The sequence below is a fragment of the Corallococcus sp. AB032C genome (assembly GCF_003668935.1).
Lineage (GTDB): Bacteria > Myxococcota > Myxococcia > Myxococcales > Myxococcaceae > Corallococcus > Corallococcus exiguus.
Genome location: NZ_RAWP01000006.1, coordinates 115,344 through 169,910, shown reverse-complemented (window position 1 = coordinate 169,910; position 54,567 = coordinate 115,344). Strand labels below are relative to the sequence as shown.

Annotated in this window: 54 protein-coding genes (2 of these 54 running past the window's edge); 23 read left to right on the top strand and 31 right to left on the bottom strand. The window is 70.1% G+C overall.

Annotated features, from left to right (window positions below):
• Positions 1-105 carry the start of a 2OG-Fe(II) oxygenase gene (locus tag D7X99_RS04150; protein ID WP_121776561.1) on the bottom strand. It extends 498 nt beyond the left edge of the window, so 105 of the gene's 603 nt are visible here — the first part of the coding sequence; it begins with the start codon at positions 103-105; its stop codon lies beyond the left edge, outside the window.
• Positions 106-201: 96 nt separating this feature from the next.
• Between D7X99_RS04150 and D7X99_RS04145 the strand changes: the two genes are divergently transcribed.
• Positions 202-819 carry a DUF4230 domain-containing protein gene (locus tag D7X99_RS04145; protein WP_121776560.1) on the top strand — a complete coding sequence of 206 codons (618 nt, stop codon included), beginning with the start codon at positions 202-204 and terminating at the stop codon, positions 817-819.
• Positions 816-1,325, top strand: a complete 510-nt coding sequence (locus D7X99_RS04140) for an O-acetyl-ADP-ribose deacetylase (protein ID WP_121776559.1) — start codon at positions 816-818, stop codon at positions 1,323-1,325. The genes D7X99_RS04145 and D7X99_RS04140 overlap by 4 nt, the downstream gene beginning before the upstream one ends.
• Before the next feature lies 1 nt (position 1,326).
• On the opposite strand, the gene D7X99_RS04135 is transcribed toward D7X99_RS04140, so the two are convergent.
• Together D7X99_RS04135 and D7X99_RS04130 are read right to left on the bottom strand one after the other, a co-directional pair.
• A complete protein-coding gene (locus D7X99_RS04135) occupies positions 1,327-2,583 on the bottom strand; it encodes a tetratricopeptide repeat protein (protein ID WP_121776558.1) in 1,257 nt (418 codons plus the stop codon).
• Between the two features lie 76 nt (positions 2,584-2,659).
• Positions 2,660-4,705: a hybrid sensor histidine kinase/response regulator gene (locus tag D7X99_RS04130; RefSeq protein ID WP_121776591.1), complete on the bottom strand. Its 2,046-nt coding sequence runs from the start codon at positions 4,703-4,705 to the stop codon at positions 2,660-2,662.
• 174 nt (positions 4,706-4,879) lie between these two features.
• On the opposite strand from D7X99_RS04130, the gene D7X99_RS04125 reads away from it, so the two are divergent.
• Positions 4,880-5,665 (top strand): DUF2270 domain-containing protein, encoded by a 786-nt coding sequence (locus D7X99_RS04125; RefSeq protein ID WP_121776557.1) that lies wholly within the window; start codon positions 4,880-4,882, stop codon positions 5,663-5,665.
• A gap of 2 nt (positions 5,666-5,667) precedes the next feature.
• On the opposite strand, the gene D7X99_RS04120 is transcribed toward D7X99_RS04125, so the two are convergent.
• Positions 5,668-7,584: a HEAT repeat domain-containing protein gene (locus D7X99_RS04120; RefSeq protein WP_121776556.1), complete on the bottom strand. Its 1,917-nt coding sequence runs from the start codon at positions 7,582-7,584 to the stop codon at positions 5,668-5,670.
• A 91-nt stretch (positions 7,585-7,675) separates the two neighbouring features.
• Positions 7,676-9,859, bottom strand: coding sequence for a hypothetical protein (locus tag D7X99_RS04115; protein ID WP_121776555.1), 2,184 nt, complete (start codon positions 9,857-9,859; stop codon positions 7,676-7,678).
• Between the two features lie 400 nt (positions 9,860-10,259).
• Between D7X99_RS04115 and D7X99_RS04110 the strand changes: the two genes are divergently transcribed.
• A complete protein-coding gene (locus D7X99_RS04110) occupies positions 10,260-11,267 on the top strand; it encodes an isocitrate/isopropylmalate dehydrogenase family protein (RefSeq protein ID WP_121776554.1) in 1,008 nt (335 codons plus the stop codon).
• Between the two features lie 60 nt (positions 11,268-11,327).
• Here D7X99_RS04110 and D7X99_RS04105 read toward each other — a convergent pair whose 3' ends face one another.
• Genes D7X99_RS04105 through D7X99_RS04095 form a run of 3 tightly spaced genes read right to left on the bottom strand, consistent with a single transcriptional unit; the run spans position 11,328 to position 13,462 of the window.
• Entirely contained in the window at positions 11,328-11,705 is a 378-nt protein-coding gene (locus D7X99_RS04105; RefSeq protein WP_121776553.1) for a translation initiation factor, read from the bottom strand.
• A 24-nt stretch (positions 11,706-11,729) separates the two neighbouring features.
• The gene (locus D7X99_RS04100; protein ID WP_121776552.1) at positions 11,730-13,139 is read right to left on the bottom strand and encodes a thioredoxin domain-containing protein; all 1,410 of its coding nucleotides are present in this window, start codon (positions 13,137-13,139) and stop codon (positions 11,730-11,732) included.
• The gene (locus D7X99_RS04095; RefSeq protein ID WP_121762013.1) at positions 13,136-13,462 is read right to left on the bottom strand and encodes a cupin domain-containing protein; all 327 of its coding nucleotides are present in this window, start codon (positions 13,460-13,462) and stop codon (positions 13,136-13,138) included. Before D7X99_RS04095 ends, D7X99_RS04100 begins: the two co-directional genes overlap by 4 nt.
• A gap of 38 nt (positions 13,463-13,500) precedes the next feature.
• Here D7X99_RS04095 and D7X99_RS04090 point away from each other — a divergent pair, with 38 nt between their 5' ends.
• Complete coding sequence (locus tag D7X99_RS04090) at positions 13,501-14,577, top strand: folate-binding protein YgfZ (RefSeq protein WP_121776551.1); 1,077 nt, start codon at positions 13,501-13,503, stop codon at positions 14,575-14,577.
• Here D7X99_RS04090 and D7X99_RS04085 read toward each other — a convergent pair.
• The 3 genes from D7X99_RS04085 to D7X99_RS04075 are packed head-to-tail and all read right to left on the bottom strand — an operon-like array spanning position 14,564 to position 16,238.
• Complete coding sequence (locus D7X99_RS04085) at positions 14,564-15,373, bottom strand: sigma-70 family RNA polymerase sigma factor (RefSeq protein WP_121776550.1); 810 nt, start codon at positions 15,371-15,373, stop codon at positions 14,564-14,566. The two genes, D7X99_RS04090 and D7X99_RS04085, sit on opposite strands and share 14 nt — an antisense overlap.
• Positions 15,354-15,800 carry a DUF6691 family protein gene (locus D7X99_RS04080; RefSeq protein WP_120581478.1) on the bottom strand — a complete coding sequence of 149 codons (447 nt, stop codon included), beginning with the start codon at positions 15,798-15,800 and terminating at the stop codon, positions 15,354-15,356. The genes D7X99_RS04085 and D7X99_RS04080 overlap by 20 nt, the downstream gene beginning before the upstream one ends.
• 12 nt (positions 15,801-15,812) lie before the next feature.
• On the bottom strand, positions 15,813-16,238 hold the full coding sequence (locus D7X99_RS04075; protein WP_121776549.1) for a YeeE/YedE family protein: 426 nt from the start codon (positions 16,236-16,238) through the stop codon (positions 15,813-15,815).
• A 99-nt stretch (positions 16,239-16,337) separates the two neighbouring features.
• Here D7X99_RS04075 and D7X99_RS04070 point away from each other — a divergent pair, with 99 nt between their 5' ends.
• The 4 genes from D7X99_RS04070 to D7X99_RS04055 all read left to right on the top strand — a co-directional run bounded on the left by D7X99_RS04070 (position 16,338) and on the right by D7X99_RS04055 (position 18,708).
• A complete protein-coding gene (locus D7X99_RS04070; RefSeq protein WP_121776548.1) occupies positions 16,338-17,039 on the top strand; it encodes an MBL fold metallo-hydrolase in 702 nt (233 codons plus the stop codon).
• 31 nt (positions 17,040-17,070) lie between these two features.
• Positions 17,071-17,394 carry a rhodanese-like domain-containing protein gene (locus D7X99_RS04065; protein WP_121776547.1) on the top strand — a complete coding sequence of 108 codons (324 nt, stop codon included), beginning with the start codon at positions 17,071-17,073 and terminating at the stop codon, positions 17,392-17,394.
• A 14-nt stretch (positions 17,395-17,408) separates the two neighbouring features.
• Positions 17,409-18,200 (top strand): sulfite exporter TauE/SafE family protein, encoded by a 792-nt coding sequence (locus D7X99_RS04060; RefSeq protein ID WP_121776546.1) that lies wholly within the window; start codon positions 17,409-17,411, stop codon positions 18,198-18,200.
• Positions 18,201-18,330: 130 nt separating this feature from the next.
• Positions 18,331-18,708 carry a hypothetical protein gene (locus D7X99_RS04055; protein ID WP_121776545.1) on the top strand — a complete coding sequence of 126 codons (378 nt, stop codon included), beginning with the start codon at positions 18,331-18,333 and terminating at the stop codon, positions 18,706-18,708.
• A gap of 11 nt (positions 18,709-18,719) precedes the next feature.
• Here D7X99_RS04055 and D7X99_RS04050 read toward each other — a convergent pair whose 3' ends face one another.
• The 3 genes from D7X99_RS04050 to D7X99_RS04040 form a co-directional block, all read right to left on the bottom strand.
• Positions 18,720-18,980, bottom strand: coding sequence for a hypothetical protein (locus D7X99_RS04050; protein WP_120574584.1), 261 nt, complete (start codon positions 18,978-18,980; stop codon positions 18,720-18,722).
• Between the two features lie 120 nt (positions 18,981-19,100).
• On the bottom strand, positions 19,101-19,343 hold the full coding sequence (locus D7X99_RS04045) for a hypothetical protein (protein ID WP_121776544.1): 243 nt from the start codon (positions 19,341-19,343) through the stop codon (positions 19,101-19,103).
• Positions 19,340-19,621, bottom strand: a complete 282-nt coding sequence (locus D7X99_RS04040; RefSeq protein WP_147476016.1) for a hypothetical protein — start codon at positions 19,619-19,621, stop codon at positions 19,340-19,342. The genes D7X99_RS04045 and D7X99_RS04040 overlap by 4 nt, the downstream gene beginning before the upstream one ends.
• A 120-nt stretch (positions 19,622-19,741) precedes the next feature.
• Between D7X99_RS04040 and D7X99_RS04035 the strand changes: the two genes are divergently transcribed.
• Complete coding sequence (locus tag D7X99_RS04035; protein WP_121776542.1) at positions 19,742-20,035, top strand: hypothetical protein; 294 nt, start codon at positions 19,742-19,744, stop codon at positions 20,033-20,035.
• A gap of 55 nt (positions 20,036-20,090) precedes the next feature.
• Here D7X99_RS04035 and hppD read toward each other — a convergent pair whose 3' ends face one another.
• Genes hppD through D7X99_RS04020 form a run of 3 tightly spaced genes read right to left on the bottom strand, consistent with a single transcriptional unit; the run spans position 20,091 to position 22,931 of the window.
• Positions 20,091-21,254, bottom strand: coding sequence for a 4-hydroxyphenylpyruvate dioxygenase (gene hppD / locus D7X99_RS04030; protein WP_121776541.1), 1,164 nt, complete (start codon positions 21,252-21,254; stop codon positions 20,091-20,093).
• Between the two features lie 40 nt (positions 21,255-21,294).
• Positions 21,295-21,954, bottom strand: a complete 660-nt coding sequence (maiA, locus tag D7X99_RS04025; RefSeq protein WP_121776540.1) for a maleylacetoacetate isomerase — start codon at positions 21,952-21,954, stop codon at positions 21,295-21,297.
• Complete coding sequence (locus D7X99_RS04020) at positions 21,951-22,931, bottom strand: fumarylacetoacetate hydrolase family protein (protein ID WP_121776539.1); 981 nt, start codon at positions 22,929-22,931, stop codon at positions 21,951-21,953. The genes maiA and D7X99_RS04020 overlap by 4 nt, the downstream gene beginning before the upstream one ends.
• 438 nt (positions 22,932-23,369) lie before the next feature.
• Here D7X99_RS04020 and D7X99_RS04015 point away from each other — a divergent pair, with 438 nt between their 5' ends.
• Complete coding sequence (locus D7X99_RS04015; RefSeq protein WP_121776538.1) at positions 23,370-28,328, top strand: ATP-binding protein; 4,959 nt, start codon at positions 23,370-23,372, stop codon at positions 28,326-28,328.
• On the opposite strand, the gene D7X99_RS04010 is transcribed toward D7X99_RS04015, so the two are convergent.
• Entirely contained in the window at positions 28,329-29,360 is a 1,032-nt protein-coding gene (locus tag D7X99_RS04010) for a class I SAM-dependent methyltransferase (RefSeq protein ID WP_121776590.1), read from the bottom strand.
• A 288-nt stretch (positions 29,361-29,648) separates the two neighbouring features.
• Here D7X99_RS04010 and D7X99_RS04005 point away from each other — a divergent pair, with 288 nt between their 5' ends.
• The 3 genes from D7X99_RS04005 to serA all read left to right on the top strand — a co-directional run bounded on the left by D7X99_RS04005 (position 29,649) and on the right by serA (position 33,219).
• Positions 29,649-30,026 carry an STAS/SEC14 domain-containing protein gene (locus D7X99_RS04005; protein ID WP_120595722.1) on the top strand — a complete coding sequence of 126 codons (378 nt, stop codon included), beginning with the start codon at positions 29,649-29,651 and terminating at the stop codon, positions 30,024-30,026.
• A 124-nt stretch (positions 30,027-30,150) separates the two neighbouring features.
• Positions 30,151-31,806: a trypsin-like peptidase domain-containing protein gene (locus D7X99_RS04000; protein ID WP_121776537.1), complete on the top strand. Its 1,656-nt coding sequence runs from the start codon at positions 30,151-30,153 to the stop codon at positions 31,804-31,806.
• 159 nt (positions 31,807-31,965) lie between these two features.
• Positions 31,966-33,219 carry a phosphoglycerate dehydrogenase gene (serA, locus tag D7X99_RS03995; protein ID WP_121776536.1) on the top strand — a complete coding sequence of 418 codons (1,254 nt, stop codon included), beginning with the start codon at positions 31,966-31,968 and terminating at the stop codon, positions 33,217-33,219.
• Between the two features lie 25 nt (positions 33,220-33,244).
• On the opposite strand, the gene D7X99_RS03990 is transcribed toward serA, so the two are convergent.
• Complete coding sequence (locus D7X99_RS03990) at positions 33,245-34,648, bottom strand: FAD-binding oxidoreductase (RefSeq protein WP_121776535.1); 1,404 nt, start codon at positions 34,646-34,648, stop codon at positions 33,245-33,247.
• A 207-nt stretch (positions 34,649-34,855) separates the two neighbouring features.
• Between D7X99_RS03990 and D7X99_RS42645 the strand changes: the two genes are divergently transcribed.
• Positions 34,856-35,032, top strand: a complete 177-nt coding sequence (locus D7X99_RS42645) for a hypothetical protein (protein ID WP_158626916.1) — start codon at positions 34,856-34,858, stop codon at positions 35,030-35,032.
• Between the two features lie 3 nt (positions 35,033-35,035).
• Here D7X99_RS42645 and D7X99_RS03985 read toward each other — a convergent pair whose 3' ends face one another.
• Together D7X99_RS03985 and D7X99_RS03980 are read right to left on the bottom strand one after the other, a co-directional pair.
• Positions 35,036-35,803, bottom strand: a complete 768-nt coding sequence (locus D7X99_RS03985) for a siderophore-interacting protein (protein ID WP_121776534.1) — start codon at positions 35,801-35,803, stop codon at positions 35,036-35,038.
• Positions 35,800-36,369, bottom strand: coding sequence for a PadR family transcriptional regulator (locus D7X99_RS03980; RefSeq protein WP_233613076.1), 570 nt, complete (start codon positions 36,367-36,369; stop codon positions 35,800-35,802). Before D7X99_RS03980 ends, D7X99_RS03985 begins: the two co-directional genes overlap by 4 nt.
• A gap of 259 nt (positions 36,370-36,628) precedes the next feature.
• Between D7X99_RS03980 and D7X99_RS44400 the strand changes: the two genes are divergently transcribed.
• Together D7X99_RS44400 and D7X99_RS03965 are read left to right on the top strand one after the other, a co-directional pair.
• Positions 36,629-38,191, top strand: a complete 1,563-nt coding sequence (locus D7X99_RS44400; protein ID WP_147476015.1) for a hypothetical protein — start codon at positions 36,629-36,631, stop codon at positions 38,189-38,191.
• The gene (locus D7X99_RS03965) at positions 38,185-38,541 is read left to right on the top strand and encodes a DUF2019 domain-containing protein (protein ID WP_121776589.1); all 357 of its coding nucleotides are present in this window, start codon (positions 38,185-38,187) and stop codon (positions 38,539-38,541) included. Before D7X99_RS44400 ends, D7X99_RS03965 begins: the two co-directional genes overlap by 7 nt.
• A 121-nt stretch (positions 38,542-38,662) precedes the next feature.
• On the opposite strand, the gene D7X99_RS03960 is transcribed toward D7X99_RS03965, so the two are convergent.
• From D7X99_RS03960 to D7X99_RS03945, 4 genes are all read right to left on the bottom strand, one after another.
• Positions 38,663-41,467, bottom strand: a complete 2,805-nt coding sequence (locus D7X99_RS03960; RefSeq protein WP_121776530.1) for a YncE family protein — start codon at positions 41,465-41,467, stop codon at positions 38,663-38,665.
• Between the two features lie 162 nt (positions 41,468-41,629).
• Positions 41,630-42,943 (bottom strand): hypothetical protein, encoded by a 1,314-nt coding sequence (locus D7X99_RS03955; protein ID WP_121776529.1) that lies wholly within the window; start codon positions 42,941-42,943, stop codon positions 41,630-41,632.
• A gap of 10 nt (positions 42,944-42,953) precedes the next feature.
• Positions 42,954-43,673, bottom strand: a complete 720-nt coding sequence (locus D7X99_RS03950) for a hypothetical protein (RefSeq protein WP_121776528.1) — start codon at positions 43,671-43,673, stop codon at positions 42,954-42,956.
• Between the two features lie 2 nt (positions 43,674-43,675).
• Positions 43,676-44,353 carry a carboxypeptidase-like regulatory domain-containing protein gene (locus D7X99_RS03945; protein WP_121776527.1) on the bottom strand — a complete coding sequence of 226 codons (678 nt, stop codon included), beginning with the start codon at positions 44,351-44,353 and terminating at the stop codon, positions 43,676-43,678.
• 325 nt (positions 44,354-44,678) lie between these two features.
• On the opposite strand from D7X99_RS03945, the gene D7X99_RS03940 reads away from it, so the two are divergent.
• The 3 genes from D7X99_RS03940 to D7X99_RS03930 all read left to right on the top strand — a co-directional run bounded on the left by D7X99_RS03940 (position 44,679) and on the right by D7X99_RS03930 (position 46,675).
• Positions 44,679-45,278, top strand: coding sequence for a hypothetical protein (locus tag D7X99_RS03940; protein ID WP_233613075.1), 600 nt, complete (start codon positions 44,679-44,681; stop codon positions 45,276-45,278).
• An 18-nt stretch (positions 45,279-45,296) separates the two neighbouring features.
• Complete coding sequence (locus tag D7X99_RS03935) at positions 45,297-45,848, top strand: hypothetical protein (RefSeq protein WP_121710526.1); 552 nt, start codon at positions 45,297-45,299, stop codon at positions 45,846-45,848.
• A gap of 92 nt (positions 45,849-45,940) precedes the next feature.
• Positions 45,941-46,675 carry a lytic transglycosylase domain-containing protein gene (locus D7X99_RS03930; protein WP_233613074.1) on the top strand — a complete coding sequence of 245 codons (735 nt, stop codon included), beginning with the start codon at positions 45,941-45,943 and terminating at the stop codon, positions 46,673-46,675.
• On the opposite strand, the gene D7X99_RS03925 is transcribed toward D7X99_RS03930, so the two are convergent.
• From D7X99_RS03925 to D7X99_RS03915, 3 genes are all read right to left on the bottom strand, one after another.
• A complete protein-coding gene (locus D7X99_RS03925) occupies positions 46,621-47,142 on the bottom strand; it encodes a DUF4334 domain-containing protein (RefSeq protein ID WP_121776525.1) in 522 nt (173 codons plus the stop codon). The genes D7X99_RS03930 and D7X99_RS03925 overlap by 55 nt on opposite strands.
• The gene (locus D7X99_RS03920; protein WP_121776524.1) at positions 47,139-48,257 is read right to left on the bottom strand and encodes an NAD(P)-dependent alcohol dehydrogenase; all 1,119 of its coding nucleotides are present in this window, start codon (positions 48,255-48,257) and stop codon (positions 47,139-47,141) included. Before D7X99_RS03920 ends, D7X99_RS03925 begins: the two co-directional genes overlap by 4 nt.
• Positions 48,258-48,332: 75 nt before the next feature.
• Positions 48,333-49,091 (bottom strand): glucosamine-6-phosphate deaminase, encoded by a 759-nt coding sequence (locus tag D7X99_RS03915; RefSeq protein WP_121776523.1) that lies wholly within the window; start codon positions 49,089-49,091, stop codon positions 48,333-48,335.
• A 229-nt stretch (positions 49,092-49,320) separates the two neighbouring features.
• Between D7X99_RS03915 and D7X99_RS03910 the strand changes: the two genes are divergently transcribed.
• The 3 genes from D7X99_RS03910 (at position 49,321) to D7X99_RS03900 (ending at position 52,718) form a co-directional block, all read left to right on the top strand.
• Positions 49,321-50,358: a 6-phosphofructokinase gene (locus D7X99_RS03910; protein ID WP_121776522.1), complete on the top strand. Its 1,038-nt coding sequence runs from the start codon at positions 49,321-49,323 to the stop codon at positions 50,356-50,358.
• Between the two features lie 104 nt (positions 50,359-50,462).
• Complete coding sequence (locus D7X99_RS03905) at positions 50,463-52,097, top strand: long-chain fatty acid--CoA ligase (protein ID WP_121776521.1); 1,635 nt, start codon at positions 50,463-50,465, stop codon at positions 52,095-52,097.
• 84 nt (positions 52,098-52,181) lie between these two features.
• Positions 52,182-52,718, top strand: a complete 537-nt coding sequence (locus tag D7X99_RS03900) for an FHA domain-containing protein (RefSeq protein WP_120561334.1) — start codon at positions 52,182-52,184, stop codon at positions 52,716-52,718.
• On the opposite strand, the gene D7X99_RS03895 is transcribed toward D7X99_RS03900, so the two are convergent.
• From D7X99_RS03895 to D7X99_RS03885, 3 genes are all read right to left on the bottom strand, one after another.
• Positions 52,719-53,435, bottom strand: coding sequence for a double-CXXCG motif protein (locus D7X99_RS03895; RefSeq protein ID WP_121776520.1), 717 nt, complete (start codon positions 53,433-53,435; stop codon positions 52,719-52,721). It lies immediately after the preceding gene.
• Positions 53,436-53,438: 3 nt separating this feature from the next.
• The gene (locus D7X99_RS03890) at positions 53,439-54,128 is read right to left on the bottom strand and encodes a TIGR02269 family lipoprotein (RefSeq protein WP_121776519.1); all 690 of its coding nucleotides are present in this window, start codon (positions 54,126-54,128) and stop codon (positions 53,439-53,441) included.
• Positions 54,129-54,252: 124 nt separating this feature from the next.
• Positions 54,253-54,567: the 3' end of a double-CXXCG motif protein gene (locus D7X99_RS03885; RefSeq protein WP_233613080.1), read on the bottom strand. It continues 387 nt past the right edge of the window; only the last 315 of its 702 coding nucleotides appear in the window; its start codon lies beyond the right edge, outside the window — the gene reads right to left on this strand; it ends in the stop codon at positions 54,253-54,255.

Below are 54,567 nucleotides of genomic sequence, written 5' to 3'. Positions count from 1 at the left end.
CGCCGCGGCCCGCACCTCCAGCGCCCGCGCCTCGCCCAGGAAGCCGTCCCGCACGAAGTACCCCTGTGAGCCCAGGGCCTCCACCTCCGCGTCCGTCAGCTCCACCGTGTGTCACTCCTTCGCGAGCGCCTGTCCGGAAGCCCGCGTCCGACACGCTGCCCCAGGACGCCCCCGTTCCGGAAGCGGGTAGACTTCCCGCCCATGGCGAAGAACGTCTCGCGAGCCCTCTCACTCTTCGCAGCGGTCGCGCTCGGCGCGCTGGCGGCCTGGGTGCTGCTGCGTCCCGCGTCCCCCCGGCTGCCGGACACGGCGGCGGTGGTGGAGCAGATGCGGGAGGTGGCCCGGCTGGAGACGCTGGACGTGTCCCTCTACAAGAAGGTCACGTTCACGCCGGAGCCGCAGGCCACGGACGCGCTGTGGAAGGACGTGCTGCTCTGGGCCAGCTACACGCTCCAGAACCCGCACGGCCGCGCCATCGTGTTCGCGGACGCGCACCTGGGCTTCGACTTCCAGCGCTTCGACGCGAGCCACCTGCGCGCCGTGGGCACGCGCGTGGACGTGCTGCTGCCTCCGATGCAAGTGACGGTGGCCTTGCGGCCCGGTGAAACGGAAATCATCGACTCCAACCTGGACAGCGCGCAGACAGCGCAGCTGCTGGAGAAGGCGCGTCTGGCGTTTGAAAAGGAGGTGCGGCAGGACCGGCGCCTCCAGGAGAAGGCGCGTCAGTCCGCGGAGCGCTCGCTGCGGGGGCTGCTGCTCACGCTGGGCTTCCGTGAGGTGCGGTTCGTGGAGACCTTGCCGGTGGGGAGCGCGGGATGACGGAACGGTTGGAGCTACTCCAGGGAGACATCACGCGCGTCACGGCGGACGCGATCGTGAACGCGGCGAACTCCGGACTGTCGGGTGGCGGCGGCGTGGACGGGGCCATCCACCGCGCGGCGGGGCCGGAGCTGCTCGCGGAGTGCCGCACCGTGGGCCGCTGTCCCACCGGAGAGGCCCGCATCACGAAGGGCTACCGGCTGCCCGCGGCCCACGTCATCCACGCGGTGGGTCCTTCGTGGTGGGGCGGGGACCGCGACGAGGACGCGTTGCTGGCCTCGTGCTACCGGAGCACGTTCGCGCTGATGGAGCAGCACGGGCTGCGCACGGTGGCGTTCCCCGCCATCTCCACGGGCGCCTACGGCTTCCCCATTGAACGGGCCGCGCCCATCGCCCTGCGGGAGATCCGCGCGGCCCTGGCGCGGCGGCCGGAGCTGGAGCGCGTCACCGTGGTCCTCTTCAGCGAGCAGGACTTGAAGGCGTATCAGCGGGCGCTCGGCGCGTAGGTCACGCGCTCCGCAACACATCACCCTCCAGCACGAATGACCCGGGCACCCCGTCCGGCGCGTGCCCCAGCGTGGCGAGCCTCCTCACCGATTCACCATCCGAGTCGCGGCACAGGAGCGCCACCTCGCGCCGGCCCAGGCTCACACGCAGCGGGCCTCCGCCCGTGGCGGCATCCAGCCTGCGGCGCTGTGCCTTCGTCAGCAGCCGTGCGCCGTCATGCCCGTCGCCGCCCGTCACCGCCCAGATGCCGGAGAACGCCTCCGCCAGCCGCACCTCGCCCTGGTCGATGACGACGGGCCGCACATCCGCGGGCCTCAGCTCCAGGTTGTGCCACGCCGCCGCGTCCACCGCATCAAGCGTGAGCCCTGCTTCATTCAGCGCGGAGGCCGGCAGGTAGCGCACGAACTCCGCGTCCTCCAGCACGTAGAAGACCTCCAGCCCCGCGGGCCCTGGACGGAACAGCGCGCCCTGGGTCCCCGCCACGAAGCCCTGGGGCCGCAGCACCGGGCGCAGCGCGTCCAATGACATCCCCGTGGGCCCCACGCCCGAGGACAATCCGCCCAGCCTCGACGCCAGCGCCTCCACGTGCGCGGTGAGCCCCTGCGTGCCCGGTGCCTCCTGATACGCGGCATACAGCGAGCCCACGTCCACGCGACCCACGCCACCCGAGGCCAGCTTCACCAGCAGGTCGCGGCCCTGGCGCCGGAACGCCACGCCCGCGCGTCCCAACGCGGCGGTCAGCGCGGCGGTGAACTCCGGGCGCAGCACCTGCTCCTCGGGCGCGGGCGGCGGAGGCAGGTCCGCGGCCTCCAGCTCCGCGCGCAGCAGCTTCGCCTCCGCGTCGAAGGGGTCCCGCTCCACGGCCTCCGCCACGTAGGCGCGGGCGCGCGCACCCTCTCCCTGCCGCAGCGCGAGCACGGCCAGCACCTTGAGGGCCTCCGGGTCACCGGGACTCAGGACCAGCGCTTCCCGCAGCTCGGATTCTGCCTCCCGGTGCCGCTCCAGCCCCAGCAGCGCTCGCGCGAGCCCCAGGCGCACCTGGAGTTCCTTGGGGAAGTCACGCCGCAGGGCCTGCATCAACGGCAGGGCTTCGCGCTCCGCGTCCGCGTTGACCAGCGCATGCGCCACGGTGAGGCGCAGCGTGGGTCCAGGCGTGCGCGCGGCCTCGTCACGCAGCGCCTCCAGCTCCGCGCCGCTGAGCACTTCACCCGCCTCCACCTTGCGGCGCAGGCGCTCCAGTTCCGCCGGGGAAATCACGCGCGGACTCTAATGGCCCACATCCGGAGCGCCCAGCCCCACGTCCTCACTTCGGCGGGAAGAAGTTCCAGGCCCGTCAATGCGTTGTGTCGTGCGGGCTCTCCTGCTCGGAGGACTCATCCTCGTTCCGGCTCTGGGAGAGGAAGTCGTCCAGGGCGCCCACGTCGATGGGCTTGCGGAACACGGCATCCACCTGCGCCAGGCTCGCGCGGTTCTGTCCCCGCACGTCCATGCCGGTGACGATGGCCAGCAGGGCCTGGGGCGTGCGCTGCCGCAGCTCGCGCGCCAGCTCCCAGCCCGTCATCTCCGGCATCACCGCGTCCAGCAGCGCGGCGTCGTAGGGGTGCTTCTCCCAGATGCGCAGGGCCACGTCCGGGCTGTGCGCCACCTGCACTTCGTAGCCCTCCTCGCCCAGCACCTCCGCCATCATCCGCGCGTTGTCCAAATCATCGTCCACCACCAGCACGCGGCGCGCGCGCCCGGGCATGCGCGGCATGCGTCCCGCCGGCTGCGCTGGCGACGGCTCGGCGGACACAGGCTCGCCCGCTGAAACATCGCGGAAGCGCGGCAGCCGCACGAGGAAACTCGCGCCCGAGCCGTCACGACGGTTCTCCACCGTCAGCTCTCCGCCCCAGCGCTGCACCTGCGTGCGCGCCACCGCCAGGAACAGCGAGAACTGCGGCGCCCCCGGGTCCCTGCGCAGCGGGTCGAACAGGCCCGCCAGTTCGTCCTGCGCGTAGGGCTTTCCCCCGTCCTCGATGCGCAGGTCCAGCCAGTCCTCCGCCGCCGGACGGGAGCGAATCACCAGCGTGCCGCCGCCCTCCATGCGGTCGCGCGCGGACAGCATCAGGTTGACGATGAGCTCGCGGAAGAAGCCCGCGTCCGCCTTCACGCCCCACGGGAAGCCCAGGTCCAGCTCCGTGTGCACCGGGTGCTCGCGCTGCTCCAGCTCGCCCCGAGCCAGCTCCAGCGCCTCGCGCACCGTCTGGTCCACCGGCACGTTGCCCAGGTGCTCCTCGGTGCGCTGCACGTTGAACTCCTGCAGCCGCGCCACCAGCTCGCCAATGTTGCGCACCGTCTTGTCCAGCGCGTCGACGTGCTCGGGCTTGTATTCGCGTTGCAACAGCGTGATGCGCAGCCGCAGCACGTTGAGGAAGTTGTTGAGCGCGTGCGCGGCGCCGCTCGCCAGCTGCCCCAGCGCCTGCTGCCGGGTGCGCCGCAGGAGCTGTCCCTGGAGCCTGCGCACCTCGCCGTGCGCGTTCTCCAGGGCCTTGGTCTTCACCGCGGCCTCGGTGCGATCGCTGAAGGTCTGGATGACGCCCGCCAGGACCTGGTCCTCCTCCCACACCGGCGTGGCGCTCATCTCCAGCGTGGCGTCTCCGCCGCCGGGGCGCTCCACCTGCATCATCACGCCGCGCACCGGCGCCTTCTCACGCAGCGCGCGCAGGAAGGGCATGTCCTGCACCTTGAAGGGCTCACCCGTGGGGTGCCGCGCGTTGACCTGGGTGAGCACGGGGCCCAGCGAGCCGGTGGCTCGCGCGCCCACCACCGCGCGCATGGGCACGCCCATCAGGCGGCTCACCGGCGGCGAGGCGAAGGACACCGTGCCATCCGTCTCCGCCAGCAGGATGCCCACCTCCACGTGGTTGAGCACCGACTCCATCACCGCCGCCTCGCGGAAGCGCACCTCCTCCGTCTTGAGCACGCGCGCGTAGGAGGCCTGCGCGGACGCGTCCGCCTCCCACACCAGCTCCGACACCAGCTCCGCCACGTCCGCGTGGATGACGCCTCCGTTGCGGCGCGCATAGACGTAGAGCAGCACCTCCTGGAGCGACTTGAACTCGCGGGTCAGGTCCTCGGGTTCGAAGTTCTGGTCGTACCGGAAGGCCCCGTGCGAACGCACCACCTCCGGCCACAGCCGCACGGCGTCCTCACCCCGGTCCTCGAGCAGCCGGGCAAGCTCATCCAACAGATAGCGCAGCGGTGCGCGCAGGTCCCTGCCGGGGACCTCCACCTCGTACGTCTCCGCGCGCAGGCGCTTGGACCACAGGCGCGTGATGCGCTCGCCCTCGTCCGAGAGCAGGGCTGACAGCGCGGCGATGGCGGTATCGGAAGAAGGCACGCTCAAGGGCGCACGATGCGCACGCTCCAGGCGTCCAGCCACCCGCCCCCCGTCTCCTCGCGGTGCGGCAATGTCAGGCGTTCCACACGAACGCCTCCATCACGGGTCCCGAGCGCCCGCCTGCCCGGCCGCCCTGGCAAAGGCGAGCGGTCGTCCCCACCTTTCCAGGCACGGATGAGCACGAAGGAGCACAGGAAGAACGACCTGGAGCAGCCTGAGATCTCTCAGCAGGCCATGGCGCAGCTCTTCCGTGGCGAGCTGAGCCGCTCGGACACGTGGCGCACGCGGCTGGACACGACGACGAACTGGGCGCTCACCACGACGGCGGCGGTCATCTCCTTCGGCTTCGCGTCGCCGGAGAGCTCGCACGTCACGTTCCTGGTGGGCATCTGGATGGTGGTGTCCTTCCTGCTCATCGAGGCGCGGCGCTACCGCTACTACGACCTGTGGAACCGCCGCGTGCGCCTGTTGGAGGACGGCTGGTGGGCGCCGATGCTGCGGCGCGAGCCGGTGGATCCAGACGCGCTGCGGGAGCTGGCGGTGGAGATGTCCCGGCCGCAAATCCAGCTGTCGCTGGTGTCCGCCATCGCGACGCGGCTCAACCGCGCGTACGGGCCCATCCTCATCGTCCTGTTGGTGACCTGGTTCTTCAAGGTCTACAGCCACCCGCGTCCGCCGCGCGACTTCGGGGACTTCGTGGACCGGGCGCACGTGGCCTGGATTCCGGGGCCGGTGGTGATGGCCGCGCTGCTGTTCCTCACCGTGGCGGCGGCGTACCTCTTCACCGCGTCCTTCTTCATCCGGTCGCCGCTGGGCGAACTGCGCACCCGGCCGCGCGGACGCCGGGCGGCGATGTGGGAGGCCTTCTACCGGCCCTACGCCATCCAGCGCCGCAAGCGCCCGCGGCCCCCGGGCGCGCGCGCCAACGCGCCGCGCCCGCCCGCCCCGTTCGACCCCTGACGCTAGCCGCCGAGCTGCGCGCCTAGCTGCGCCATCAGCGACATCACCCGGGCGCGCGTGGGCGCCTGGAGGTCTGGCCGCAGCGCGATCGCCTGGAGCATCTGGAACACGGGCGTGCCCCCCTCCAGGTGCTGGGCCGCGACCGCCAGCAGCGCGGGCTCCTCGCCCGCCGCCAGCCCTCCGGCCACCACCCACGCCCGCAGGTGCTCCAGCGCACCGGCGTCGAGAGGCCGCGTGTTCAGCGCGTCCAGCAGCGCCCGCTGCACGCTCCGGTCCTTCTCCGTCCCCAGCGCGTCCAGCAAGAGTCGCGTGGCCAGCTCCTGCGGAGCCTGGCGCAGCGCATCCGCCGCCGCGGCCCGCACGTCCGGGGACTCCGCGCGCAGGTGCGGCGGCACCACGTCCACCAGCCGCTCCGCCGCCGTGCCCCCCAGCGCGCGCAGCGCGTGCGACCGGTCCTCGTCCCCCGGCGCCTGGGCCACGGCGTTCTCCAGCGTCCGCACCGCCGCTCGCGCCTCCGCCGACCCCGGGTTCAAGCGCGAGGACCAGGCCCCCAGCGCGTACGACGTGGCCCGCTCCACCGGGACGTCGTGCTCCGTCCGGGCGCGGTCCAGCAGCCCGTTGAGCATCACGCCCATCTCCGGCTCCGGCTTCGTCACGAACCCCGCGCGCTGCACCATCATCACGTACGCGCCCGCGTGCTCCCGGGCCTCTGGCGCCTGGAGGAGCGTGCGCAGCGTGGCCTGCGCCTGCGGGTGGCCCGCGCCCACCAGCAGGTCCAGCATCAATTCGCGCATGCCCGGATGCGTGCCCGGCTTCAGGAACAGCCGCGTCAACTCCTGGCAGCGCTTCGGCTCCAGTTGCAGCGCCGCGATGGCCCGCCGCGCGAACACGTCCAGCCCCGCGATGGCATCCGGACTGGTGGCGTCCTCCAGCGTCTCCAGGAGCTCGTCCACGGTCATCCCGTCCGCCTGGCCGCGCAGTGCCGCCATCTCCGGATCCGTCTCGAAGGCGATTTGCGACGGCGTGCGCACCACCAGCTTCTGCTCATCCGAAGGAGGCAGGGGCTGCATCTCCCGCGACTGGTACGTCAGCCGCAGGCGCAGCCGCTTGGACACCAGCACGTTCCCGTCCGTGCCCAGCGCGTCCAGCACCTCGTCCTGGGAGATGGCGACGAGGTGTCCTTCCGCGTCGCGGTCGAAGGTCGTGAGCGAACCCAGCTCCTGCTTCGCCACCGTCGCCGCGCCCGCCGCGCGCAGGCTCTGGTAGCGCGTCCTCCGGCGGGTCAGCCGCGAGGTGTCCCCAGGCTCGAAGGCGAACGCCGCTTCCACCTCGCCCGTCTGCGTGGACTCGGTGGCCGTCCACGACGGCTCATCGCGCAGCGCGGAGGGGAACAGCTCCGCCGCCAGCGTCTGCGCGAACTGGCGGAACAGCGGGGGCTCGGCCTCGGAGAAGCGCACCGCCTGGAGCGCGCCGCGCGCGTCCAATTCCAGCCACGCGCTAGAAGTGTCCGGCAGGTGGGCCTGGAGCGCCGCCGCGTCGGGCAGCAGCGCCTGTCCGGAGAGGACCGCTTCGTGCCGCCCCAGCCGGCGCAGCGTCAGGCGCAGCCGGGTGCCCGTCGCGCGCGTCTCCAGCGCCTGGAGCGAGAGCTCGCCGTCCAGGTGCAGCACGCCCTCCAGCGACTGGGTCTTCGCGTCCGGCCCCGGCATGGGCAGCGCCACGCGCGTCAGGTCATCCCAGACGAGGTGGAAGGTGTGCGCCTCGCCCACGCGCCAGCGGAACAGCGGCAACCGGTGGGAGGACTCGGAGGACTCCACCGTCGCGGCGGACGGGGACGGTACGGACAGCCAGAAGGGCAGCGCCCCCAGGCACACCAGGGCACCCAGACCGGCCACGCCACGAACGAGGGTCGAGCGACGCATGAAACACTCCCAAAGCAAGAAGTCGAAAGAAGAGGGGAACCACTCCCCCGGGGCCGTTGAAGCCAGCCCCGGGGGGCATGCGAGAGCGCGGCTAGTAGAGCTGCGCGAGCGGCAGGTAATGCTGGTCGTTGAAGAGCTGCGTGCTGGTGCCGAAGCCCTGCCACGACACGATGGGGAACTCGCCCTTCAGGAAGCCCAGCTCCGCGAACACGGAGAGCCGGCCATCCAGCGAGCGCAGCGTCATGTTCAGGCTGGTGCCCAGGCCCAGGAACAGCGTGTTGGGGTTCGTCGGGTGCGTGGGCGAGCTCAGCGCGACGCCGATGCGGCCCTCCAGCGGCAGGCTGAAGCTCAGGATGGTCAGCGTTCCGCGGACGCCAATCTGGAAGCCCGGGATGCCGATGGCCAGCGACACGAAGCCGTTGGCGGACGCGTAGGGCCCGATGCTGCCCAGCAGGTCCAGCGTGATGAGGTTGCGCGCGCAGTCACGGCCCAGGGCGCCGCCCATCGACGTGGCGATGCCCACCTCCACGGACAGGCCGCCGCTCACCGTCACGGGGATGAACCACACCATGAAGGTGGCGCTCGCCTTGGCCGCGTCCTTGTCCACGAAGGGCTTGCGCTCGATGAAGGTGAAGCGCGCCGGGTAGGACTTGTCGAACGTGAAGACGGACTTGCCGAGCACGCGCGCGCCCAGCTCCACGCGGATGGCGGAGGGCTGCGTGGACGCGCGGCCGGACAGCCAGGCGATCTCCGTGCGCACCGGGCTGAACACGTTCGCGTAGAGGCCCAGCTCGCTGAAGATGGCGGCGTTGGTGTCGCACCAGTTGCCGGTGAACGCGGAGCCGGGCGTGGACAGCTCCCAGCCCGCGCGCAGCGAATAGCCACCGCCGAAGTTGTTGTCACCCGCGTAGCCGCCCGCGGAGAAGTCCTGCGCCTGGCGCTTGGTCATGGTGACCGGGTTCGTGGGCGGCTGCTGATTCGCCGCCTGCTGCGCCAGGTACTCCGCCATGGCCTTGACGTACGCATTCACCAGCGTCGGGTTGAGCGTGTAGTCCTTCTGGTCCAGGCCCTTGATCTTCAGCCGGTCCGCGTTGCGGATGAAGCTCTCCGCGCCGAAGTCGTTGCCGGTGACGGTGAGGCACTGGCGCAGGTCCGCCTCGCGGCGGGGCACCATGACCGCGTCCACCATGGCCTTGTAGCGGCGAGGGCTCCAGTCACACGCCGTGGCCTTGCTGGTGTCGAGGCAGCCCTCGGAGTCCGCCTTCACCAGCGACTCCTCCAACTGCTTGTCCAGACCGTACAGCTGCTCGGCGACCCTCTCATCCAGCTCCACCGTGCTGAAGTCGCGGCTGCGCAGCATCTCCGACTCGCGCTGCCAGCCGGCGTAGACGGCGTTGCGCCGCTCCAGCAGGGCGGAGAAGGCCTCCTGGCGCTGCTGAGAATCGTTGAGCACGTCGTCGGCGACCTTGCTCAGCGACTTGCTCAGGGCCTGGTGCCACGCGTCCGAGGGCAGCACCGCCTGACGGGCCTCCACGTTGTTCGCCTTCAGCGCCGCCTCGGAGGTGAAGACGTAGCCCTTGGCGCCCTTGGGGTACGGCCCCGGAACGAAGCGGAAGTACGCGTTCTTCTCCACGCGCGTCTTGCCATCCCAGAGGGGCGCCTGCTTCACCCCGTCCTTGCTGAACAGCGTGCGCTCCGCGATGCCTCCAGAGCCGTAGGCCGCGGTGAACTGCGCGCGGAAGTCGTCGCCAAAGCGGCCCGCGTTCTGCTCGAAGCGGCTGAAGTCGTAGTGCTTCTCGTGCACGAACTCCTGGCACGAGCGCTCCAGCACGCCGTTGGCGTCCCACTCGTTGCGCTGCTTGTTGTACGCCTGCTCCACCTTGGTGAGGTTCTTGTAGTCCTTGCGCGCCAGCACCTGGCCGCGCTGCACCTGGCCCACGACGGACTCATCCGAACCGGAGAAGAGCGTGTTGAGGACGGCGTTGGGCTGCACGGCCACCGACTCCACACCGCCGCCCATGCTGTCGGGCAGCAGCGCGGTGCGCTTGGGCGCGGACGTGTAGCGGGCCTTCCACTCGGACTCCATCAGGCCCTGGCAATAGGAGTCGTTCTCCTGGCCGCACGAGGACGCGCGGTAGTCCACGCCGGAGCACTCGGTCAGCGTGGGTTGGGTGCAGGGGGCCGCCAGCGCCTGGGGGGCCGCCAGCGACAGGGTGGACAGCATGGCCCAGCGCACGGGGTGCGGCAGCCGGACAGGGGTTCTGCGCGAACTCATGAAAGCCTCATCTCGGGGAACGCACGGGCCAGCAGGGCCCGGACGCCGCAGCCCATGAGCACGATGCGTGCCGGGCCTCTTCACCCCGCGCGCCAGAGGGGACGTCGAGGGAGCGCCTGGCGCCGTGAGGACGCGCAGACCACAAACGGCAAGTTCAGCCGTTGCCCCGAAGGCAACGACAGACGCCTGGGCTTGGGGGCGCGATACACGTTCGACACATGCGTTGGACGCCCCCCTGGCCGGGGCCCGCTCCCGCCGTCACGCCCCCGGGCGGGTCAGCCAAGGCCCCCTGCCGGGCGGCCGGACGGACCACCCGGGCTGATGGGGGCCATGCCCAGGGGTGAATCCCGGGTGCTTTCGCCCTTCCGGCCCTCCCGGATTTGTGGTGTGAACCGCCCCCATGGCGAACACGCGCATTGTGACGGTCATCAACGGCGACGGCATCGGTCCCGAGGTTTCGGCGGCCACCATCCGCGTCCTGGAAGCCCTCAAGGTCCCCCTGGAGTTCGAGTTCAAGGACGCGGGCACGGAGGTGGTGGCCAAGTTCGGCACCAACCTGCCCCACGAGACGGTGGAGGCCGTGCTCCGCAGCGGCGTGGCGCTCAAGGGCCCCACCGGCACCGTCGTGGGTGGCGGCCTGCCCTCCGCGAACGTGGGCCTGCGCAAGCGGCTGGACCTGTACTCGTCCCTGCGCCCGGTGAAGAGCGTCCCCAACGTCAAGACGCGCTACGAGAACGTCGACCTGGTCGTCGTTCGTGAGAACACCGAGGACCTCTACGCGGGCCTGGAGCACATCGTGGTGCCGGGCGTCGTGGAGGCCATCAAGGTCATCACGGAGAAGGCGTCCACGCGCATCGCCCGCTTCGCCTTCGAGTACGCCAAGAAGAACGGCCGCAAGAAGGTGTCCGCCATCCACAAGGCGAACATCATGAAGCTGTCGGACGGCCTCTTCCTGGACTGCTGCCGCAAGGTGAGCCGCGAGTTCCCGGAGGTCGCGTACGACGAGGTCATCGTCGACAACCTCTGCATGCAGCTGGTGAAGGACCCGACCCGCTTCGACGTGATGGTGCTGGAGAACCTGTACGGCGACATCGTCAGCGACCTGTGCGCGGGCCTGGTGGGCGGCCTGGGCATGGTGCCGGGCGCCAACATCGGCGAGCGCACCGCCGTCTTCGAGGCCGTGCACGGCACCGCCCCGGACATCGCGGGCAAGGGCATCGCGAACCCCACCGCGCTGATGATGTCCGCCGTCATGATGCTGGAGTGGCTGGACCTGCGTGAGGCGTCCCAGCGCATGGCCAACGCCATCCAGAAGGTCTACGGCGGCGAGGCGAAGGTGCGCACCGGCGACCTGGGCGGCAGCGCCACCACGCGCGAGTTCACCGACGCCATCATCGCCGCGCTGTAGTCCAGCGCAGGCGGTGCTTCGAAGGGGGCGGGAGGTTCTCCTCCGGCCCCCTTCCTGTTTTCAGCCGACGATGACCTTGCGCACGCCTCGCGCTTCCAGGAGCGCGGGAAGCCGTTCGCGCTGGTCGCCCTGCAACACCAGCGCGTCCTCCTCCACCACTCCACCGCAGCCCAGGCCGCCCTTGAGCGCCTTGAGCCAGGTGTCCAGCTGGGCGGCGGACAGCCCCAGTTGCTCCACCACCGTCACCTCCTTGCCGCCCCGGCCCTTGCGCTCCATGCGCACCACGGCGCGCGCGGGGCCCTTGGGCTCCGGCTTCTCCCGGGGCGGGGGCGGAGGCGCTCCCACGGGCAGCGCGTCCCGCTGCGCGGACAGGGCGGCGAAGGGGTTGTTGAAGGGCCCCGGCGGCGGGGCCTCGTCCTTCTTGTCGCGCTTGCCCATGGCGTCCTTCGCGCTCCTGTCCCCTTACGGGTGGGCGTGGCCCTCGTGGCCGGGGGAGCCGGTGCCCCGCGAGCGCGGAGGCGGCAGGGCGCTGAAGGCGGGGGCGTCGGGGTTTCCGCTCGCCAGCACCAGCGCGTAGATGAGCGGCGCGAACGGCGGCACTTCACGGCCGTTCACCAGCACCAGCGGCGTGCCCTGGATGTTGAAGCGCATCGCGTACTCGACATCCTGGCGCAGCTTCCCGATGGTCTCCGGCGCAGTCATGCACGCCTCCAGCTGCGGGCGAGCCACGGAGCCGGAGCTGGCGATCTCCATCACCTTGTCGGTGTCCAGGAAGGCCTGCGCGGCGAAGAGCCTCTCGCGCAGCGTCCAGAAGTCCTTGGCGCCCTCCAGGCACACCGTGGCCCGGGCCGCGGCGCAGCGCACGCTGAGCGCGTCCGGACCGCGGTTGGGGATGGCCGGGTTGCACTGGCCGTCCAGCGGGAACTGCCGCGCCTCCACGGACAGCATGCCCTGGGGCGCGTGCTGCTTGATGGCGGCCAGCTCCTCCACCAGCATCTTGCAGTGGGGGCACTTGCTGTCGGTCCACTCCAGCACCTTCACCGGCGCGTCCGCCGGGCCGTAGAGGGCGCGCGACGGATAGGCCGCGAGCTTCGGCGTGGCCGCGCGATACACGGCGAGCGCATCCGACAGGAACTGGCGCTGCTGCGGCTCCAGGCTGGCGATGAACTCTCCCAGCGTGGCGGGCGGCGCGGGCGGGGGCGGCGGCATGGGGGAGTTGGAGCCGGACGTGTTCGGCGCCTGCGTGGAGGCCACCGGCGGCAGGAAGGCGCCGGCCTTCGGCGCGTGCGGCGTGGCCCGGCCGGGCATCTGCATGGCCACGAAGGCGACGGCGGAGATGCCCACGGTCCACTTGAGCGTGTCGCCCCACTCGCCCGCCTGGGGCATCAGGGGGCCGGGCAGGCCGCGCCACGCCACGCCGGTGAAGACGAGCACCAGCGCGTAGGTGCCCATGCAGGTGGGGCACACCACGCCCAGCTGGGCGCTGACGGCGGCGAAGACGATGATGGAGACGACGCCCGCGAGCGCCAGCAGGCGCAGTCCGTTGGTGGCCGGGCGCACATCGCGGCCCGCCTTGGCCCACGCGAGGTACAGCGCGGAGAGGCCCACGGCGGCCAGGCCCCACACCAGGCCCAGGCCCGCGATGGGGATGCCCAGCGTGTCGTGCACGGCGCTGGCGAAGTCCGAGTTCCAGACGGTGGCGCAGTTGACGGTCTCGCTGATGCTGCAGGCGGTGGAGCCGCCCGCGCGCACCGTGAGCAACTCCAGCCATTGATAGACGGCGAGCCCGCTGGTGACGAGTCCCAGCGCCAGCAGCGCGAGTGCGCCACGGGTGGGAACGGGGGCGGCCGGGGTCGGGGCCTTCTTGCTCATGCGTGCTCCGGAGGGGGGGTCATCAGGACGAGGAGGCGGGCGTTGTCCGGGCCGTCATTGACGACGCCGTGTTCGATGCCCGCGGGGGCGAAAAGGGTGGAGCCGGGGCCATGCGCCGCTTCCTCGTCGCCGATGCGGAAGCGGCAGCTTCCCTCCAGCACGAGGTACACCTTGTCGGACGTGGCATGCCGGTGGGGCTTCTGCGCCTGGCCCGGGGCCAGGCAGTAGACGTCGAGGAAGAAGCGACCCGACTGGAAGACGGAGTGCTTCTGGAGCTTCTCCAAGGAGAAGCCCTGGAAGGCCGAAAGCTGCTTCACATCCATCGTGGCATCCGCTCCTGCGCCTCTATATAGCGACGGGCATGGAACCGCTGACGCTGCATTTTGTTCACGAGCAGGTGGGTGCCCGCTTCATTTCGGTGGGCGGCCGCGAGGTCGTGGCCGGGTATGGAGACGTGGGCGCGGAGTATGGCGCGGCCCGTGACGCAGTGGCACTGCACGATGCGTCCTACCGCGAAATCCTCCGGATAACGGGGGAGGATCGCGCCTCCTTCCTCCACGGCATGGTGACCCAGGAGGTGAAGAACCTCCCGGTGGGCTCGGCCGCCTATGCCGCCTTCCTCACGGTGAAGGGCTCCATGGTGGGAGATGCGCGCATCCTCAAGCGGGAGGGCGACCTCCTGTTGGACCTGGAGCCCGGCCTGGGCGCCAAGGTGCGGGAGTTCCTGGACAAATACCTCATCTCCGAGGACGCGGAGCTGCACGACGGCACCCCGGACCAGGGCTGGCTCAAGCTGCTCGGTCCCCGGACAGCCCAGGTGCTGGCCGCCGTCCCGGGCGGCCCCTCGGAGCTTCCGGCGCCCCTGTCCAGCCGCAAGGCCACCCTCGCCGGCCAGGAGGTGTGGTTGCTGGGGACGGCGCTGCCGGGCGGGCTGTCCGGCGTGGACGTGCTGGTGCCGCGCGCGGGGCTGGAGGCGGTGTGGGCGGCGCTGGTCCAGGCCGGCGGGGCACACGGGCTGAAGCCGCTGGGGTTCGACGCGCTGGAGCGGGTGCGGGTGGAGGCGGGGGTGCCGCGCTACGGGCAGGACATGGTGGACACCACCATCCCCCTGGAGGCGAACCTCACCAACGCCATCTCCTACAACAAGGGGTGCTACATCGGGCAGGAGGTCATCGCCCGGGCCACCTTCCGCGGGCACATGAACCGCAAGCTGGCGGGGCTGCTGCTGGGTGAGCAGGACGTGGCGCCCGGCACGGAGCTGCGCCGCGGGGAGAAGAAGGTGGGCTGGGTCACGAGCGTGGTGACGTCCCCGGTGAAGGGTCAGCGGGTGGCGCTGGGCTACGTGCACCGCGACTCGCTGGAGCCGGGCACGGAGCTGACGCTGGGCGAAGGCGCGGGCACCGTCACGGTGGCCGCCCTGCCCTTCACGGCCTCGTAGCCTGAGACAGCGCCTGGCGCACCGCCGCGCGCACGGGCGCGGGCACCGCATCCCCTGGAATGCGCCGGCACAGGGACACCGTGCGCTTGAGCGAGTCGCACGCCTCGGTACAGCGCGGGCAGCGCGACAGATGGTCCTCCAGACGCACGCAGGTGGCCTGGTCCACCTCCTGCGCGGCGAACTCGGAGAGCTCCCGCGCCAGCTCCGGGCACGCCGGGGCCTGCTCCTCGGAGCCCTCCCCCATCAGCGTGGAGAGGTGTTCGCGCAGCTGGAGCCGCGCGCGGTGCAGCCGGCTCTTGAGCGCCCGCACCTCGATGCCCACCACCTTCGCCGCCTCCTCCGCCGGCAGGCCCTCCACGTCCCGGAGGATGAGCACCTCCCGGTGGGCTTCCGGCAGCGCGAGGATGGCCGCCTGCAACACCTCCCCCATCTGCCGCGCATGGGACACCACGTCCGGGGTGGCAGCCTCCGCGGCGACGTGGATGGCCGCGGGAGAGTCGAGGGGCTGGAACTCCTCGGGCGCTCCGGCGCGCTTGCGGCGCAGGCGGAGGCAGTGCGTGCGGGCCACCTGATACAGCCACGTGGACAGCTCCGCGTCGCCCCGGAACGAGTGGATGCCCTGGAAGGCCGCGAGCAGCGTCTCCTGGAGCACCTCCTTCGCGTCCTCCTCCGAGCCGCACATGCGCAGGCCAAAGCGGTACACCTGCTTCTCGTGGCGGGCGAGGACCTCATCCAGCGCCTTGTCGTCGCCAGCGCGCGCGGCCTCCATCAGCTGCTCATCGGTTCGCGTCGACATCACCCGGTCGCCTCCTCCACGCTCGCGGTCCTTGAGCAAGGTACATGCCGGCGAACATGGCGGGCACGAAGACGAGCAACTGCGTCGCACCGGTGGCGAGCGAGGTGAGCGCGGGGCCAGGGCAGTAGCCGCCGAGCCCCCAGCCCACGCCGAAGAGGCCCGCGCCCACGAGGAGCCCGCGGTCCACCCCGCGGGCGGAGAACGTGGGGAACTTCGCGGCGAACAGGGGCCGCTCACGTCCGAGGATGAGGGGCCGCAGCGCCGCGTGCACGGCGATGGCGCCGCCCATCACGAACGCGAGCCGGTAATCCCAATCCCCCGCGATGTCGAGGAAGCCGAGGACGTTGGCCGGGTCCGTCATGCCGCTGATGCCCAGGCCGATGGCGAAGAGGAGGCCGCTGAGAAACGCACTGATGTTTGAACGCATGGAGGGCTTTCCCTAGAGGACGTGGCGGATCAGGAAGACGGTGAGGACGCCGCTGGCCATGAAGGTGAGCGTGGCCGCGATGGAGCGGGCCGAGCCGCGGCTGATGCCGCAGACGCCGTGCCCGCTGGTGCAGCCGTTGCCCAGCCGCGAGCCGAACCCCACCAGCAGTCCGGCCCCCACCAGCAGCAAGGCGCCGCCCGCGCTCAAGGACGTGGGGGCCGGGAAGGAGCCAGGGCGCAGCCACGCCAGCAGCAGGCCCCCGGTGAGCAGTCCGGCGAGGAAGAGCACGCGCCAGGCGACATCCCCGCGCACGGGGGCCAGCAGCGAGCCCACCACGCCGCTGATGCCGGCGACCCGGCCATTGGCCAACAGGAGCAAGGAGGCACTCAGGCCGATGAGCGCCCCACCCAGGAGGGGAGGGAGGAGGGAGGAGATCATGTCCTGTAAGAGCCAGATTCGGAGGTGGAGGATTCCGCCAGGGGAAGGCCCTGAATCCTTTTGCCTGACCCCTGGCTCTCAAGGACAGGAGGCTTCGACATGATTTTCCGCCAGCTTTTCGACGCAGAGTCCTCGACCTACACCTATCTCCTCGGCGACGAGACCACGCGGCAGGCCGTCCTCATCGACCCTGTCATCGAGCAGGTCGACCGGGATCTGAAACTGGTGGGCGAGCTGGGCCTCACCCTCACCCACGTCTTTGATACCCACGTGCACGCGGACCACGTCACCGCGTCCGGAGTGCTGCGCGAGCGCACGCAGGCCACGGTGGTGGGGAGCAAGGGAGGAGCCGCCTGCGCCAACGTCCAGGTGGGCCACGGAGACGAGGTGCGCGTCGGGCAGCGCGTCTTCCAGGTGCTCGCCACCCCGGGGCACACGGACGACAGCGTCAGCTACCTGCTGGGCGACCGCGTCTTCACCGGGGACGCGCTGCTCGTGCGCGGCAACGGCCGCACCGACTTCCAGAACGGGAACGCGAGCCAGCTCTACGACAGCCTCACCCGCGTCCTCTTCCGCCTGCCGGATGAAACGCTCGTCTACCCCGCGCACGACTACCACGGTCACCTGGTGACGAGCATCGGCGAGGAGAAGCGACACAACCCGCGCGTCGCGGGCAGGAGCCGGGAGGAGTTCATCGAGGTGATGAACAACCTCCACCTGCCCAAGCCCAGGAAGATCGACGTCGCCGTCCCAGCCAACCGCGCCTGTGGGCACACGGCGCCTTCTCCGCAGGGGGCCTGAAGTCCCCTGCCCTTCCCAACAGGAGCAAGCCATGACACCCCATCACCCCTATCAGGACCTCACGCCCTCGCAGCTCGACACGCTCGGCCCCGAGGTGCGGCGCATCGACGTGCGTGAGCCGGACGAGTTCACGGGCCCCTTGAGCCACCTTCCCGGAGCGGAGTTCGTCCCGCTGGGCACGCTGGAGGCGGCGGCCGCGTCGTGGCCGCGGGAACAACCGCTGCTGCTCATCTGCCGCTCGGGTGGGCGCTCCGCGAAGGCGGCGCAGGCGCTCGCCCAGCGTGGCTTCAAGCACCTCTACAACCTGGCGGGCGGGATGCTCGCCGTGCGCGAACCCCGCGCGCCCCAGGGCTAGCGGAAACGGACCCCATGCCCATCCTCGGCTTCTCGCTCGCGGCCCTCATCGGCCTGTCGCTCGGCCTGCTCGGCGGCGGCGGCTCCATCATCACCGTCCCCATCCTCGTGTACGTCCTGGGCTTCGGGGCCAAGGAGTCCATCGCCATGGGGCTGGCCGTGGTGGGCGTCACCAGCCTCTTCGGAGCGGCGGGCCACTGGCGCAAGGGCAACGTGCGGCTCCGGGCGGCCTTCGTCTTCGGGGCGGTGGCCATGGTGGGCACCTACGCGGGGGCGCGCCTGTCCGTCTTCGTCTCGGGCGCCGTGCAGCTGCTGCTCTTCGCCACGGTGATGCTCGTGGCCGCCTTCTTCATGTTCCGCAACGGCCGCAAGGAGGCCGCGCTCGCCGCGCGCCAGGAGTCCGCGCCCGTGCCCGAGCCCCGCAAGGCGTCCTTCCCCGTCATGGCCCTGGCCGCGCTCGGCGTGGGCGGGCTCACGGGGCTCGTCGGAGTGGGCGGCGGTTTCCTCATCGTCCCGGCGCTGGTGCTCCTGGCGGGCCTCCCGATGAAGCAGGCGGTGGGCACGAGCCTGCTCGTCATCGCCCTCAACTCCTTCGTGGGCTTCGCCGGCTACCTCGGCCACGTCCAGGTGCCCTGGCTCTCCCTGGGCATCTTCACGGCCATCGCCGTGGCGGGCATCCTCGTCGGCACCTGGGCCACCCACTACGTCTCGCAGGCGGCCCTCAAGCGGGCCTTCTCCCTCTTCCTCGTCGTGATGGGTGCCTTCATCATGTTCAAGAACCGGGACGCGCTGGCGGGGTGGTGGTGAGACGCTGGGGATGACGCGCCCCGGCGTTCAATTCCTTTCAAAACCGGGCCACCCTGTCTGCCCTTGAGGGCATGGACAGCGCAAGAATGGGCTTGCCGTACTTCACGGCAATCACCCCAGGGACCATTCCATGCGTTTGTCATTCATCGCGGCAGTGCTGTCGGTGGGCTTCTTCGCGGGCTGTGGCGGAGTGGAGCAGGAGGCGCAGGAGACACAGGATGTGACGGCCATGGCCCCGCCGCCGTGTGAGCGCGCCTGCATCACCATCTACAACCACTGTATGCGGACCGCGACGACGCCCGAGCGGCAGGCCTGGTGCGCGGAGGACCAGGACCGCTGCTTCGAGGGCTGCGACCTGGGCGCGGCGCCCGTGCAGGCCCAGGCGCTGCCGCCGTGCGAGGACGCCTGCTACAGGGAGTTCCTGAGCTGCACGAGGGCTGCGAAGACCGCGGAGGACGCACTTGAGTGCGTCACCACGCGCAACGACTGCTACCAGAGCTGCGGCTGAAGCTCAGGCGTTCAGGTCGACTCCACCTCTCCGAGCAGCCACACCTCCGTCCCAAGAGGAATGTCCTGCTTGGAGAGTGTGCCGAAGCAGAGCACATGCTGAGGACGTGACCGTCCGCCGAGTGGAATCTGCGCCAGCGCGACAGCTTGCAGGACGTCGCCCTCCGGCCGCCGTAACGCCACACGGAGCTCCATCTGAGCTCGCGCTCCCAGGTCCACCTCGGGAACGACAAGGATTCCGCGCCCCTGGATGTCGAAGGTGTCCTCGACCACCAGCAGTCGTCGTGCGCCGGGGACAGGAGCGGCCGGCGCCGGGCTCGTGCGGTGTTCCAACTCGTCCCAGTCCCGGGGCTGTGTTGGCGAGGTCATGGGGAGAGGATAGACGAAGCGTGGTCAGGGGCGCTCAGGGGGACGCATTCCCCACAGGCCACGCAGCACCGCGCGCGGCCCTTTCGTGACCAGCGTCATCAACATCGCCAGGACGAACAGCAGCAGCAGCAAGAGGATGGGGCCCAGCACGACGCCTCCGACGAGTCCCGCCACCGCCCAGCCGATTCCCGACCCGAAGCCCCACACCGCCCCCACCACGCCTCCAATGGCGGCCCCCACGAGCATGACGGGTTCAATGAGGTTCATTGGGGATTCGCGTCGCAGTACACGTACTTCGTGCCGGGGGAGCAGCCCATGACGGCGCACTGCGGATCCTTCTTCGCCTCCTGGTCCTTCTGGATGAGCGCCTGGAGGTCGTCCTTGTTCGCGCAGGACAGACACTGCACCTCCGGCTCCACTCCGCCGCAGCAGCCACAACCACACGCCACGTAGGTCGCTTTGCAGTCCAGCGGCGCCTTCGCTTGCACACCGTAGTCGGCGGACTGGCAACCCCACCCCAGCGCGCCCGCCAGAAACAGCCCCATGAGCATTCGCATGGAGTGAAGATAGGCGATGCATGCCGCCCTGGCAGCCCGCCTCATCTCACGCAACCATGATAGACTTTCAATCCCTGAAAGACGGGCCAACTCCAACCGGGGCGGACAATGCGAAAGTGCATCATCGGCGGACTTCTGTCGTTGGGACTGCTGGCGGGCTGCGGCGGTGTCGAAGCGGACGCGGACGTGGGAGAGGAGATCTCACTTTCGACGCGTGAGGATGCGCTGGACCTCTGCGCGGCCACCTTCCACGTCAAATACTACAGCGATGCCACCTATACGACGCAGGTGGGCAGGGAGATCTGCCTGGTCTGCAATCGGCAGGTGGGCCGGAGCGGCATCCGGACCCCGTTCCGGGAGTGGATCATGGAGCTGCAGGTGTGCGAGCCGTACGACCCCTAAGCCCACCGGAGCGGTAGCCCGGCCGCGGAACTTCGCGGCCGGGTCACTCGCGAAACTACACGCGCCCTTCGGCCTTCTGCGCGCGCTCGATGCTCTCGAACAGGGCGCGGAAGTTGCCGCCGCCGAAGCCCTGGTCGCCCTTGCGCTGGATGATTTCGTAGAAGAACGGGCCCGCATCCGCCTGCTTGTAGAGGCTCGCCGCGTCCTTCATGAAGATCTGGAGCATGTAGCTGCGCTCCTTGTCACCGTCGATGAGCACCTCCAGCTCGCGCAGGACGTTGATGTCCTCGTCGATCTTCTTGATGCCCATGTGCTGGATGCGCTCCGGCAGCGCGTCGTAATACGAGCCCGGCGTGGGCATGAACTGGATGCCCGCGTTCTGCCGCATGTCCTTCACGGAGGACAGGATGTCCTTCACCGTGATGGCCAGGTGCTGCACGCCGTCACCGCGGTGGTCCTCGTTGAAGATGTTGATCTGGCTGGCCTTGAAGAACGGGAACTTGGGCTCGTTGTTCGCGAACTTCACGCCGCTCTTCGGATCCCACATCACTTCCGACTTCAGGCCGCTGCCGTGGTCGCGCTTCTGCTGCGACGCCACGTCCTCGGTGTGGAACTCGATGTGCCAGAACTTCTCGAAGCCCATCACGTGCTCCATCCACAGGAGCATGGGCTTCATCGTCTGGAAGTTCGACGTGACGTGGTCCAGCTTGTCGAAGCCGTACTTGTTCTGGCCGCCCTTGGGCTGCGCGTGCACCTTGAAGCCCGGGTAGATGGACTTGTAGTTGTCCCGCTGCAGGAAGCGGAACGTGGTGTCGCCAAACGGCGTCGTGATGGAGAAGAACGACAGCTTTCCGCCCGCGTCGTCCGTGAAGCGCTGGATCTCCGTGATGAACGTGGCGCCGCGCTGCTCCAGCAGCTTGAACGCCTTCTCCACGTCCTCCACTTCGAAGTTCAGCGTGCCCACGCCGTCCGGGTGCTTGCGCAGGTAGCGCCACGCGCGGCCGCCCTCGCCCACGGGCTGGCTCACGACGAGGGCAATCTCACCCGCCTGGAACAGCGCGGACTTCTGCTTGCCGTGCGCGTCCAGCTCCGGCCCGGACACCGCCACCTCCGCGAAGTCCAACCCCTTCGTGTAGAACTGGCGGCTGCGCTCCAGGTCATGCACGTACCAGTGGATGCTCTCCAGGGCCTTGATGCCCAGCGATTCCTGCTTGGCCATGTCGCTGACTCCTCGTGGTGATGAAGAAGATGATTCGTGACTACGCCGGCTGAGCGTCGGGCTGCCGGTCCGGCTGCGCCGCCTGGAAGGCGGGGAGTTCGTTGCACGCCGCTTCAATCCGCAGCAGCGTGGGATAGGGCTTCAGGTCTACACCGAACCGGCGGGCCCCGTAGAGCTGCGGAACCAACAGCACGTCCGCGAACGACACTCCGTCCCCCACACAATAACGCCCCGCCGTCGCCTGCACCGCCGCCTCCAGCGCCGTCAGCCCGTGCGCGTTCCAGTGCGCCGCCCAGGCCTTCTCGTCCGCCTTCAGCTCGTTCTTGATGCGCAGCGTTACCGACGTGTTCTGCAACGGCTGCATGCCGGCGTTCACCATCTCCGCCAGCATGCGCGCCTTCGCGCGGAGGTACGCGTCGGTGGGCAGGAGGGCGGGCGAGGGCACGCGCTCCTCCAGGTATTCCAGGATGGCCATGGACTCGGACAGCTTGCGCGCCTGCCCGTCCGCTTCCGTCCACTCCAGCGTGGGCACGCGGGCCATGGGGTTCACCGCGCGGTAGTCCGCTGAGAACTGCTGGCCGCCGTCCTTGAGCAGGTGCACCGACAGGTACTCGAAGGGGAGCCCCTTCCAGTTCAGCGCGATGCGCGCGCGCCAGGACGCGGAGGAGCGCCAATAACTGTGCAGCTTCAGGTTCTTCATGGCGCCTTCACCACCGTCTGGGAGATGCGGCCGAAGAGGCTGTGCCCCTCGCCATCCAGCATTTCAATCTCGATGGTGTCCCCGGGCTTCATGAAGGACGTCTTCGGCTTCCCTTCGTCGATGGTCTCAATCATCCGGCGCTCGGCGAGGCACGAGATGCCGCGCGAGCGGTCCTCGTTGGACACCGTGCCGCTGCCCAGGATGGTGCCCGCGGTGAAGGCGCGCGTGCGCGTCAGGTGCTGGATGAGGTCGCGGAAGGAGAAGTGCATCTCCGGGCCCGCGTCCGCGTCGCCCACGAGCTGGCCGTTGAGCGTGCTGCGCATGCGCAGGTGCACGCGGCCTTCCGTCCACGCCGCGCCCAGTTCGTCCGGCGTCAGCGCGAAGGGGCCGAACGCGGTGGCGGGCTTGCTCTGGAAGAAGCCGAAGCCCTTGGCCAGCTCCTCCGGGATGAGGTTCCGCAGGGACACGTCGTTGGCGATCATCACCAGCTTGATGTGCTTGTCCGCGTCCTCGGCCTTCGTGCCCATGGGCGTGTCGCCCAGCACGACGCAGACCTCGCTCTCGAAGTCCAGGCCCCACGCCTCGTCGCGCAGCGGGATGGCCTGAGTGGGCGCCAGGAAGTCGCCGGAGCCGCCCTGGTACACCAGCGGATCCGTGCGCAGCGTGGCCGGAGGCTCCGCGTTGCGCGCCTTGCGCACCAGCATCACGTGGTTGATGTACGCGCTGCCGTCCACCCATTCGTAGGCGCGCGGCAGGGGCGCGTGCAGCGCCTTCACGTCCAGCGGGCGGCTCTGCACCGCGCCGGCTTCCAGTTGCTGCGCCAGCGCACGCAGCTGCGGCTCCTTCGCGTCCCAGTCATCCAGGGCCGCTTGCAGCGTGAGGGCCACGTTGGTGGCCAGCGCATAGGCGGAGTTGTCCCGCTTGACGACGACGAGCCGCCCGTCGCGAGTTCCGTCCTTGAGCGTCGCGAGCTTCAATTTCGCGCTCCCTCGGCGGCCTGTGGGGAGGAAGGGGGAGGCCGCCTGACCCGACGGGCTTTTCCGCCGGGCAACCAGGCGAGTCAAGCACGCCCGTTGAACGCGGCGCGGCATCCTTCCTCCCACCAGCAACGTTGCTGGCCGCTCGCATTCGCGTGGCTGTCGGCTAAGGACGATGCGCGGGCCTCCGCACGTCAGGGCATCGTGGAAACCCACGTGTTCGCCTGTCGGGCCGCCTGCTCCACGAACGGACAGGGGGCACCAGGGGACAGGGGCGGGAAGTGGGAGCGTGCCGACTGTTCAAATCCCGAGCAGCGCGCGCACGCGCGGGCCGCTCCCCCCTGGCAGGGACCCGGGCGGAAACCCAGCTTGTGGAAGAGGGACATCCGGCCGACCACGCCGCCGGGCGACGCGGTTGGGGGCTCGCGAGGGCATTGAATGGCGCAAGGCTTCCAACAGGCCGGCGACACCCCCAGGGAGCCACACCCGGGCCAGCGGCTGGGCAACCGCTACGAGCTGCGCCAGCGGGTGAAGGCGGGCCGGGGCATCTCCACCTGGCAGGGGTTGGACCTCCTCACCCACGAGCGCGTGCTCGTGAAGGTCACCGCCCTGTCCGCCTTCGTCCCCACGTCCCGCCACCGGCTGGAGCACGAGGCGGAGGTGCTGTCGCGGCTGCACAGCCCCGCGCTGGTGCCCGTGCGCCACCTGGGCACGTTCGACGAGCTGCTCTACCTGGTCACCCCGTGGGTGGATGGCGAGACGCTGGCGGAGCGCCTGCGGCGCGGCCCGCTGTCCCTGCCGGAAGCCATCGTCCTGGGCCAGCGCCTGCTGAAGGCGCTCGCGGAGGCGCACCGCGAGGGCGTCCTCCACCGCGACGTGAAGCCCTCCAACATCCTGGTGCGCGACTTCCCGTTGTCCGCCGCGTGGCTCACCGACTTCGGTCTGTCTCGCAGTGAGCGGTTGGACCCGCCCCTGCGCGACCTGCCCGTGGGCACCGCGCGTTACATGTCGCCGGAGCAGGCGGGGCTCATCAACCGGCCGGTGGAGGCGCCGTCGGACCTGTACGCGGTGGGCCTGGTGCTCTTCGAGGCGCTGTCCGGCCGCCCCGCCCTGGAGGGCGCGACGGTGGGCGAGGTGCTGCGCCTGCACCTCACCGCGCACCCGCGCCTGAGGCCCGTGGGCGTGGAGGTGCCGCTGGCGATGGAGGAGCTCATCGCGCGGCTGAGCCAGACGGACCCGCGCGATCGCTACCAGTCCGCGGACGCCGCGCTCGCGGACCTGAACGCGCTGGAGGCCGCGCTGTCCCGGGGTGAAGCGGAGCCCGCGCTCGTCACCGGCGCGCACGACCACCGCCAGAGCCTCACCGAGCCGTCCTTCGTGGGCCGCCGCGAGGAGCTGATGACGCTGGAGCGCGAGCTCGAGCACGCGCGCGAGGACGGCTCGCGCGCCGTGGTGGTGGAGGGCGAGTCCGGCGGCGGCAAGAGCCGGCTGTTGGAGGAGTTCTCCGCCCGGGCCACGGGCCAGCGCGCGTGGGTGCTGCATGGTCAGGCGCAGGACCAGTCCGCGCAGCGCCCCTTCCAGCTCTTCGCGGACGTGGCGGAGGGCATCGCCGCCGCCGCGCGCGAGGAGCCCGCGCTGGGCGCGCTCCTGAGGGAGAGGCTCGCGGGCCAGGAGGCCGGTCTGTGCACGGTGCTGCCCCGGCTCACGGAGGTGCTCGCCCCGGACTCGCGGACGACGCGGTCCCAGGGGCTGGGGCCGGAGTCCCTGAGCGAGAGCCGCAGCGTGTGGAGCCTCACCGCGCTGTTGAGCGCGCTGGGCACGCCGGAGGAGCCCGCGGTGGTGGTGCTGGAGGATTGCCAGTGGGCGGACACGCTCACGCTGCGCGCGCTGGAGGCGTGGTCGCAGGGCCGCCGCGCCGGGGACGGACGGCTGCTGCTCATCGTGTCCTTCCGCAGCGAGGACATCCACGCGGACCACGTGCTGAGGCGCCTGACCCCGGGCGCGCACCTCAAGCTGTCCGCCTTTGGCGCGGCGGAGGTGGCGCTGCTGGCGGAGTCCATGGCCGGCGTGCTGCCGCAAGAAGCCGTGGAGCTGGTGACGCGGCTGGCGGGGGGCAATCCGTTCATGGCCTCCGCGGTGCTGCACGGGCTGGTGGAGGACGGCGTCCTCATGCCCGGCCCGGAGGGCTGGCGGGTGCAGCCGGAGGCGATGGCGCACGCGCGCTCGTCGCGACAGGCGGCCACCTTCCTGGTGCGGCGCCTGCGCCTGCTGCCACCGGAGTCCCTGCACGTGCTCAGCGTGGGCGCCGTGCTGGGCAAGTCCTTCGACGCGAGGGCGGTGGCGGCCCTCTCCGGCACACCGCTGGAGGCCGTCACCACCGCGCTGGAGCCCCCGCGCCGCCGGCACATGTTGTGGACGGAGGGCACGCGCTCCACCTTCGTGCACGACAAGTTGCGCAAGGTGCTGCTGGACCTGCTCTCCCCGGAGGAGCGCCGGGAGCTGCACCGGCTGGCCGCGAAGGCCGCCCAGCAGTCCGTGCCCACCGACCCGTTCGAGCTGGCCTACCACTTCGACGCGGCGGGTGAGCACGCGCAGGCCCTGCCCTACGCGCTGGTGGCCGCGGAGCAGGCGCGCCAGCGCTTCTCGCTGGACACCGCGGAGGTGAACTACCGCATCGCCGAGCGCGGCGCCTCGGGCGCGGACGCTCACACCCGCTACCGCATCGCGTCCGGGCTGGGCACCGCGCTGATGATGCGCGGCCGCTATGACGAAGCGCAGCAGCAGCTGGAGGCCGCGCAGGCCCTGGCGCGCGACCGGCTGGAGCAGGGCCGCACGCTGGGCCACCTGGGCGAGCTCGCCTTCAAGCGCGGCCAGACGGTGCAGGCCAACACCTACCTGGAGCAGGGCCTGAAGCTCTTGGGCCGCTGGGTGCCGCCCGGCACGCTGACCACCGGCGCCAGCGCGGCGTGGGAAATCCTCACGCAGGCCGCGCACACCGTGGCGCCGCGCCTGTGGCTGGGCCGCAAGTCCCTGGCGCGAGGCGAGGAGGACCTGCTCGCGGTCAACCTCTACAGCCGGCTCGCGTACGGCTACTGGTACCAGCGGGGCCGCGCCGCGGTGCTGTGGGCTCACCTGCGCGACATGAACCTGGCGGAGCGCTACCCGCCCACCCCGGAATTGGCGCAGGCGTACTCCGCGCACTCGCCCGCGCTCACCACCCTGCCCTGGTTCCAGCGCGCGTACGCCTACGCGGAGAAGTCACTGGCCCTGCGTCAGCAATTGGGCGACGTGTGGGGCCAGGGCCAGTCGCTGCACTTCTATGGCCTGGCCCTCTACGCCTCGTCGCGCTTCAAGGAGTGCATCGAGAAGTGCCGCGAGGCGGTGCGCCTGCTGGAGCGCACCGGCGACCCGTGGGAGGTGAACAACGCCACCTTTCAAATCGCCATGTCGCTCTACCGCCTGGGCCGCCTGAAGGAGGCCGCGGTGGTGAGCCAGAAGCTGCACGCGGCGGCGCTCGCGCTGGGGGACCGGTATTCGCTGCGCCTGGGCCTGGAGGCGTGGGCCAAGTCCACCGGGGGCCGCATCCCCGCGGCGCTGCTGGAGACGGAGCTGGCGGCGCCCACCGCCACCGACCCGCAGTCCTTCGCGGGCGTGCTCCAGGCGGAAGGCCTGCGCCTGTTGCGTGAGAACGAACCCGCGCGCGCCGCGGAGGTGCTGGAGCGCGCCGAGCGCGTGGTGGAGGACGCGCACCTGCGTCAGGAGTACGTGGCCCCCATCACCCCGTGGCTCGCCACCGCGCGCCGTCGCCTGGCCCAGCAGGCCAGCCCCCTCAACCCCAGGCAGCGCGAACGGCTTCTGAAGGAGGCGGATCGCGTGGCGAAGCGCGCCCATGACGTCGCGCGCACCTACCGCAACAACCTGCCCCATGCGCTGCGCGAGCGCGGTCTGATGTGCGCGCTGCGAGGCCGGCCCGCGCGGGCCCGCAGGTACCTGGACGAAGCCCTGCGCGTGGCCGAACAGCTGGAGATGCGCCAGGAGCGCGCGCTGACGCTCCAGGCCCGCGGCGAGGTGGCCCGGGTGCAGGGCTGGCCCGGTGCCGCGCGCGACCTGGAGACGTCGGCGCGCGAATTGGAGGCCATGGAGGACGGCCTGCACAAGGGGACGGAGCACGGCACCGGCGTGGAGACGCTGTCGCTGGTGGACCGCTTCCCTCGCGTGCTGGAGGTGGGGCGCAGGCTCGCCTCCGCCCTGTCACGCGAGGCCGTCTTCGAAACGGCGCGCCAGTCCATGCAGGAGCTGTTGCGCGCGGAGCGCTGCGCCGTGGTGGACCCGCGCGCGGTGGTGTCCGAGGAGGACGCGAAGAACCAGGGCCTCAGCCGCACCGCGCTCGCCCGCGCGCTGGAGACGGGCCGCATCACCGTGCTGGGCCAGGGGCTGCCCGGCGGCATCAGCGAGAGCATGGAGCTGCTCGGGGTGCGCTCGCTCCTGTGCGCGCCCCTCCAGGTCCGAGGCAAGACGGTGGCGTGCGTGGTGGCCAGCCACCGCAAGGTGGGCGCGCTGTTCGGCGAGGACGAGGAGCGGCTGGCCTCCTTCGTGGCGGTGCTCGCGAGCGCGGCGCTGGAGAACGCGGAGAACTTCGAGCGCGTCGCCGCCCTCTCCGAGGAGCAGGGCCGCCTGTACCGGGAGGAGCAAGAGGCCGTGCGCCGGCGCGACGACTTCCTGTCCATCGCCGCGCACGAACTGAAGACGCCGCTCACGTCGCTGCAGCTGCACATCCAGGGGCTCCAGTCCAAGGCGAAGGGTGTGCCCATGCCTCCGGAGAAGCTGACCGCGAAGCTGGAGTCCGCCTTCTCGCAGACCCAGCGGCTGGGGAAGCTGGTCAACGACCTGTTGGACATCTCCCGCATCGCGCAGGGCCAGCTGCACATCAAGCGCGAGGACGTGGACCTGGTGGCGCTGGTGTGCGCCCAACTGGAGCGCAGCCGCGAGGCCCTGGTCCGCGCCGAGTGCGAGGTACGCTTCCACGCCAGCGAGCCACGCCTCATCGGCCACTGGGACGCGCTCCGGCTGGAGCAGGTGGTGGGCAACCTCTTGACCAACGCCATGAAGTACGGCGCGGGCAAGCCGGTGGAGGTGACGCTGGACGGGGACGCGACGGACGTGCGCCTGGAGGTGCGCGACCACGGCATCGGCATCGCGGAGGAGGACCGGGCGCGCATCTTCGAGCGCTTCGAGCGCGCGGTGTCCGTGCGCCACTACGGCGGCTTCGGCCTGGGCCTCTGGATTGTCCGCGAAATCGTCCAGGCGCTGGGCGGCAACATCGACGTCGCCAGCGCCCCGGAGCAGGGCTCCACCTTCACCGTCACCCTGCCCCGCTCCGGCTCACCGATGCACTGACTAGCGGCGCGTCACTTCCAGATAGATGACGTTGTCCTGCGAGTCGCGGAACAGCCGCACGTTCTCCACCTGCTCCAGCGGCGTCTCCGACAGGAGGCCGCGCATGCCGTCCTCGTCCCGGTAGGTGAGCCACCAGTCCATGAAGGCCTCCATGTAGCCCGTCTCCGGCGGGTGCACCGCGAAGTTGGCCACCAGCAGGCGTCCTCCCGGGCGCAGCATCTGGAACAGGAGCGCGGTGAGGCGCGCGGCCACGGAGTCCGACAGGTAGTCGTACAGCCCGGCGGAGTACGCGAAGTCCAGGTCCTGGAACGCCACCTTGCCCGCGAGCAGCGAGCGGACCGAGCCGCACACCGGCCGCACGATGCCGCCCGGATGCAGGCGCGAAATCTCCGCCAGGCTCACCGGGTCCTGGTCGAACGCGATGAGCTCCTGGAGCCGGCGCTCCGCCACCGCGCGCGACGCCTCCGCCTCCCGCAGGTGCCCGCACGCCACCGACAGCACGCGCCCGTCGGGCCGCCGCCCGGCCGTCTCGTCCATCATCCGAGCGAGCAGCTCCCGGCGCTCGCGCACGCTCCGCGCGGACGGCTGCCCGTGCATGTAGCGGTAGATTTCGCGGCCCGCGTGCAGCTCGTCCGCCGCATGGTCCATGTAGAGGTAGTCGATGAGGGCCGCGTCACCCGCGTAGCCACGTGGCCGTTCGAAGGCGTGCCGGGTGAAGGGGCACTGATGCAGGAAGGGGCGCATGGGGTGCTTGCGCGCCAGCTCCTGACAGAAGCGCTTCCACACCTCCGGGCTCCACTGCCGCCGCCGATGGATGAGCCCCCCGTGAAGGGCGGTCATTCCGGCATGCAGCGTCTCGTCCGGACCCTGCATCATCCGGGAGTGCAGGCTGTCCAGCCACTCTCGCGCCTCCGTGAACACTTCCTCTGGTAAAGGCGCCTCTTCCCGGGGGGCATTCACCAGGACGAGGTGGTTGGCTTCAGGCGCGACTGGGAGAGCCGCGCCGTGGACCGACAGGATGGGCTGGCGCATGGGCATCATCCTGACAACCTGGGAGTGGGGGTCATTCACTTCCCGCGCCCGCGCCTTTCGCCAGGCCCGTCTCCAGCCAGCCGGCCGGGGCTCCCCTGCACCACCCGGCCCACACCGGCCGCACGTGGCGTGACGCAGCGGGTCCGCGTGGCCCTCCAGGCACGGTTCTACCCGCAAGGTCCGACAATCCCCGCCCTGGGGGAGGGATTGCGGGGGGGCGCGGTATCCGGCGACAGGCACTGCGGTTAGGATGGCGCGCCCCGCCTGGAAGAGAGCCGCAAGCCGCGCATGAAGATTGAAATCGCCCACCTGCCCCACGACATCATCGAGATCATCTATCCGTCGGAAGTGACGCCGAAGGACGTGACCGAGTACGTCGAGCAACTGAAGAAGGACATCACCGCCCGCGGGGGCTCGGAGTGGTCCGCGCTGGTGGACCAGTCCAAGTTGCGGGTGATGCCCTCCACGGTGGTGGGGGAGATGGCCCGGCTGAACGCCTACGCCCAGCAGCGCGGCATGAAGCGCTCCGCGCGCGTGGTGAGCGACCCCGGCAGCGGCCTGCAGGCGTGGCGCATGACCAAGAACGCCGGCCTCACCATCCCGGCGAAGACCTTCGAGACCCGCTCCGAGGCCCTGTCCTGGCTCGAAGCCCCCGACGCGGACTGAAGCCAACCCCCGGCATCCCCTCCCCCCGGTCCTTCCATGCGACCGCACGGGTCCGCCTACGTCTTCCAGTAACACCCCCTTTCTTCGCTGTGTCTGTCGCCGTACCCGTCAGGAGTCACCCCGCATGTCCGTGTCCGCCCCCGCCCGCCGCGCGAAGCTGCTCGGCACCCTGTTCTGTACCCTCACCGCCCTGGCCTGTGGGCCGGCTCCTGAGTCCGGCACGCCGGAGCAGCAGCCCGCGCTGAACGAGTCGAACGCGCCGGTCGTCTACGGCAACGACGACCGCATGGAAGTCTACGCGCACCCCAGCGCGACCCTGCAGGACCGGGCGCGTCAGTCCACCGTGGCGCTGCTGACGCCGGACTTCATCGACGACTCGAACCCGAACAACATCATCGTGGACCAGACGCCGCTGAGCGAGTGGGAGGGCCTGTGCACCGACCAGCGCTTCTACAACGACCCGGCGCCGGCCTTCTGCTCGGGCACGCTCATCGACGATGACCTGGTGCTGACCGCGGGCCACTGCGTGACGAGCGCGGCGGAGTGCGCCGACACGCGCTTCGTCTTCAAGTTCTACAAGACGTCGGAGAACACGCTGGAGACCATCACCAGCCAGGACGTCTTCTCCTGCAAGAGCATCGTGGTGCGCCGGCAGTCGTCGAACAGCGCCGGTGACCTGGACTACGCCATCATCCGGATGGACCGCTCGGCGGCGCCGCGCTTCACCCCCGCTCCGGTGCGCGCGGGCAACACCGCGATGACCGTGGGGCAGAACGTGGCCGTCATCGGCAGCGGCAGCGGTCTCCCGGTGAAGATCGACTCGGGCGGCTCCGTCCGCGCGGTCAACTCCGGCCTCAAGGACTACTTCGTCGCGACCACGGACACCTTCGCGGGCAACTCCGGCTCCGCCGTGTACGAGACGGCCACCAACACCATCGCGGGCATCCTGGTGCGCGGCGACGAGGACTACGTGCTGCGCTCGGGCCAGGGCTGCTACGAGGTCAACGTGTGCTCGGAGACGGGTTGCGGTGGTGAGGAGATCACCTACGTGAACCAGGCCATCACGGCGTTCTGCGCGGCCAACACCAACCAGCGGCTGTGCAACACCACGCCGCCCCCCGCGACCAACTACGTCTTCACCGCGTCCAACACCGCCAGCGCCACGCGCAGCACCATCAACGGCACGGTGACGCTCAAGGCCGGCGACAAGCTCACCGTGGGCACCTGCGGCGTCACCGGCGCGGCCCTCACCAGCGGTGACTCCTTCCTGCGCCTGCGCGGCCCGTCCGGCACGGAGGTCGCGTCCAACGACGACGGCTGCGGCAGCGGCTTCGGTTCGAAGATCACCTACACGGCCAGCGTCGCGGGCACCTATGAAGTCCGCGCCGGTTGCTACCAGGCCGGCAGCTGCGCCGGCACGGTGGCCTGGGAGATTGCCCAGGGCAGCGCGGCCACCCAGGGCTCATCCAACTTCAACGTGAGCAACACCGCCAACGCCACCACGGGCACGGCGAACAGCGACGTGACGCTCGCGCCCGGCCAGACGCTGACCTTCGGCAGCTGCGGCGTGGGGAGCGCGACGGGCACGGGTGACACGGTGGTGCGCCTGTTCAACGCCGCCGGCCAGCAGGTGACGTTCAACGACGACGCCTCCGGCTGCGGCTCGCTGTCCCGCGCGTCCTACACCGCGCCGGCGAGCGCGGGCGGCACGTACCAGATTCGCGTGGGCTGCTTCGGCAGCGAGGCGTGCAGCGGCACGCTGGCCTGGACCCTCCAGTAGCCTCCCGCGCCTGAGCTGTCCTTCCGGGCCTGTCGCTCCCTCGTGATACGGGGAGGGACGGGCCCGGTGTCTTTTGGCGCCCAGCCGCTCCTGCCCCGGGGGCTTCCCTCCCCACCCGAGGCTTGACACCTTGGAGGGCGAGGTCTAACGCAAGGCGCCATGAGCACACCCCGCTTCCCGCCGTCGCCCCGCCGCCCCGTGAGCACCGAGGGTCCGCTGCGAGTCCTGCTGCTGGAGAACATCCACGCCTCGGCCCAGGAGATGCTGAAGGTGGAGGGTTTCGAGGTGGAGCGGCTGTCCGCCGCGCTCAAGCCGGAGGACCTGGCGGAGCGGCTCAGGGGCGTGCACCTGCTGGGCATCCGCAGCAAGACGACGGTGCCGGAGGAGTCGCTGAAGTACGCGGAGGACCTGCTGGCGATTGGGGCCTTCTGCATCGGCACCAACCAGGTGGACCTGCTCGCCTCCAGCGTGCACGGCGTGCCGGTGTTCAACGCGCCGTTCAGCAACACGCGCAGCGTGGCGGAGATGGTGCTGGCGGAGGTGGTGGTGCTGACGCGCCAGCTCTTCGACCGCAGCCGAGAGGTGCACACGGGGCAGTGGCGCAAGGTGGCCACGGGCAGCCACGAGGTGCGCGGCAAGACGCTGGGCATCATCGGCTACGGGCACATCGGCTCGCAGCTGGGCGTGCTGGCGGAGGCGCTGGGCATGCGCGTCCTCTACTACGACGTGATGACGAAGCTGCCCCTGGGCAACTCGCGGTCGGTGGCCACGCTGAACGCGCTGCTGGCGGAGTCCGACTTCGTGACGCTGCACGTGCCGGCGCTGGCCTCCACGCACCTGATGATGGGCGCGGAGCAGCTGGCCGCCATGAAGCCGGGCGCGTGCCTCATCAACGCCAGCCGCGGCACGGTGGTGGACATCCCGGCGCTGGCGCAGGCGCTGCGCTCCAAGCACCTGGGTGGCGCGGCGGTGGACGTGTACCCGGAGGAGCCGGAGGGCAACTCGGACGGCTTCGTGACGGAGCTGCAGGGGCTGCCCAACGTGGTGCTCACGCCGCACATCGGCGGGTCCACGGAGGAGGCGCAGGCGTCCATTGGCAAGGAGGTGGCCACGTCGCTGCTCAAGTTCGTGAAGGGCGGCGCGACGACGGGCGCGGTGAACTTCCCCAACGTGGAGACGCCCATCAACCCGGGCACCCACCGCATCATCAACGTGCACCGCAACACGCCGGGCGTGCTGCGTGACATCAACCGCATCGTGTCCGACCTGAACGCCAACATCCACGCGCAGGTGCTGAGCACGGACGCGAACGTGGGCTACCTGGTGATGGACCTGGACCAGGACGTGTCCCGCCAGGTGTGCGAGGCCATCGCCGGGCTGGAGACGGACATCAAGACGCGCATCGTGTCTTGAAACGCCGGGCGCGGAAGCCGCGCCCTCAGGCGTCCAAAATCTTCCCCGGGTTGAGGATGCCCGCGGGGTCCAGCGCGCGCTTGAGGGTGCGCAAGAGCTCCATCTCCCCGGGCGCGCGCGTGTAGTCCAGGTAGTCCTTCTTGAGCAGGCCGATGCCGTGCTCGGCGGAGATGCTGCCGCCGTGCTTGCGCACGAGGTCGAACATGGCGTGGTCGGACTGCTTCGCGTGGGCGAAGAAGTCCGCCTTCTCCACCGCGTCCGGCTTCATCACGTTGACGTGCAGGTTGCCGTCACCGATGTGGCCGAAGAGGCAGATCTCCCAGCCCGGGTAGCGGCTGGCGAAGATGGCATCCAGCTCCGCGCAGAACGCCTCCAGGTTCGCCACCGGCAGGGAGATGTCGTTCTTGTGCAGCACGCCCGTGGCGGACAGGCTTTCGCTGATGGACTCGCGCAGGGACCACAGCTCCTGCGCCTGCGCCGTGCCTTGCGCCTGGGTGCCGTCGGTGACGAGCCCGCGCTCGAAGAGGGAGCCGAGCCACGCCTCCACCGCCGCCGGGTCGCCGCCCTCGGACTCCAAGAGGACGTAGCAGCCGCTGGGGGCCTCGAAGGGCGAGCGCAGCTTGCGGTGGCGCTGCACGCGGGCCAGGCACTTGTCGGTGAAGAACTCGTAGGCGGACAGCACCAGCGGCGCCTGACGCGCGTCGCGGAACAGCCGCAGCACCGCGGCCACGTCCGGCACCGCGAAGAGGAAGACGTCCTGTTTGCCGGGCAGCCGCGTCAGCTTGAGCGTGGCCTCCGTGATGACGCCCAGCGTGCCCTCGCTGCCGATGAAGAGCTGGCGCAGGTCCGCGCCGGTGTTGTTCTTCTCCAGCGCGCCGTTGAGCTCCAGCACCTGCCCCTGCGCCGTCACCACCTGGAGGCCCAGCACCCACTGCCGGGTGAGGCCGTAGCGGATGACCTTCACGCCGCCCGCGTTGGTGGCGATATTGCCACCCACGGTGCTGCTGCCCTTGGACGCGAAGTCCACCGGCCACGTGAGCCCGTGCGGCGCGCAGTGCTGGTGCACCGCCTCCGTCACCGCGCCGGCCTGCACGCGCACCGTGTTGCCCAACAGGTCCACGGACTCCATGCGAGTCATCCGCTTGAGCGACAGCACCACCTCGCCGCGCATGGCCACCGCCCCGCCCGCCAGGCCCGTGCGTCCGCCGGAGGGCACCAAGGCAACGCGGTGCTGGTGGCACAGCGCCACGAAGCGGGCCACCTCCTCCGTGGTGCGAGGGAAGACCACCGCACCCGGCGCCGGGGCGTACACGCGCGTCCAGTCGCGACCGTACTCCTGGAGCTCCGCGGGCTCCCGGGTGAGGAAGTCGGCGGGGAAGGACTCGGCGATGGCGCGGAGGAAGTCGGCGGGCAGCGCGGCGGTGGACATGGGTCCAAGGCGTATTGCAGCCCCTGGGGCATGACAAGCCCGGCGGCGGCCTGGAGCACGGCCCCTGACGCATGCCGGGCTGGAAAAGGGCCAGGAAGCCCAGCTCGCTCCGTATAGGGCACGGACGCCGCGCCCCCGTCGCGGCCCTGCCTTTCGAGGAACCTCGACGACCGCGATGCGAATCGCACGGTCCGGGTCGAGCGCTGGTTGGGTCCGGACGGGGACGGCGACGGCGTCGGGGCCACACCCCGGCAGATGACGTGCCTGGGTCCGGCGGTGCTCGCCGGGTGGTCGCGGTACGGCGATGACGCGGATGACCACGACGCCGCCGTCCAGACGGATGAAGCCATGGACGAGGAACTGAGCCTCATCCTGGACCTGTGAGCCCTACGCCGGGAGATGACGGCCAGGGCCCGCATGGGCGTCATCCCCGTCGCGGTGCCAGTAGGACGCGGCCTTGACCCACTCCGCCGGCTGGCCGCGCTCCTCGATGACGTAGGTCCGCAGCTCGCGCACCCACTCCGCCTCGCCCGCCAGCCACACGAAGCCATCCCCCGGCGGAGGCGTGAACTTCGCCAGCTCGCGCCGCAACAGCGCGCCATCTCCGGGCCCCGGCTCTCCACGCACCACCCAGGTCGGGTGCCAGGAGGCCTTCGTGACGAAGGTCTGCTGCTCGGACGCGTGGGCCACGACCGCCACGGTCGTCACGGGCACGCCCGGGCGCAGCAGCTCCACCCGGCGGCCGAGCGCCGGCAGCGCGCTCTCATCCCCCACCAGCAGGTACCAGTCGAAGTCATCGGGCACGAGCTGCGAGCCCTTCGGTCCGCCAATCTCCAGCGTGGAGCCGACCTTCGCGCCAGCCGCCCATTCCGTCGCGGGTCCGGAGCCGTGCAGCGCGAAGTCGATGGTCAGCGTCTGGCCGCGGTTGTCGTAGGAGCGAGGCGTGAAGTCACGCATCACCTGCTCCCCCGCCCGAGGGAAGAACAGCTTGATGTGGTCATCTGGCGACGGGCTGTTGAAGTCCGCCAGGTCCGGCGACGCGAAGTGGATGCGCCGCATGCGAGGCGTCACGGACTCCACGCCACTGACGACCAGGCTGCGCCGCCGCAGCTCGTGGCGCACGCGAACGATTTGATGCAGGTCCTGGGTGCTCATGAGCGGAGCCTCTCGATCTTCTGCGCGGCCTCGTCGATCAACGCCGCCACGTCGAGCACGACCTTCTTGTCGACGCCGGGCGACAGCGTGTCGAACAGCACGCTCTTCAGGTTCTGCATCGCGCGCCGGACCGGAGCCGCGTCCGTGCGCTCGCGAATCTCGCCAGCCTCCGCGAGCCGTCGCAGCAGCCCTTCCACCGTCTTCGCGTTCTCCGCGAGCAGCGCCTTGCCCTGCGCCGTGATGGCGAAGAGCTTGCGCTGCGTGTCCGTCGTGTCCGGCTCGCCCACCAGCTCCATGTCCTTGAGCAGGGTGAGCGTGGGGTAGATGACCCCGGGGCTGGGGGCGTACACGCCTCGGCTCAAGCCCTCGATGGCCCGGATGAGGTCGTACCCGTGCCGGGGCTCCTCGTTGAGGAGGTGGAGCAGGACGAGGCGCAGCTCGCCGCCCTCGAACATCCGGTGCCGCCCGCCGCCAGGGCCTCCGTGCCGTCCCCGGTGGCCCTCCCCGCGCTCGTGGTGATGCCAGTGCTCCGGGTCGCCCCGGTCTCGTCCGTGTCCGCCGCGCATGTCGCGTCCTCTCAGGGGTTCAAGATACCTTCCAGATGGCTCTGAGATATATCTCAGCATTATCTGACGCAACCCGATCCGCAGCACCGGCCGGCTGCCTGCCGGGCTGGCCCTCGGGGCATGCGTCGACCGGTTTGGCGGACTTGTCAGGGATGGCGGCTATGAACGGGCTCTGAACGCCGCACCGGAGTACGGCCAGGAGGCAAGAGCGATGGGCAAGCGCGGGTGGGCGGTTCGGTGAAGGGCCTGGGAGTGGACGATGCGCGCTGACGTCCTACTCGGGTGCGTGGCACTGCTCCTCACCGGCTGCGCTTCGTTGCCTCCCGGGCCCGGAAGGACGCTGAGCTACACGTCCCGCACGGAGACTGACGCCCCTGGAGTACGAGCGTCGAACGACGAGGCACCGCGTGCATCCGCTCCGGTACCGGGCGTCACGCCCCGTGAGGAAGCGCCTCCCCTGTACCGCCGCAAGACCGTCCGCGAAGTGGCGACGGGGGCGAGCCCCGTTCGTGCGGTGGCCCTGGCGGACGTCACCCACTCCGACGACGTGCGACCGGATGCCTGGGAGCAGTTGCTGGCGAACGCGGGACTCGAAGCGCGAGACGAACGCACCCTGGGAGACGCGCTGACGCCCACGCAAGCGGCGCGACTGATGGGAGTACTTCTGGGCAAGCCCGTCACATTGAGCACCTTCCCGCCTCGCATGGCGGCGGGCTTCATCCTGCGCGAGGTGATGGAGGGAGGCGAAGTCACACGGAAGGAGCTGTCGCGGCGGGTGGAGCGCTTCTCCCGGGAGCAGATCGCGGTGCTGCGACCCGACGGCTATCTGGCGTGGTCCCTCACCGGGCGTACCCAGCAGAAGGTGTCAGCTGTCGAGTGGAAGGACGGCACCTTCCGCGCGCATGGCTTCGAGCTGGGCCGCTTCTACAGCGGCAAGGGCGGCGTCTTCCGGACCGTGGACGCGCAGCTCCAGGCTTCGGACTGGCGCCCGCTGGCAGAGGTGTACGACGACGCGGACGTCATCAGCCGCACCCTGGATGGAGCCGAGGACGCCGTCGTGGAGCTGTACCACGCACTGGGACAGTTGCTCACGCGTCCCGTGGACAGCATCGCGGGCCTGAGCCACCTGCCAGCGGGCGTGGCGGCGCTCATTGCTTCATCGCCCGCGTACTGGGAGCGATTCCAAGCCATGACCCGTGGCGAGCAGATCCGCGAAGTGTCGCGGCTGACGACGGGGATGCTCGTCACCTGGGGCGCGGCCTCGGCCACGACACGGACACTGAAGGGGATGTCCGTGGGCGCGGAGGCCACGCTGCCAGTGCTCTCACTGTCGGCGGAGGGCGCGCTGGCGTTGGAGCGCGTCGCGGTGCCAGCGGGGCGGGCGGCGTCAGTGCTGAGCGGCGGGCCCGGGGCGGCCATCATCCTCCAGCGAGTCGATGACGCAGCGGGCTCAGGGGCTGGTGGTGGTGGAGATACACAAGGGACAGCGCCGTCGAGTGGGCCAAAGGGCTATTCGTCCTTCAAGTCCTTCAAACGGGCCATGGGACCGGCGGGCGAAGGAAAGGAGTGGCATCACATCGTGGAGCAGACCGAGGGAAACGCGGCTCGTTTCGGGCCACATGCTCTCCACAACAGCGAGAACATCGTCGCACTTGGCAAGGATGTTCACAGTGGAGTGAGTTCTCTCTACTCGTCGAAGCGGCCTAGACTCACGAACTCGGAAACCTTGACTGTGAGACAGTGGCTGAGCACTCAATCCTTCGAAGCGCAACGAGACTTCGGATTGGTGGCGATCCAGCACGTGACGAGAGGAATCTGGTGACGGACCTCGAAAAGTGGGTGGAGGAGTTCGCGCTGAACGTGTCAGCGCAGACGGCAGCCATCGCGCGTGGAGATGCCAAGGAGGGGAACAAGCATGCGGATCGTTACATCGCTGCTGTTCGGAAGTTGAAGGGGCAGGGAGATGCGGGGCGGGATGCGCTTGCGGTGCTGCTCAAGCACCCTGACAAGGACGTCAGCACCATGGCGGCGGCATACCTCTTGAGGCATCGGACGGCCGAATCGAAGGCTGTCCTAGAAGAGGCTGCGCAAGGTGAAGGGTTGATCGCCTTTGAAGCCGCGCAGGTGCTGAAGAACTGGGAAGCAGGTGTTTGGGCGCTGGATCCGGGATGATCTTCCAAGGCGCGTGGCGTTGAGGACAGAGGCACGCTGATCATTCTGCCCCCCGAGCACATCGCACTGACGCTGACAGACGGCCCGGGCAACAGGTGTCCGGGCCGCCGGGTGTCTTCCACTACGGGTGGCTGGCGGGGTCCGCCGGGTGGGTGCCCGCAGCCCGCTCATCGCCGTCCAGGAAGCCGTCCAGGTCCCGGTCGATGCCCACGCGCTGACCGGAGCCCAGCGGCGCGCAGGTGTACGTCAGCACGCCCTGGCTCGCGGCCACGCCCGAGCGCAGCGACGCGGACGGCACCAGCGGCAGCGCCGCCCGGTCCGCCTTGAACTGCCCGCTGCCCAGGTAGCGGAAGCCCATCTCGTACGAACCCGCGCGGCCCTTCGCCACCAGGTCGCACTCACCCGCATCCGCGCGCGCCATCAGCAGGTCGATGCGCGTCCCCACCACCGCCGCGTTGGTCGCGGTGAGCGTCACCTGCTGCCCGACGATGGGCGCCAGGTTGGTCTCGAAGGCGAACATGTACTGCTCCATGTCCTTCTTCGCCTGGAAGCCCGCGGGCGTGTCCGGGATGCCCACCTGGTTGAAGATGGGGTGGAAGTCGAAGCCGCTGTTGAAGAGGAACAGCGTGGGGATGGCGCCGTCGCTGTTGAAGCCCGTGCCGCGCACCTGGTCTCCCAGGAACGGATCCACCGGCGTGTTGCCGAAGGGGAAGCCGGCGCCGAACATGCCGACCTTCTGGTACAGGTTCCGCAGGTGCGGGACCTTGGGGAACAGCGGCTCCGCGTCGAAGGAGCTGCGGCCGTCCGTGCCGAAGAAGCCCTTGAAGGGGCCCTCGCCCGGGTTCGCGTTCACGTCCACGCGGTGGCAGGACTCGCACGACCCCGGGAAGAAGCTGGTCGTGTTCGTGAAGAAGTCCTTGCCCGCCTGCTGCGAAGCCGTGAGCGAGTTGTCCAGCTTGCGGATGGGATTGGGCGGGTAGACGACCTGGAGGATGAAGTCGGAGAACTTCTGCATCTCCGTCTCCGTCAACTGAGCGCTGCGGCCCAGCAGGTCCTTGAACGCGGGGTTGAACTGCTTGAAGGCCGCGACCTCGTCGAAGGTGCCGCTGTTGGGCTGCACGCTGGGCGCGCTGTCGCCGCCGGTGCGGTCTCCACGCCAGTGCATGGGGCCCTGGTTGGCCATGCCGCGCAGGCTCTGCGTGGACAGGGGGCCCTTCATCGGATGGAAGGACGTGTCCTGGCCGAACGTGGGGTCCGTGCCGAACTCCGGCAGCACCGGGACGATGGGGTTGTAGCTCGCCTTCACGTCACCGTCCGGGTTGCCCAGGTCCCAGGTGGTGCTGTCGAAGTCGCCGAAGATGTGGCAGCTGCCGCAGGATGAGTCGCCATGGCTGGAGCTGTTGCGCGCGTCGTAGAGGAACGGGCGGCCCTGCACCACGCTGACCGGCTCCGGGTTGAACATGGGCAGGTGCGCGACCTCCGTCTTCGTCGCGGTGTTGACGACGGAGATGGCGTTGTCGAAGCGGGTGAGCACGTACAGGCGCCCCCGGGCTTCATCCAGCACCAGACCGGTGGGGCCGCCGCCCGTCAGCATGACCTGGTTCGCGGTGGAGGGCGTGAAGGTGCCGGACTCCAATTGCGACGTGGCGTACACGCCCAGCTTCGACGAGCCGAACGCGGCGACGTAGAGCGTGGCGCCGTCGGACGTCACGGCCATGCCCGTGGGCTGCGCGAGGCTCTTCTCGCTCTCCGCGTTGGGCGTGGCCGCGCAGCAGGCCGCGTAGTTGATGTGCGTGTTGAGGTGACGGGGCGTGACGGAGGGCGCGCTGGGGCCGCCCAGCACGGTGATGCGGCTCTCGTGCAGGTGGCCGCGCAGGGTGTTGCCCGCCATCGTGCCGGGGCCCTCGAAGCGCAGGTCGTTTCGCGCTTCGGTGTTGCTCACATAGACCTTCCCGCTCACCGGGTTGACGGCCATGTTGAACAGGATGGTGCCCACCCCGGCGTAGGTGCCCGCCGCGCCGGACACCTGCACGGGCGGATTGGCGTTGGCGGAGATGGCGAAGACGTCCTTGTCCGGCAGGGAGAAGCGGACGTACTCGGTCCATGGGCGGTTGAGCACGTCCACCCAGTCCTCGCCGTTGTACTTCACGATGACGGAGACCTCCGGGGCGGGGATGCCCTGGTGGTTGACGTTGGGACCGGGGACGCCGCCCTCGGACTCGCCGCCGTTGGGCACCAGGCTCTCGTGGACCACGGAGGTGCGGTTGCCGGAGTGGAACGCGGCCGCGTACACCCTGCTGCCGTCCGGAGTCGCCGCGAGCGCGCGAGGCGTGTCACCGAACAGGGTGAGGCGGGTGAGCGGCGTACCGCCCAGCGTCGTCCCCAGGTTGTCCGAGTCGAACACCCAGACGTCCGCGCGGCCGACACCCGGCGTGGTGAGCCGCGGGTCGAACCCGGTGTTCTGTCCGCGGTGCGCGGCGGTGATGAACGCGCGCTTCCTGCCAGTGCCCGCGAAGACGATGTCGCGAGGCTCGTCGCCCACGAGCAGCGTGCGCGTCACGCTGCCGCCCTGCCCGTTCGCGTCCACCTTCACGACGCTGACGCTGTCGGACAGGTGGTTGACCACCCAGACCTCATTGTTGGTGCGCGCGGCCACGGCCACGGGCTCCAGGCCCACGGGCACGGAGCCCTTGTGGGTGAGGCCGCTGGTGCCCACCTGGAAGATCTCCAACCGGTTGTCCGGCGTGTTGACGGCGTAGAGCCACTGGCCGTTGGGAGACAGGGCCAGGGGACGCACCTGGCCGCTTTCAAAGACGGTGAAGTGCTGCGCGTGCGACGGGCTGCCCATGGCGAGGCCCAACAGCAGCGTCGCCGCGGACGCGGTGCGCTGGAAGACGCGGAGCACCGCCGGGTGTCTGGCTTTCATGAATGTCTCTTTGGGAAAGGGGCTGGGGACCCCGGCTTCACTGTAGGAATGGCGTCTGACATTGAGGGACGGGTGGACCCGGACCCGGTGGAATCGTTGCGCGGCGCAACGACTCCATCCCTGTGTACGCAGTGAAGGGCGTTCCCTGGTCGCGGACCGCTGCTACCGGGGCCAGTCGCGCAGGAGCCGTTCGGCGGCGTCCTGCTGGTCCCACTCCACGCGGCCGGTCAGCTTCAAGCCTCCGCGCTCGATGCGGATCCGCCGCCACACCGGCGAGCCCGGCACGTAGCGCGCCTCCGCGCGAGACCAGGCCGCACCGCCGGTGGCCTCCACCATGCGCGTCACGCAGGCGTCGAACTCCTCTTCCGGAAGCCAGCGCAGGGCGTCCAGCACCTGGTCGGATTCGAATCCGCGCAGCGTGGACGGATGACCGGTGACGGCCCTCAAGGCCTGGGTGCCCTGCCCCTCCGGGATGAAGGACAGGCCCTGGGGCCCCAACGCGCAGAAGCCCTTCTGCTTGCCGAGCTTCGCGGGGAACACCGCCACGGAGTCCAGGCGCACGCCCTCTCGGGCCGCGCCGCGCAAGGGAGGCTGACGGTGCAGTTCGATGAGCAGGGCCAGCTCGGGCGCCTCCCAGACGGAGCGCGCGCGCCACCGGTGGTCACCGATCACGCACACATCCCAGGCCCGCTCCACTCGGACGCCGCCCTCTCCGATGGTTCCCAGCCTCACCTCCTGGAGGGCTCCGAAGAGCGGCTTCCACAGCAGCCGCTCGCTGGTCAGCCTCGCATGCCCCGACCGCAGCAGGTCCCAGAGAGAGGGGGCCATGCCAATTACCAGGAACAGGAACCCCGCCATCTTCTTCATCGACGAAGGCGCCAGGATGAAGACCGCGAACGCCGCGAGCCAGCTGACGGCCAGACGCCAGCCGTAGTGCGGAGGCAACTCTGAGCGCAGCTGCCTCGCCTTGTCCCGCCGCCGGTATCCCTGCGCGAAGGCCTCGTGGACGAGCACCTCGCCCGGATTCAGCGACCAGCGCACCTCCTGGCGCGCCAGCGCATCCAGCCGCGTCAGCGCCTCTTCCAGCGACACGCCCTCCGGCGCCACCGTCAGCACATCCAGCCTGCGCCGGGCCAGCCGCGTCAGCCTCTCTCGCCGCGCCGACAACTCCCGGGCCGCCTTCAACACGGGCGTGTCATCCGGCCAGGCCTCCTGTACGGCACGACGCTGGACGCGCTCCAGGGATTCCTCTACCGCCTGTGCTTCGGCCACGAGCGCGGGCACCAGCTCCGGACGCCGCGTCAGCGCCCGCCGCCACCGCCGGCCGGACAACGCCTTCTCCAGCTCCGCATACGGACGCCGCGCCGCCGCGAGGACCTCCGCGCGGCCCTCCAGCTGACGCTCGACGTCGGCCACCGTGAGGCCTGGCAGGGCAGTGCTGGGACGTGAACGCTCGGGCATCGCGCGGGACAGCATAGTCCCGCCGCTACTCCACCGGCGGCTCCAGCTCCAATCGCTCACACTGACGCAGCATCTCCTCCGCGTCAGCGGGCTCGTCGGGCGAGGGCGGCGCCGCCTCGGACCAGGGCACGGACGGCTGGGCCGGTGTTCCCATCGACTCCTTCAGGAGCGCGATGAGGTCCCTCGCGGGGTCCCTGGGAAATGACGTCACCGCCTGCGACGGCCGAGGCGCGCCAGGCGGCAACTCCTCGCAAGGAAGCGCGGCGGCCTGGAGCAACAGCGCGGGCGAGGGCGCCGGAGCCACCACCGCCACGGGCTCCGCGGGCAGCAGGTCATCCGGGTCGAACCCGAAGGGCATCGCATGGAGCGACGCGGCCTCGCGCTCCACGTCCAGCACGTCGCCCTCCACCGGGATGCACCGCAGCGTGTTCAAGCGGGGCGTGGGCGCTTCCGCGAACGTCGGCGTGGACACGGCGTCCGTGCGCTCCGGAGGCAGAGGCTCTTCCCCCCTGGGAGGAGTCCACAGGGGCACCGGCAGCAGCACCACGGCCGGCTCGCGCAGGGGCAGCGAGCGCACGCGCGCGCCTCCCAACTCCACCGCCGCCTTCGCCACCGCGGCGGCGTGCTCCGCGAGCACCCGCTCCGCCCAGGTCTTCAACCACCGCGCCAGGGACAGCACCCAGGCAAGGTGCCGCCGCGCGCGAGGCCGCGCCACCAGGGCCTCGGCTGGCGGAGCCGCGTGCATCGTCACTCCTCCTTCACCGGCATCCGGATGATCCACGGCGACGTCCCGGTGGCCAGGCCCTCCGACTCCACCGACAGCAACTCCCCTTCCGCGCGCACCTCCAGCCGACCCAGCGACTCTCCCTGCGGCGGGCGTGGAAAGTGGAAGTGCCCCTCCGCATCCGTGCGCGTGCTCAACTGCAGCGAGGGCAGCGCCACCCACGCGTCCCGGATGGGCACGTCACCGGGCCCCACCACCCGACCCAGCAGGGGGGCCTGCGCGGACGCCCGGTCCACCAATGACAGACATCGCACCTCCGCCAGGGGTTGCTCCTTGCGCACCTGCACCCGCAGGCGGAAGGCGGGACGCGGCACCGAGCGCAAACCCGCCCACAGCGCCGCCGGCACCGGGCTCAGGTCCACCTCCAATTCCCTGTCGCCCATGGCCGCGAAGACCAGGTCACCCAGCAGCCGGTGCGCGCGCTCGGGAGTCTCCGCGCCCACCGTCACCAGATAGCAGACGGTGAACTGTAGGGCGCCCCGCTTCCCCGCCCGGGTCAGGGGCGCTGGCCCCAGCTCCAGGAGGTAAAGACAGACACCCCGGTCCAGGGCCTCACGGTCGGGCACGCCCAGGTGTACCGGCGCGTCCGTGGCAATGCGTCCCACCCACGCCCTCATGCGCAGATCGACTTCGTCGATCATCCTTGGCCCCCCGGTTTCCGGCCCTGAATGCCACGTCACCGTTTCCGCTCATCATACGCTCGCATCGAGAGGTTTTGCTGGACATCACCCAGGGGATTGAACAGGACGTCCTTGATTTGACAGGCATTGCACGCATTCCCAGGTCCTGGGGGACAGCGCAGCGTGTCGGGAACCGGGCAGTCCTTCCACCGCGGGTCGTGGCATCCCGGAAAGCCCGTACGGGTTTCGCGTGAAGCACTTCATTTCCTGCTCGCCTTCCGCGAAGAATGGCCGCTGGGCCGGCATTCACCGTGGAACTTTCGTCATGACGATGGACTCTTCTTCCTTGAGACGACGACACCCTTCCCTCCTCTCCTCCGGCATCGCCCTGGGGTGCCTGGCCGTGTTGGGCACCGCCACCCCGGCGCTCGCCCAGGACGACGCCCCCCACAGGGTGGGCCTGCTGCTGGACGCGGGCGCTCCACACGGCATCGGCCTGTCCGCGGTGGTGCGCCCCACGGACTGGCTGCGGCTGCAAGCGGGCCCCACCACGAACACGCTCAGCATCGGCGTGCGCGGCGGTGTGACCCTCCTGCCGATAGACACCTTCATCGCGCCGACCCTCAACGTGGAGGCGGGGCACTACTTCGGCTCGGAGTACAGCGAGGTGCTGGACTGGCTGGGCCGCGAGCCGAGCTCCACGTCGGAGGCCATCCGCGACGTCACCTACAACTACGTGACGGGCAGCGTGGGCCTGGAGGTGGGCACGAAGAGCCGCTTCAACTTCTTCCTGAACGTGGGCCTGAGCTACGTGGCGCTCACCGTGCCGGAGCCCACGCCGCTCATCCAGGACGCCTCCGGCGACGACAGCGTCACGTCCGGACCGCTGCACCTGCGCGCCACCATCCCGTCGGTGAAGCTGGGCTTCATCGTCTACTTCTTCTGAGCCAGGAGACCTCTCACCATGCGAACGAAATCCTTCCGCACCCTCCTGCTCGCTGGCGCCGTGACCCTGTTGGGCACGGGCTGTGATTCGCTCTTCACCATCGAGGTGGAGGCCGAGCGCATCTGCAAGACCGAGAACGACCTGTCCTTCCCCGCCTCCCCGCCCATCGCCGGCTCCGTGGAGCAGTCCTTCACGATTCCGCTGGGTGACTTCGCCAGCGCGCTGCCCGAGGACGCCGACGTGGAGACGGAGCTTCGGCTGAAGCTCTTCGACGCCACCGCCAGCACGGACATCAGCGGCATCGAGCGCGCCAGCCTCGCCGTGCGCAAGCCGGGCTCCGCGGAGTACGTGGTGCTGGGCGAGTTCCGGCGCACCGGCACCGGGGGCTCCACGAACAAGCTCGAGCTCACCAGCAGCGGCGCGGTGGACGTGCTGGACCTGGCCAAGCAGGAGGAGCTGGAGTTCCGCTTCCAGGCCACGGGGTCGCCCCCCACGCAGTCGTGGACCGCGGACGTCGAGGTCTGCGTGGGCGCCAAGGCGAGCGCCAACTACTTCGGCCTGCTGTTCTGAAGCCTCCACTCCCGCCCCGGCCCAGGACGCGGCCGGGGCGGGAGGTGGGCCGGAAGTTGGACGGGAACACCTGGCGCCCTTAAGTGGGGAGGGTGGGACGCAAGCGGGCCGTGGGCGGCATCGAGATTCCGAAATGGGCGTGGCTGGTGCCGTGCGCGCTGGTGCCCGTGGTGCTGCTCAACCTGGGCGTGGCGTGGCTGGGCGGGACGCAGGTGTCGCCCCTGTCCTTCTCCTTCCTCCAGACGAAGGCGCGCGCCCTGGGGGCCTACGTGGCGCACCGGCCCGAGTGCGTGCTGGACGGACACCCGCCGCTGGAGCCGCTCATCGAGGACACGGAGCGCCGCCACGGGATTCCGCCGGGGCTCTTGAAGGCGCTCATCCAGGTGGAGTCGGAGACGCGGGTGCACCGCATCTCGCCCGCGGGGGCCATGGGGCCCGGGCAGCTCATGCCGGACACGGCGGCGCTGATGCGGGTGGAGGACCCCTTCGACCCGGCGCCATCCGTCGACGCGAGCGGGCGCTACCTGGCCGAACAGCTGCGCAGGTTCCGCGACGTGCGCCTGGCGGTGGCCGCGTACAACGCGGGCCCGGGTTCGGTGAACGGGCGCGTGCCGCGCAACGGGGAGACGGAGTTCTACGTCGCCAAGGTGCTCGCGGCCTATGAGCACACGCGGCCGAAGGCACCGGTCGTGGCGAAGCGCCCGGCTGTGGTCAAGGCGGTCGCGGTGAAGGCCCCCGTCGCGCGGAAGGCCCGTCCCCAGGGTGACGGACTTCAGGGTCGAAGCCCGGGTGGGGCCTCCGCCTCACGGCGCAGCACGAAGAAGTAGGGCGGCATCTCCCGCGCATCCATCAGCCCCAGCAGCGTGTCCCGGTCCACCTTCCGGAACACGTCGAGGATGGGCCGGTCGTCGTAGACCATCGTCGCGCTGAGCCGCCCCCGGAACTCCAGCATGCGCAGCCGCGCCTTGAACTGCCCGGTCTCCACCGCGGCCCGGTGCGGCGCCACGGGCCCCGCGAGTTCCGGCGACGGCCACTTGCGCGGATCCACCGGGAACACCGTCTTGCGGTCCTCCGTGTAGAACAGCAGCGGGTGCACGCTCTCCGCGTCGATGAACTGCTTGCCGTACCAGCCGGTCGAAGCGAGCAGTCCGTCCAACGGGTGTCCCGTCTGGAACTCGCGCCCCTGCCACGTGCCGCGCATGAACCCGACGTCCACCGCGGGCAGACTGTCGAACAACGCGAGCGCATCCTCCACAGGGATACGCCCGGCCTTCACTGCTTCGTCGAACATCATGTCGTTCCGCCTCCTGGCATCCGCAGCACCGGTTTGACCGCCACGCGCGACTCCATGTCGTGGACCGCGTCGTTGATGGCTTCGAAGGGATACGAGCGGCTCAGCTTCTCCAGCGGGAAGCGCCCCTCCGCGTTCAGCGCGACCAGCCTGGGGATGAAGGCCTTCGGATCCACATTGCCTTCGAGGATGCCCACCAGCCTCCGCCCCATGAGCAGCGCCGTCATGGAGAGCGAGACCTCCGCGTCCCGGCCAGGAAGCCCGAGCAACCCGCACGTGCCCAGGGGCCGCGTCACGTCGAACGCCTGCCGCAACACCTGGGGCGACCCGACGCACTCCAACGCGAAGTCCACGCCTCCCCGGGTGAGCGTCACCAGCGTCTTCGTGAGCCCAGGCTCGTCCGCCAGGAACGTGTCCGTGGCCCCCAATTCACGCGCGAGCTCGAGCCGCTCCGCGCTGAGGTCCACCGCGAGGATGCGAGATGCGCCCGCGACCCGCGCCGCCATGATGGCCGCGAGGCCGACGGAGCCCGCTCCGAAGACAGCGAGCTGCTGCCCCCGCTGGAGCCGGAACGCCTCCAGCACCGCTCCCGCCCCCGTCTGGAACCCACAGCCCAGCGGAGCAATCCGCTCGAGCGGCACCGAGGCGTCCACCTTCACCGCGTTGTGCTGATGCGCCAGCACGTGCGTGGCGAACGACGACTGGTGGAAGAAGCTCGAGCGGACGGGCTCGCCGCGCCACCGCATGGGGAACGAGCCGTCCGGCCGCGAGCCGGAGAAGTTCCCCGCGTAGCCCCGCTCGCAGTACGGAAAGTGTCCGCCCGCGCACGTGCGGCAGCCACGGCACGAGAAGTAGCTGAGCACCACCGCGTCGCCGGGCTGGAAGCCCGTCACGCCCTCCCCCACCGCCTCCACCACACCCGCGCCTTCGTGGCCCAGCACAGCGGGCAACGGGAAGCGGCCCGCGCCCGCCCGGTACGTGAGATCGGTGTGGCAGATGCCGCTCGCCGCCACCCGCACGCGCAGCTCGCCCTCCCGAGGCGCATCGAGCTCGACCTCGTCGATGACGAAGGGACCACCCACTTCCCGCAACAGCGCGGCTCGCACTGGAAGACCCATGGCCGCATACTATTGGCAGTTCGCCAATAAAGACACATACCCCCGGCCTTTCGGGGTCGCACGTGCCTTTCCAGGTCAGGTCCGGGCTGCTTCCAGCTTGCGTCCGTGCAGGCCGCTGGCCGCGCCCGTGTCCAGCCACAGCTCCACTTCACGGTGGAGCTGGAGGAACGACGCGGGCCACCGGGGCGTGAGCGGCCCATGCACCATCGCTGTCACCGCCGCGGCCTTGTTCACGCCGAACGCGAGCACCACCACCTTGCGCGCCTGGAGCACCGCCGCCATGCCCAGCGTCAGCGCCGCCATGGGCACCTTGGACGGATCATCCCCGAACGCCATCACGTGAGACAGGCGCGTCTCCCGCGACAGGCGCGCGCGGTGGCACGTCGCCGTCAGCACCTCGCCGGGCTCGTTGAACGCGATGTGCCCGTTGGGCCCCACGCCCAACAGCAGCAGGTCCAGTCCCCCGGCCGCCGTGAGCGCCGCGTCATAGCGCGCGCATTCCGCCTCCGCGTCCGGCGCGCACCCGTCGAGGAAGTGGATCCGCTCCGTTGACAGATTCACATGCTGGAACAGGTGCCGGTCCATGTACGCGCGGAAGCTGCCCGCGTCCTCGGGCGGCAGTCCCAGGAACTCGTCCACGTTGAACGTCGTTGCCCGCGACAGGTCCAGCGCCCCCCGGGCCGCCAGCTCCACCAGGTTCCGGTACACGTTGAGCGGCGAGCGCCCCGTGACGAGCCCCAGCACCAGCTCCGGCGTGTGACGCACCGCCTCGGCGATCCGCTCCGCGCAGGTGGTGGCCGCCTCCTGCTCCGTCTGGAACACCCGTAGGTTCATGTGTTGGCCAGCATATGCCGGCCTCCCCGCCCCGGTCGCCGGCCCCCCAGCCGCCCGGTGCGTGGCGCCGCGCGGCAAGGCCACATGCTTCCGGGAATGACACGTGAACTCCGCGGACGATTGACAAGCCCGGTCCCCCGCACGCCCGGGGACCGGGGAAGGTTTCCCACGGGCACTCCGTGCAATCCGTCCTCACGCGCGGAGGCCGGGTCGCGCTAGAACCGGATCCATGAAAGTCGCCGTGCTCACCGGCGGGGGTGATTGCCCCGGCCTCAATGCGGTCATCCGCGCCATTGTCCGCCGTGCCAGCGAGCACGGCTTCGAGATGATGGGCCTGCGTGATGGATGGAAGGGCCTGCTGGACGACAACCACTTCCGCCTCACGCGGGAGACCACCTCCGGCATCCTCCACCGGGGTGGCACCATCCTGGGCACCTCGCGCGTCAACCCGTTCAAGGTGGAGAACGGCCTGGAGCGCGTGAAGCGCTCCATGGAGCGCAATGGCATCCACGCCGTCATCGCCATTGGCGGCGAGGGCACCCTGTCCGCCGCCACGCGCATGTCCCAGGAGGGCCTGCGCATCGTCGGCGTGCCAAAAACAATCGACAACGACCTCAACGGCACGGACTTCACGTTCGGCTTCGACACCGCGGTCGCCATCGCGACGGAGGCCGTGGACCGGCTGCACTCCACCGCGGAGTCCCACAAGCGCGTCATCGTCTGCGAGGTGATGGGCCGTCACGTCGGGTGGATCGCCACCTACGCGGGCATCGCGGGCGGCGCGGACGTCATCCTCGTCCCGGAGATTCCCGCGGACCTGGAGGCCGTCGCGCAGCACCTGCAGCGCCGTCACGCGGGCGGGCGCACCTTCTCCATCGTGGTGGTGGCGGAAGGCACGCGCATCAAGATGTCCGCGGAGCAGAACGAGCAGCTCGTCACGACCGGCTCCCTGGACGAAGCAGGCCGTCCGCGCCTGGGCGGCGTGGGCAACATCGTCGCGGCGGAGATTGAGCGGCGCACCGGCTTCGAGACGCGCGTCTCCGTGCTGGGCCACATCCAGCGCGGCGGAGCCCCCACGGCGCACGACCGGGTGCTCGCCACCCGGTTCGGCGTGCATGCGTGCGACATGGTGGCCCGGGGCGAGTTCGGCAAGATGGCCGCCCTGCGCGGCAACGACATCGTCAGCGAACACCTGGCCGAAGCCACCCGCGAGCTCAAGCGCGTGCCCAAGGAGTTCTTCGAGGTCGCGCAGGTTTTCTTCGGCTGACATTGACGTCATGCGCCATGCCTGCCCCCACCGGGAGTGGCAGGCATGACGCCGCGCATCCGGTAGCATCCGGCCCTTCCCCCTCTCCCGAAGGGATGGTGCCGATGCTCACCGGTCGCATGATGGACTTCCCGCTCACCCTGACGCACTTCCTGGAGCGGGCTCGCTCCTATTACGCCGCGCAGGAGATCGTCAGCCGCAGGCCGGACAAGTCCCTGCACCGCTACACGTACGCGGACTTCCACCGGCGTGTCTGCCAATTGGCGAACGCGCTCACGCGGCTGGGAGTGAAGCCCGGGGACCGAGTGGCGTCGCTGAGCTGGAACCACCACCAGCACCTGGAGGTCTACTTCGGGGTGCCGGCGATGGGCGCGGTGATGCACACGCTCAACCTGCGGCTGCATCCCAACGACCTGGGCTACATCGCGCGCCACGCGGAGGACACGGTCATCGTGGTGGACCGCTCGCTCCTGCCGCTGGTGGAGAAGTTCGAGAAGGCCGCCGGCAGCATCAAGCACGTCATCGTCATCCCGGATGACGGGCCGGTGCCAGAGGGGCGGCTGGACTACGAGAAGCTGCTCGCGGCGGAGTCGCCCACGTTCGAGTTCCCGCGCCTGGATGAGAACAGCGCGGCGATGCTCTGCTACACGTCCGGCACGACGGGCAACCCGAAGGGCGTGCTCTTCAGCCACCGCTCCATCGTGTTGCACTCGCTGGTGTGCTGCATGCCAGAGGTGCTGGGGCTGAGGGAGTCCGACACGGTGCTCGCGGTGGTGCCCATGTTCCACGCGGCGGCGTGGGGCCTGCCGTTCGACGCGCTGCTCACGGGAGCGAAGCAGGTGTTGCCCGGGCCGCACCTGGATCCGCAGTCGCTCTTGGAGCTGATGCAGAACGAGAAGGTCACGGTTGCGGGCGGCGTGCCCACCATCTGGCTGGGCATCCTGGCGCAGCTGGACCGCGAGCCGGGCAAGTGGGACCTGGGCCGGATGCGGCACATGGTGATTGGCGGCTCCGCGGCGCCGCCGGCGCTGATTGACGGGTTCCGCAAGCGCCACGGGCAGAACGTGCTGCACGCGTGGGGCATGACGGAGATGAACCCGGTGGGCACGCTCGCGCGGCTCAAGGGGGACCTGCACACGGCGTCGCCGGAGACGCAGCTGGATGCGTACGCGTCGCAGGGCTACTCCGTGCCGTTCGTGGAGACGCGCCACGTGAGCGACACGGGGGAGATTCTCCCCTGGGACGGCAAGGCCATGGGCGAGCTGGAGGTGCGCGGGCCCATGGTGGCGGCGTCCTACTACGGGGACGAGGGCAAGGACCGGTTCACGAAGGATGGCTGGTTCAAGACGGGCGACGTGGTGACCATCGACCCGGCGGGCTACCTGCACATCACCGACCGCAGCAAGGACGTCATCAAGTCCGGCGGCGAGTGGATCAGCTCCGTGGCGCTGGAGAACGCGCTGATGGCGCATCCGTCCGTGCTGGAGGCGGCGGTGTTCGCGGGGCGGCACCCCAAGTGGGACGAGCGGCCGCTGGCGGCGGTGGTGTTCAAGTCGGGGCAGGAGGCGACGAAGGCGGAGCTGACGGCGCACCTGGAGAAGCAGTTCGCGAAGTGGTGGCTGCCGGATGACATCCTCTTCGTGACCCAGATTCCGCGCACGTCGACGGGGAAGTTCCTGAAGATGAAGTTGCGGGAGGATTACGGCGACCACCTGATGAAGGCGTCTGTCGCGTCCTGAAGTGGCTGGAAGGACCGCCGGGCAGCTGACACTGGGAGTCGGTGGCTCGCGCCGGGGCGGAGCTGGGGGTAACGTGTGGGCGTGATGCCCTCTGTCCAACAGCTCCGCCCGTTCGCCTACGCGCCCGTCCAGGCGTTCCTGCAAGCCTCCGGACCGGTGGTGCTGATCCAACAGCCGCCGGAGCCGGTGTTCCAACAGGTGGCGTTGCGCCTGGCGGAAGCGCGCACGGTGGGGATGGCGCACCGCTCACGGCTGGTGGACCGGCTGCTGGTGATGCTCCAGGCGTTCGACTCGCTGGAGGTCCACTTCCTGGGGCCGGAGCAGGACGGGCAGGAGCTGCGGGTGGGACGGATGGAGGGGTGCACGCTGATGGTGCACGACCCCTCCGTGTCGAAGCATCACGCGGTGCTGCGCTGGCACGCGACGCAGGGGACGTGCTCGGTGAAGGACCTGGCGTCCATGAACGGCACCTGGCTGAACGCCGCGGAGCTGGGCGAGGGCGAGGAGCGGATGCTCACGGACGGTGACGCGCTGGCCTTCGGGGATGCGCAGTTCCTGTACCTGCGAGCGGAGACGCTGCACTCGCACCTGCGGCTCGCGAGCCCGGGTGGGGGGATGTGACTACTCGGCGGGAAGCTCGCGGTAGTGCACGTCGCTGGGCCCAAGGCGCTGCACGGTTTCGACGAAGCGCTCGCTGACGACGCGCGGGTTGGCCCCTTCGATGCCGAAGACGTCGAGCCCTTCCGGAATGGAGGAGCGCAGCAGCCAGCGCTTCGGCGGCAACGAGAACGACTCGGGCTTGCCGCAGAGTTCACACGCGGGCGTCTTCCATTCACCGATGCAGTCGGGATGCAGCCGGGCCAGTGGCCGGGCTTCCAGTTCGTAGAGCGCGGGCATGGTGCTTCGGCGCGACCGGAGCTCCATCCGGACCGCGATGATGCCCCGCAGCCCTTCGGCCTGGAGCAACTCCACCGCGTCCTCGCGGAGGACCAGCTCCCATGAAGGGTAGCAAGTCACCGGACCAAACCGGCCTTGTGCGGTTCCGATCATGGGTCCGAACGAGCCTCCCGCCCTGATGGGAAGCACGGAAGGAACAAAGGGACGAATGAGCGCTACCAGCCGATCGTATTCCGCGACGGACATGGGCCCCTTGGGCTCAGCCAACACGGGCTCTTCCACGGCTGAGAGGTCCACGGAGGGAAAAGCATCCATCCATGCCCAGGGGCCGAACCTGGGACAGTCAACGCCCGACAGATGCCATCGGTGCTCGGCTCGATACTCCCCGCTCCATTGAGGCTCCGTACCGTCGGGCAGGCTGCGAACCTCGAAGTAACGCATGGCTCAGTCCTCGAAGGGTACGGGTGAGAGGTCTACCTGCTGCCAATACGTCATGGGCAGGCCGAAGAGCTCATACTTCTGGATCATCCAGGATGCGTACTCGAAGTGGTGCGCCACGCTCGCGTTGAGCCCCTCTTCGTCAATGAACCGCTTCCAGTCCTTGTTCCAGGGCGCGCCTGCTTCACCACGATGAATGCGCGCGTGGACCTCCGCATCGATGGCCAGGACGTATTTGTGGATCTCGATGTTCTTGTTGGTGAAGTGCTGTTTGAACGCCTGCGGGAAGATGTGGTGCCGCTCCTTCGGCCGCCTCGCCCACTCCTGCCGCGCCTTCTCGCGGCGAAGCTCACTCGGGAGTCTCTCCCGCCGGTGCCAGCGGAAGACCATGACGGGCACCGCATCGCCCGGCAGGCCCTGCGCACTTCCCCACGTCCGCTGTGGCCCGCTGCCGGGCGCCACGAAGATGGGCGCCACCGGCATGGCCCCTCGCGTCCGCACGATGCGCTTCGGTGCCAGGTCCTCGCACCGGAACAGCGCGCAGACGTCGTCCTCGCAGACGTGCGTGAGGCACTGGTCCTCGTCGCTGGCTTCGCACTCCCGCGACGCCTCTGCCCAGGCCTCTTGGGGTGAGGACACTGGCGCTGATGCACACCCCGCCAGCAAGACAACCCAAAGCCACAACCACCCGCGCATTCCGCCTCCGCTCCTCGCTCCTCTGCTTCTTGCCCGCTTACTCCACGTTCTTCAACTGGAAGCCCAGAGGGCCGAGACGCGGCACTCGCACCTGAGGCTCGCGAGCCCGGGTGGAGGGATGTGACTACTCGGCGGGCAGCTCCTGGTAGCGCACGTCACTGGGGCCCAGGCGCTGCACGGCTTCGACGAAGCGTTCGCTGACGACGCGCGGGTTGGCCCCTTCGAGGCCGAAGACGTCGAGCCCTTCCGGGATGGAGGAGCGCAGCAGCCAGCACTTTGGCGGCAGGTCGAACATTTCGGGTCGACCGCATACGGGACACGGGGGTGTCTTGAACTCGCCGATGCAGTCAGGGTGCAGCTTCGCCAGCGGCCGGGCTTCCAACTCGTGGAGCGCGGGCATCGTGCTCCGACGGGACTTGAGTTCCATCCGGACTGCGAT

Bases quoted from the DNA above. Each gene is read 5' to 3' on its own strand.
- D7X99_RS04110 (WP_121776554.1), top strand. From the start codon at position 10,260: ATGGCGAACACGCGCATTGTGACGGTCATCAACGGCGACGGCATCGGT.
- D7X99_RS04015 (WP_121776538.1), top strand. From the start codon at position 23,370: ATGGCGCAAGGCTTCCAACAGGCCGGCGACACCCCCAGGGAGCCACAC.
- D7X99_RS04055 (WP_121776545.1), top strand. From the start codon at position 18,331: ATGCGTTTGTCATTCATCGCGGCAGTGCTGTCGGTGGGCTTCTTCGCG.
- D7X99_RS04145 (WP_121776560.1), top strand. From the start codon at position 202: ATGGCGAAGAACGTCTCGCGAGCCCTCTCACTCTTCGCAGCGGTCGCG.
- D7X99_RS03985 (WP_121776534.1), bottom strand. From the start codon at position 35,803: ATGAGCACCCAGGACCTGCATCAAATCGTTCGCGTGCGCCACGAGCTG.
- D7X99_RS04125 (WP_121776557.1), top strand. From the start codon at position 4,880: ATGAGCACGAAGGAGCACAGGAAGAACGACCTGGAGCAGCCTGAGATC.
- D7X99_RS04080 (WP_120581478.1), bottom strand. From the start codon at position 15,800: ATGCGTTCAAACATCAGTGCGTTTCTCAGCGGCCTCCTCTTCGCCATC.
- D7X99_RS04100 (WP_121776552.1), bottom strand. From the start codon at position 13,139: ATGAGCAAGAAGGCCCCGACCCCGGCCGCCCCCGTTCCCACCCGTGGC.
- D7X99_RS04060 (WP_121776546.1), top strand. From the start codon at position 17,409: ATGCCCATCCTCGGCTTCTCGCTCGCGGCCCTCATCGGCCTGTCGCTC.
- D7X99_RS44400 (WP_147476015.1), top strand. From the start codon at position 36,629: ATGCGCGCTGACGTCCTACTCGGGTGCGTGGCACTGCTCCTCACCGGC.
- D7X99_RS04090 (WP_121776551.1), top strand. From the start codon at position 13,501: ATGGAACCGCTGACGCTGCATTTTGTTCACGAGCAGGTGGGTGCCCGC.
- D7X99_RS03900 (WP_120561334.1), top strand. From the start codon at position 52,182: ATGCCCTCTGTCCAACAGCTCCGCCCGTTCGCCTACGCGCCCGTCCAG.
- D7X99_RS04035 (WP_121776542.1), top strand. From the start codon at position 19,742: ATGCGAAAGTGCATCATCGGCGGACTTCTGTCGTTGGGACTGCTGGCG.
- D7X99_RS03915 (WP_121776523.1), bottom strand. From the start codon at position 49,091: ATGAACCTACGGGTGTTCCAGACGGAGCAGGAGGCGGCCACCACCTGC.
- D7X99_RS03920 (WP_121776524.1), bottom strand. From the start codon at position 48,257: ATGGGTCTTCCAGTGCGAGCCGCGCTGTTGCGGGAAGTGGGTGGTCCC.
- D7X99_RS04075 (WP_121776549.1), bottom strand. From the start codon at position 16,238: ATGATCTCCTCCCTCCTCCCTCCCCTCCTGGGTGGGGCGCTCATCGGC.
- D7X99_RS03890 (WP_121776519.1), bottom strand. From the start codon at position 54,128: ATGCGCGGGTGGTTGTGGCTTTGGGTTGTCTTGCTGGCGGGGTGTGCA.
- D7X99_RS03980 (WP_233613076.1), bottom strand. From the start codon at position 36,369: ATGCGCGGCGGACACGGACGAGACCGGGGCGACCCGGAGCACTGGCAT.
- hppD (WP_121776541.1), bottom strand. From the start codon at position 21,254: ATGGCCAAGCAGGAATCGCTGGGCATCAAGGCCCTGGAGAGCATCCAC.
- D7X99_RS04095 (WP_121762013.1), bottom strand. From the start codon at position 13,462: ATGGATGTGAAGCAGCTTTCGGCCTTCCAGGGCTTCTCCTTGGAGAAG.
- D7X99_RS04070 (WP_121776548.1), top strand. From the start codon at position 16,338: ATGATTTTCCGCCAGCTTTTCGACGCAGAGTCCTCGACCTACACCTAT.
- D7X99_RS04085 (WP_121776550.1), bottom strand. From the start codon at position 15,373: ATGTCGACGCGAACCGATGAGCAGCTGATGGAGGCCGCGCGCGCTGGC.
- D7X99_RS04115 (WP_121776555.1), bottom strand. From the start codon at position 9,859: ATGAGTTCGCGCAGAACCCCTGTCCGGCTGCCGCACCCCGTGCGCTGG.
- D7X99_RS04065 (WP_121776547.1), top strand. From the start codon at position 17,071: ATGACACCCCATCACCCCTATCAGGACCTCACGCCCTCGCAGCTCGAC.
- D7X99_RS04140 (WP_121776559.1), top strand. From the start codon at position 816: ATGACGGAACGGTTGGAGCTACTCCAGGGAGACATCACGCGCGTCACG.
- D7X99_RS03945 (WP_121776527.1), bottom strand. From the start codon at position 44,353: ATGATCGACGAAGTCGATCTGCGCATGAGGGCGTGGGTGGGACGCATT.
- D7X99_RS03960 (WP_121776530.1), bottom strand. From the start codon at position 41,467: ATGAAAGCCAGACACCCGGCGGTGCTCCGCGTCTTCCAGCGCACCGCG.
- D7X99_RS04005 (WP_120595722.1), top strand. From the start codon at position 29,649: ATGAAGATTGAAATCGCCCACCTGCCCCACGACATCATCGAGATCATC.
- D7X99_RS03955 (WP_121776529.1), bottom strand. From the start codon at position 42,943: ATGCTGTCCCGCGCGATGCCCGAGCGTTCACGTCCCAGCACTGCCCTG.
- D7X99_RS04120 (WP_121776556.1), bottom strand. From the start codon at position 7,584: ATGCGTCGCTCGACCCTCGTTCGTGGCGTGGCCGGTCTGGGTGCCCTG.
- D7X99_RS04000 (WP_121776537.1), top strand. From the start codon at position 30,151: ATGTCCGTGTCCGCCCCCGCCCGCCGCGCGAAGCTGCTCGGCACCCTG.
- D7X99_RS03895 (WP_121776520.1), bottom strand. From the start codon at position 53,435: ATGCGTTACTTCGAGGTTCGCAGCCTGCCCGACGGTACGGAGCCTCAA.
- D7X99_RS03910 (WP_121776522.1), top strand. From the start codon at position 49,321: ATGAAAGTCGCCGTGCTCACCGGCGGGGGTGATTGCCCCGGCCTCAAT.
- D7X99_RS03925 (WP_121776525.1), bottom strand. From the start codon at position 47,142: ATGATGTTCGACGAAGCAGTGAAGGCCGGGCGTATCCCTGTGGAGGAT.
- D7X99_RS03905 (WP_121776521.1), top strand. From the start codon at position 50,463: ATGCTCACCGGTCGCATGATGGACTTCCCGCTCACCCTGACGCACTTC.
- D7X99_RS03990 (WP_121776535.1), bottom strand. From the start codon at position 34,648: ATGTCCACCGCCGCGCTGCCCGCCGACTTCCTCCGCGCCATCGCCGAG.
- maiA (WP_121776540.1), bottom strand. From the start codon at position 21,954: ATGAAGAACCTGAAGCTGCACAGTTATTGGCGCTCCTCCGCGTCCTGG.
- serA (WP_121776536.1), top strand. From the start codon at position 31,966: ATGAGCACACCCCGCTTCCCGCCGTCGCCCCGCCGCCCCGTGAGCACC.
- D7X99_RS04010 (WP_121776590.1), bottom strand. From the start codon at position 29,360: ATGCGCCAGCCCATCCTGTCGGTCCACGGCGCGGCTCTCCCAGTCGCG.
- D7X99_RS03950 (WP_121776528.1), bottom strand. From the start codon at position 43,673: ATGCACGCGGCTCCGCCAGCCGAGGCCCTGGTGGCGCGGCCTCGCGCG.
- D7X99_RS04105 (WP_121776553.1), bottom strand. From the start codon at position 11,705: ATGGGCAAGCGCGACAAGAAGGACGAGGCCCCGCCGCCGGGGCCCTTC.
- D7X99_RS04045 (WP_121776544.1), bottom strand. From the start codon at position 19,343: ATGAACCTCATTGAACCCGTCATGCTCGTGGGGGCCGCCATTGGAGGC.
- D7X99_RS04040 (WP_147476016.1), bottom strand. From the start codon at position 19,621: ATGGGGCTGTTTCTGGCGGGCGCGCTGGGGTGGGGTTGCCAGTCCGCC.
- D7X99_RS03935 (WP_121710526.1), top strand. From the start codon at position 45,297: ATGCGAACGAAATCCTTCCGCACCCTCCTGCTCGCTGGCGCCGTGACC.